This window comes from Delftia sp. 60 (assembly GCF_002754395.1).
GTDB classification, from domain to species: Bacteria; Pseudomonadota; Gammaproteobacteria; order Burkholderiales; family Burkholderiaceae_C; genus Comamonas; species Comamonas acidovorans.
Genome location: NZ_PEFD01000001.1, coordinates 6278835 through 6336505, shown reverse-complemented (window position 1 = coordinate 6336505; position 57671 = coordinate 6278835). Strand labels below are relative to the sequence as shown.

Genomic DNA, 57671 nt, shown 5'->3' with positions numbered 1-57671 from the left:
GCCCTCGGCAAGAGGCACGAGCCCCGGACTGGTTCCGGGGTTTTTTTATGGTCGCGCGGATGCGTTGAGGGGGTATCTTTTTGTTTAACCTGTATGAAAATACAGGTATTGAGAAGCGTCTGATGCCTGACGCATGGACTGCCTAGAATGTTTGGCTCCCACTGACCACAGAACACCCATGACGCACGGTCTGATTCGAATTCGCGGCGCACGCCAGCACAATCTCCAGAACCTGGATCTCGACATCCGTACCGGCGAGCTGACCGTGGTCACGGGGCCCAGCGGCTCGGGCAAGTCCAGCCTGGTGTTCGATACCCTGTATGCCGAAGGCCAGCGCCGCTATGTCGAGACCTTCTCGGCCTATGCGCGCCAGTTCCTGGACCGCATGGACAAGCCGGCCGTGGACCGTGTGGAGGGAGTGCCGCCGGCCATCGCCATCGACCAGACCAACCCCGTCCGCAACTCGCGCTCCACCGTGGGCACGATGACCGAGCTCAACGATCACCTGAAACTGCTGTTCGCGCGTGCGGCCCAGCTGTTCGACCGCGACACCGCCGTGCCCGTGCGCCACGACACGCCCGACAGCGTGCTGGAGGAACTGGCCGAGCGTTGCCGGCAGGCCGGTGATCCGCGCATCGCCATCACCTTCCCCGTCGAGCTGCCCGCCAACACCACGGCCGCCGAGGTGGAGCAATGGCTGTCGGCCAGCGGCTTCACCAAGGTCCAGGCCGAGCGCGAGGCGGAGAAGGCCGGCGCCGTGGAGCCTGCCGCAGACGCCAAGGGCAAGAAGGCCAAGGCCGCCGCACCGCTCAAGGTCAAGATGCTGGACGTGGTGGCCGACCGCTTCCGCCTGGGCAATGTGGAGCGGGCCCGTGTCTACGAGGCCATCGAGGTCGCGCTCAAGCGCGGCAGCGGCCACATGACGGTCTATGTGCTGCCTGAATCCGCCGTGGAAGCCGCAGGTGCCCAGCCCGCCGAACCCCAGCTGTGGAAGTTCTCGCTGGGCCTGCACTGCCCCGAAAGCGGCCTGAGCTACCAGGAGCCGATTCCCTCGCTGTTCTCCTTCAACTCCGCCGTGGGCGCCTGCGAGGCCTGCCGTGGCTTTGGCCGCGTGATCGGCGTGGACTGGGGGTTGGTCATCCCCAACGACAAGCTCACCCTGCGCACGGGCGCCATCAAGCCCGTGCAGACACCGGCCTGGAAGGAGATCCAGGACGACCTGATGCGCCACGCCGAGGCCGAAGGCATTCCGCGCGACACGGCCTGGGCCAAGCTCACCGACGCGCAAAAGAGCTGGGTGCTGGACGGCTCGCCCAACTGGAACGGCAAGTGGACCCAGACCTGGTACGGCATCAAGCGCTTCTTCGAATACCTGGAGAGCAAGGCCTACAAGATGCACATCCGGGTGCTGCTGTCCAAGTACCGCAGCTATACCGAATGCCCCACCTGCGGCGGCGCGCGCCTGAAGACCGAAAGCCTGCTGTGGCGCCTGGGCGGCAAGCAGGCCGCCGATGCCGTGCTGCCGCCCGGCGACGAAGGCCGCTACCGCCGCTTCATGCCGAAGGGCGTGGCCTGGAGCCGTGAGCAGCTGGACGCGCTGCCGGGCCTGTGCCTGCACGACCTGATGCAGCTGCCCCTGGTGCGGCTGCGCGACTTCTTCCAGCAGCTGGCGCCGGCTGCCGACGCCCCGCTGCATGACGGCGAGGCCCAGGCGCTCAAGATGCTGCACGCCGAAATCATGGCGCGCGTGCAGTACCTGTGCGACGTGGGCATCGGCTACCTCACGCTGGACCGCCAGAGCCGCACGCTGTCGGGCGGCGAGGTGCAGCGCATCAACCTGACCACGGCCCTGGGCACCTCGCTGGTGAACACCCTGTTCGTGCTCGACGAGCCCAGCATCGGCCTGCACCCGCGCGACATGGAACGCATCACCGAGGCCATGCAGCGCCTGCGCGATGCAGGCAACACCCTGGTCGTGGTCGAGCATGACCCGGCCGTGATGTTCGCCGCCGACCGCATGATCGACATGGGCCCCGGCCCCGGCGCGCGCGGCGGCCAGATCGTGTTCGACGGCACGCCCGAGGACCTGCGCCATGCCGACACGCTGACCGGCGCCTACCTGGGCGGGCGCAAGCAGGTGGGCTTCGGCCTCAAGCGCATGGTGACCGAATCCACGCCGCGCCTCATCCTCGAAGGCGCGCGCGAGCACAACCTGCGCAGCATCGACGTGGACTTTCCGCTGCAGCGCCTGGTCACCATCACCGGCGTCAGCGGCTCGGGCAAGTCCACGCTGATCCAGGACGTGCTGGTGCCCGCGCTGATGCGCCACTTCGGCAAGCCCACGGATGCGGCCGGCGCCTTCGAGCGCCTGCTGGGCGCCGACCACCTGAGCGACGTGATGTTCGTGGACCAGTCGCCCATCGGCAAGACGGCGCGCTCCAACCCGGCCAGCTACGTGGGCGCCTGGGACTCCATCCGCGAGCTGTTCGCCATTGCGCCGCTGTCGCGCCAGCGCGGCTACACGGCCGCAAAGTTCAGCTTCAACAGCGGCGACGGCCGCTGCCCCACCTGCGGCGGCTCGGGCTTCGAGCATGTGGAGATGCAGTTCCTCTCCGACGTCTACCTGCGCTGCCCCGACTGCAACGGCACGCGCTACCGCCCCGAGATCCTGGAAGTCACGATCGAGCGCCACGCGGCCGGCGAGCTGCAGCCGCGCAAGCTCAACGTGGCCGATGTGCTGGAGCTCACCGTGGCCGAGGCGGCCCTGCTGTTCGCCCAGGACCGCGAGGTCATCCGCGCCCTGCAGCCCATCGTCGATGTGGGCCTGGAATACGTGAAGCTGGGCCAGCCCGTGCCCACGCTGTCGGGCGGCGAGGCCCAGCGCCTCAAGCTCGCGGGCTTCCTGGCCGAGGCCGCCAAGTCCCAGGCCAAGTCGAAGCAGGCGCTGGCCAAGAAGGGCACATTGTTCCTGTTCGACGAGCCCACCACGGGCCTGCACTTCGATGACATCGCCAAGCTCATGCGCGCGCTGCGCAAGCTGCTGGAGGCCGGGCACTCGCTGATCGTCATCGAGCACAACCTCGACGTGATCCGCGCCAGCGACTGGTTGATCGACCTCGGCCCCGAAGGCGGCGACGGCGGCGGCGCCATCGTGGCCCAGGGCACGCCCGAGGAAGTGCGCCAGATTCCTGGATCGCACACGGCCCAGGCGCTGCGCGAGTACGACCTGGCCATGGGCGTGGGCGGCGAGGCCGTGCGCGAGGTCGCCCCCATGCTCTACAAGAGCCAGCGCAAGGCGCATGCCATGTCGGGCGCCGCGGCCAGGAATGCCATCGAGATCGTCAACGCCAAGGAGCACAACCTCAAGCAGCTGTCGGTGGAGATTCCTCGCGGCAAGTTCAACGTGGTGACGGGTGTCTCGGGCTCGGGCAAGTCCACGCTGGCCTTTGACATCCTGTTCAACGAAGGCCAGCGCCGCTACCTGGAGTCGCTCAACGCCTATGCGCGCTCCATCGTCCAGCCTGCGGGCCGGCCCGAGGTGGATGCGGTCTACGGCATTCCTCCCACCGTGGCCATCGAGCAGCGCCTGTCGCGCGGCGGGCGCAAGTCCACCGTGGGCACGACCACCGAGGTCTGGCACTTCCTGCGCCTGCTGTACGTCAAGCTGGGCACGCAGCACTGCATCCACGACGGCGCCGCCGTGAAGCCGCAGACGGCGGAAAGCATCGCGGCCCAATTGCTCACGCAGTTCAGGGGCCAGACCATCGGCCTACTGGCGCCGCTGGTGGTCAACCGCAAGGGCGTCTACACCGAGCTGGCCGACTGGGCGCGCCCGCGCGGCTACACCCATCTGCGCGTGGACGGCGAATTCCTGCCCACCACGGGATTCCCGCGCATCGACCGCTTCAAGGAGCACACCATCGAACTGCCCGTGGCCAGCGTCACCGTCACGGCGGCCAACGAGCGCGAACTGCGCGGCCACCTGGCGCAGGCGCTGGAAACAGGCAAGGGCGTGCTGCATGTGCTGTCAGGCCTGGACAACCTGGCCGATGCCATGGCCGGCGGCCGGAGCACGGCCGGCATCGGCAGCCTGCAGGTGTTCTCCACCCAGCGCGCTTGCCCGGTCTGCGCCACCAGCTATGCCGAGCTGGACCCGCGCCTGTTTTCCTACAACAGCAAGCACGGCTGGTGCCCCGACTGCGTGGGCACGGGCGTCAAGCTCACCAAGGATCAGCGCAAGGTCTATGACGACACCCTGCTGGTCGAGGACAACCGGGGCCGCGAGGTCAAGTTCGAAGGCCAGGAAATCGAAGACCTGGCCGAAGTGACCTGCCCCACCTGCCAGGGCACACGCCTGAACGCCACGGCGCGCGCCGTGCGCTTCCATGGCGTGGGCATTGCCGAGATCGCCCAGCTGTCGGTCAACGACGTGCGGCAATGGGTGCAGGCGCTGGCCCTGTCCGGACGCGAGTCCGACATTGCCCGCGACCTCATCCCCGAGATCCAGAGCCGCCTCGAATTCCTCGAGGAAGTGGGCCTGGGCTACCTGACGCTGGACCGTGGCGCGCCCACGCTGTCGGGCGGCGAGGCCCAGCGCATCCGCCTGGCCGCGCAACTGGGCAGCAACCTGCAGGGCGTGTGCTATGTGCTGGACGAACCCACCATCGGCCTGCATGCACGCGACAACCAGATCCTGCTCAACGCCCTGCACAAGCTGGGCGACAAGGGCAACACCCTGGTCGTGGTCGAGCATGACGAAGACACCATCCGCCGCGCCGACCACATCATCGACATCGGCCCCAGCGCCGGCATACGCGGCGGCCGCCTCGTGGCCCAGGGCACGGCGGCCGACATCATGGCGGCCGAGGACTCCATCACGGGCCGCTACCTGCTGCATGCCATGCGCCACCCGTTCCAGCCGCGCCGCTGGGTGGGCGAAGGCCAGCCGCCGCAGGCGGCCGCCGAGCTTGCCGCAGTGGCCGAACCGGTGCCGGAACCCGCGCCTGTCAAGGTATCCAAATCCAAAAAGAAGGCCGCGCCTGTCGTTGTCGACGCCGAACCCGCCTCCGACGCACTGGGCTGGCTGACCGTGCGCGGCGCCCACTTGCACAACCTGCAGAACGTGGATGCGCGCGTGCCGCTCAAGCGCCTGGTGGCCGTCACGGGCGTCAGCGGTTCGGGCAAGTCCACGCTGGCGCGCGACGTGATGCTGGCCAATGTGGCCGCCTGGGTGGGCCAGCGCGCCACCAAGGCCGGGCGCGATGCCATGGACGCGGGCAAGGCGCCTGCGCTGTCGGGCTGCAAGGGCCTGCAGGGCTTCGAGGGCATTGACCGCGTGCTGGAAGTGGACCAGACGCCCATCGGCAAGACCCCGCGCAGCTGCCCGGCCACCTACATCGGCTTCTGGGACACCATCCGCAAGCTCTATGCCGAAACGCTGGAGGCCAAAGCCCGCGGCTACGCGGCCGGCCGCTTCTCGTTCAACACCGGCGAAGGCCGCTGCCCGGCCTGCGAGGGCCAGGGCATGCGCACCATCGAGATGAGCTTCCTGCCCGACGTGAAGGTGCCCTGCGAGGTCTGCCACGGCGCGCGCTTCAACCCCGAGACCCTGGCCGTCTCCTGGCGCGGCAAGAGCATTGGCGACGTGCTGCAGATGGAGGTGGACGAGGCCGTCGAGTTCTTCGCCAGCATGCCCAGCATCGCCCACCCGCTGCAGCTGCTCAAGGACGTGGGACTGGGCTATCTCACGCTGGGCCAGCCCTCGCCCACGCTGTCGGGCGGCGAGGCCCAGCGCATCAAGCTCGTCACCGAGCTGACCAAGGTGCGCGACGATGTGACCCGGCGCGGCAACAAGGCGCCGCACACGCTCTATGTGCTGGACGAACCCACGGTGGGCCTGCACATGGCCGATGTGGACAAGCTCATCCGTGTGCTGCACCGCCTGGTGGATGCGGGCCACAGCGTGGTCGTCATCGAGCATGACCTGGACGTGATCGCCGAGGCCGACTGGATCATCGACCTCGGCCCCGAAGGCGGCAAGGACGGCGGCCGCATCATCGCGGCCGGCACGCCCGAGGATCTGGTGGCTGCGGGCACGCACACGGGCAAGGCGCTCAAGCCCGTGCTGGCCCGTTGAGCCTCAGGCGCAGGCCACGCCTGCGCTGCGTGCGGAGCCTGCAGGCAGGCGGCTGCTCCAGAAGACCAGCACCAGGCCCACGGCCGTCAGCGCGGCGGCGGCCCAGCCCAGGTTGACCAGGCCCAGGCCACCGGCCAGGGCCAGGCCGCCGACCCAGGCACCCAGGGCATTGCCCAGGTTGAATGCCGCAATGTTCAGGCTGGAGACCAGGTTGGCGCCCTGGGGGCCGGCCTGGTCCAGCACGCGCATCTGCATGGGTGCCACCGTGGCGAAGGCCACGACGCCCAGCACGATCACATAGGCCATGGCCACGGCCTGGTTCCCGAAGGCCCAGCGGCCTGCCGCCAGCACCACCATCAGCGCCGCAATGCTCCACACCAGGGCGCGCATCACGCCCCGGTCGGCCAGCTTGCCGCCCAGCAGATTGCCTGCGGCCAGGCCCGCGCCGAACAGCAGCAGGGTCAGTGCCACCAGGCTGTCGCCCATGCGGGTCACCTGGGTCAGCAGCGGCTCCACATAGGTGTAGAGCGCAAACACGCCCGCAAAGCCGAAGGCCGTGATGCCCAGGCCCAGCCAGACCTGGCCGTTGGCCAGCACGGCCAGCTCCTGCGCCAGCGGCGTGACCTCGGGGCGGCCCTGGTCGCGCGGCACGAAGGCGGCCAGGATGGCAAAGGCCAGCACGCCGATCGCGGCCACGGCCAGGAAGGCGCTGCGCCAGCCGAACATCTGGCCGATCCAGGCGCCGGCAGGCACGCCCAGCAGGGTGGCCAGGGTCAGGCCCGAGAACATCAGCGCAATCGCCGACGCCTTCTTGTCCACCGGCACCAGTCCCGTGGCCACCACGGCGCCCACGCCGAAGAAGGTGCCGTGGGTCAGCGAGGTCAGCACGCGCGCCGACATCAGCCATTCATAGCTGGGCGCGAACGCGGCGGCCAGGTTGCCGGCGATGAAGATCAGCATCAGCGCCAGCAGCAGGCGCTTGCGCGGCCATTGGCGCGTCAGCAGCGTGAGCACGGGCGCGCCCACGGCCACGCCGATGGCGTAGCCCGAAATCAGCGAGCCCGCCGTGGGAATGCTGATGTGAAGATCCTGGCTGACCTGTGTCAGCAGGCCCATGATGATGAATTCCGTGGTGCCGATGCCAAAGGCACCGGCCGCCAGGGCGAGTAGGGAAAGAGGCATGGACGGATTCCTTGTGATCCTTGGTGTGATGTCCATTAATGTCGCACTGCAACATACCTTTGTGTAGATGGAATAATGGAAACGGATCTGTTCCTGTGTGGAATAGATGACCTCTTTTCAGGAGACGCCATGCCCGCACTTGCCCCACCCACGGCCACCGATACAGGCAACGCCGATGCCAACCGCTTTGCCGAGCTGGAAATGCTGATCCTGGTGGCCGAGCGCGGCAGCCTCTCGGCCGCTGCGCGCCACCTGGGCATCTCGCCCTCGGCCGTCAGCAAGAGCATGTCGCGGCTGGAGGCGCGCCTGGGCGTGCAGCTGCTCCAGCGCAGCACGCGGCGCCTGCATCTCACGCCCGAAGGCTGCCAGCTGTTCGAGCGCGGCAAGCGCGTGCTGGCCGACCTGGAGGAACTGGAGGCCTGCGTGGCCGTGCGCAGCGAACCACGCGGCCTGGTGCGCATCAACACCAGCTCATCGACCGGAAAAATGCTGCTCGTGCCCCTGGTGCCGCAATTGCTGCAGCGCCATCCCGGGCTGAGCCTGGAACTGAGCTTCACGGACCAGATCGTGGACCTGGTCGAGGCCGGCACGGACATCGCCGTGCGCTGGGGTCAGCTTCCGCCCTCGGACATGGTCGCGCGGCTGCTAGGCCACACGCGGCAGGTCATCCTGGCCTCACCGGAGTACCTGGCCCGCATGGGCAGACCCCTGCATCCGGACGAGCTGGGCCACCATGTGCGCCTGGGCTGGAGCTACCAGCGCGCCATACCGCACTGGCCATTTCTGGTGGACGGCCAGCGCGTGGCCGTCGATATCGGGGAGGTGGTGCGCGTCAACGATGGCGATGTGATGCGCGAGCTGGCGCTGCACGGCACGGGCCTGGCTCGCCTGTCGCTGTACCACGCCTGGGCCGACGTGCTCGCCGGCCGGCTGGTGCCCGTGCTGGAGGAATTCAACACGGGCGACCTGGAACCCATCCACGCCGTCTACCTGGGCAAGCCCGACCGCCTGCCTCCGCGCACGCGTGCCGTGCTCGACTTCCTGCAGGCGCATGTGGACCTGCGGCATGCGGAGCAGCTGCCGGCGCTGCCTTGAGGCGGGCTGGCAGCGGCGGCGTCACTCCTGCTCTGTTGGCAGAGGTGCGGCGTTGAAGGACAGGTTCTCGATGATGTCGTGCAGCACGGTGGGCACTGGGTCCACGGGTGCGTCGGCCGCGTAGACGATGCCTGTACCCACGCCCTTCGGGTCAAGCAGGCGTTTGACCACCAGCACCTGTTCGGGGCGGGTGCCATTGGTGCGGGAGCTGCCTTCACCCTCGTTCACGCTGTAGACGAAGTAGTAGGAACGCAGCAACTGGCCAGAGCTGGTGATCTTCACGCACAGCACGCCGCCCGCCAGATTGCCCCGGATCTGGTGTTCACAGCCAAACAGCCGGTCTGCCGTTTCCATCAGGCCATTTCCGTTCGCCGTGGCGGGTGTCTGCAGCTGCATATTCACGACTTCGGAGAAAACGCCTTCGCTGCCGAACGAAGTCAGCGTCCACATTCCGCGCAGGCTGGATGCCACGGCGGGGTAGCCGAAGTTGAAACGAGATATGGCGACCTCAGGCTCACCTGGAAATGTGATGAAGCCAGAGATACCGCTGGTAAAGCGAACACTGACTTGGCCGGGGCTACCGGCTTCTACGCCTGAACGCGGTCCGCTGCCGAAATACCGACCGCCGCTGTACCGCGTCAAGGGTCCGGAAAAACGGTTCGAGACCAGAGGACCTGCAGCCAGAAAGAAAGTAGGGCGGCCGTCGTTTTCATAGGCATACATCTGTAGCGCCACAGTGCCATTTTGTGCGTCTACCACCATTCCGCGGCCAGGCTTGCCGTCTAGCTCCGAATTCACGACCCACGAACCGCTTTGGGGCATAAATGCCTGCGCCAGGCCGCAGCCCAGCAAGATAGCTGCTGCCAATGTTTTCTTGAACATGATCCCTCTCTGTCTGAATAAGAAAATGCATGGGCATTCTAGCCATCGTCTTTACAAAGAGAAACAGTGCGATGGTCTTGAGTGGCTTTTGCTGGCGTCCCTGAAATGGGTTCGTACGCCGGCAATGTGTTTTCCGGCGTGCGTATTCAACTTTCTTGAAAGCGCCCGAATTCCATCCATTCACAGGCCTGCCCTGGCATTCCCGACGGGCCGAAAGGCGCGGGCACCCTGCCCATCCCTCCCAATCGCCCAGGCACACCAGGCCGATACCGCTCCCGCAAACACCACATACAGGCACACCAGCCACGGGCTGCCACCGGCCGTCTTGACCAGCGCCGTCGCAATGATGGGCGTGATGCCGGACGCGAAAATGCCCGAGAACTGGTAGACGAAGGAAATGCCGGTGTAGCGTACCTTGGCGTCGAACAGGTCGCAGAAGAGGGCGGCTTCGGGGCCGTAGACCGCCGCGTAGAGAATGCCGAAGGGCACGACGATGGCGATCCATATCAGCAGCACATTGCCGCCGCTGTGGGCCATGAGCCAGAAGGCCGGGAAGGCAGAGACCGCGGTGATCAGCGATCCCCACAGATACACGCGGCTGCGGCCCATGCGGTCGGACAGGCGGCCGAACAGCGGAATCGTGAAGCACATCACCACGGCGGCGACCATCACGCCGATCAATGCATCGGTGCGGCTGATCTGCAGGGTGGAGGTCAGGTAGCTGATCGAGAACACGCCGAAGACGTTGAAGAAAACGCCGTCGATATAGCGTGCGCCCATGCCCTTGAGCACATTGCCGGGGTAGCGCCGCATCATGTCCATGAAGGGAATCGCGGTCTCGGCATTGCGTGCCTTGACGGCCGCGAATTCGGGCGTCTCCTTCACATGCAGGCGGATGTACATGCCCACGGCCACCATCAGGCCCGAGATCAGGAACGCGACGCGCCAGCCCCAGGCCATGAATTGCTCCTCGGTGCACAGCCAGGACAGCAGGGCCACCACGCCCGAGGCCATGAACAGGCCGATGGCCAGGCCCACCTGGGGCAGGGAGGCATAGAAGCCCCGCTTTTCCTTGGGCGCGTATTCGTAGGCCATGAGCACGGCACCGCCCCATTCGCCGCCCAGGCCTATGCCCTGGGCCACGCGCAACAGCAGCAGCAGGATGGGCGCGGCCACGCCGATCTGCGCATGCGTGGGCAGCAGGCCGATCAGGAAGGTGGACACGCCCATGATCATCAGCGTGACCACCAGGATGCTCTTGCGCCCCACGCGGTCGCCGAAGTGCCCGAAGATCACCCCGCCCAGCGGCCGTGTGACGAAGCCCACGGCAAAGGTGGTGTAGGCCAGCAGCGTGGAGATCAACGGATCGTCGCTGGGAAAGTACAGCTTGCTGAACACGATGCCGGCGACCACGCCGTACAGGAAGAAGTCATACCACTCGATGGTTGCGCCGATGAGCGCGGAGGTCACCACCTTGCGGATGACCCTGGGATCGGTTGCCGTCGTCATGCTGTCTCCTGGTTGTCTGTCGCATTGCCGGGATGCAGGAACGGGCAGTCATGCGACCTTGAGCTGCCCTGTCTCTCCGTGCCTGTCTTCGCGAACCATGTCGGCGGCCTTCTCGGCCATCATCACCACGGGCGCGTTGGTGTTGCCCGAGACCAGGGTGGGCATGACCGAGCAATCGACCACGCGCAGGCCGGCCATGCCGTGCACGCGCAGGCGCGCATCGACCACGGCCAGGGCGTCGCTGCCCATGCGGCAGGTGCCGCTGGGGTGGAAGATGGTGGCGCCGTGGTTGCGGCAGAACTCCAGCAGCTCCGCATCGCTGTGCGCATCGGGGCCGGGCTTGACCTCGCGCTTCACGAAGGGGCGCATGGCCGGCGTGTCGGCAATGGCGCGTGCCGCGCGCACGGCCGCCACGTTGGTGCGGCGGTCCAGGTCGGTGGCCAGGTAGTGGGGCTGGATGGAAGGCGGCTCGAAGGCATCGCGCGAGCGGATGCGCAACTGCCCGCGTGACTCGGGCCGCAACTGGCAGACCGACATGGTGAAGCCCGAGTACGGATGGACCTGGCCGCCCGCCATGTCGGCCGACAGCGTGGAGACGTGGAACTGGATGTCGGGTGTGGCCGCCACGGGCCGGCCCTGCTCGTCCCTGAGCGCACGCATGAAGCAGCCGCCCTGGTTGATGCCCACGGCCAGCGCGCCCGAGCGGAACAGCAGCCACTCCAGCCCCAGCCTGGTCCTGCCCACCCAGGAATTGAGCTGGTCATTGGTGGTGATGGGCTGGCTGCATTCGTAGCCCAGGCGGATCTGAAGATGGTCCTGCAGGTTCTCGCCCACGCCCGGCAGATCGTGCACCACGGGAATCCCCAGAGACTGCGACAGCGCGGCCGGGCCTATGCCCGACAGTTGCAGCAGCTGCGGCGACTGGATGGCGCCTGCCGACAGAATCACCTCGGCCCGCGCCTGGGCTTGGCGCTCCTGCCCGCCTTGCCGGTAGCGGATGCCGGTGGCGCGCCGGCCACGCACTACCAGCTGCGTGGCCATGGCGTCGGTTTCAATGCGCAGATTGGGGCGGCGCCGGGCCTCGCCCAGATAGGCCTTGGCCGTGCTGCAGCGCAGGCCCTTGTGGGTGGTGAGCTGGTAGTAGCCCGCGCCCTCCTGGTCGCGGCCGTTGAAGTCCTCGGTGCGGGGCACGCCGACCTGGCCTGCCCCGGCAATGAAGGCCTCGATCAGCGGATGCTGTGCGCCGATGTCCGAGACCTTGAGCGGCCCGTCCGCGCCATGGCCCGGGAAGGCGCCGCGCGCATTGCCTTCGGACTTCACAAAGTAGGGCAGCACCTCCTCATACGACCAGCCTGCATTGCCCAGCGCCGCCCAGTGGTCGTAATCCTCGCGCTGGCCGCGCACGTAGATCAGGCCGTTGATCGAACTGCTGCCGCCCAGAGTGCGGCCGCGCGGCCAGTAGATGCGCCGGCCGTTCATGTTGGGGTCCGGGTCGGTCTCGAACTTCCAGTTGTAGACGGGGCTCCACATGGTCTTGCCGTAGCCGATGGGCAGGTGGATCCAGGGCGAGCGGTCCGGCGGGCCGGCCTCCAGCAGCAGTACCCGCGTGGCCGGGTCCTCGGACAGGCGCGCGGCCAGCACGCAGCCGGCCGAGCCTGCTCCCACGATCACGTAGTCATAGCTGTCGATGGGGTCCGGCATGCAGTGGCTCCTTTTGAGTTTCTTTTGAAGGAACTATTTGTTCCTTTGGATGAAACTTATTCATTGCCGCCGTGGACTGCAACCCCGCGCAAACCCTTGCCGCCTCCTGGCGATCAGGCATGATCGAAAGCGTTTCCGGCCTTCCACACGACACCGCCCCATGCCGCCATCCCTTGCCAGCGCTGCCCCGGACCCCACCCCTGCACGGCAGGACGAAGCGAACTCGGTCTCCGATCGCTCCCTGGCCGTGCTCGATTTCGTGACCCAGGCCGAGGCCCCGCCAGGCCTCATGGACATCGCAGCCGCGCTCAACCTGCCCAAGGCCACGGCCTCGCGCCTGTGCTCCCACCTGGAGGCGCGGCAATGGCTGCTGCGCCATGAGGGTGACCGCAGCTTCTCCCCGGGCCCCAAGCTGCTGAGCCTGGCCGTGCGCGCCCTGCAAGCCGACCCGCGCCAGGCCCTGCGCCATGAGCTGCTGTCCCAGCTGGTCGCGCGGCTGGGCGAGACCTGCAACCTCACCGTGCTGAACGGCACGCGCGTGCGCTACCTGGACCGTGTCGAGACCCACTGGCCGCTGCGCATCCAACTGGAGGCCGGATCGATGGTGCCCATCCACGCCACGGCCAGCGGCAAGCTGTTCCTGGCCCATATGCCTGCGGCGCGGCGCGCCGCCATTCTGGACAGCGTGGAACTCACCGCCTGCACGGCCAACACGCTGACCACGCCCGAGGCGCTGGCACAGGAGTGCGCGCGCATCGTGCGTGAAGGCCACTCCTGCGACCGCGAGGAATTCATGCGCGGCATGATTGCCGTGGCCGTGCCCGTGCGCGATGCCAAGGGCCAGTGCCGCGCCACGCTGGCCGTGCATGCGCCCGAGGCGCGCATGCCGCTGGCGCAGGCGCTGGAGGGCCTGCCGCACCTGAAGGAAACGGCCCAGCGCATGGCCGGCCTGCTGTTCTGAGGCGCTGGGCACCCCAGAAAAAAGGCCCCCGCGCTACCCTTGCTGCGCAAGGTCCGCTGCCCCCCAAGGGGGCCGCTTTTTGCCTTGGGGCGGCCCGGCGGCAAAAAAAAGGGCCTCACTCGGAGGCCCTTATCGTCACTGGAAGCCCAGCGTATGCGGCAACCAGGTGGACAGCGCGGGGATGAAGGTCAGCAGGCACAGCACCACGAAGTGGGCCAGCAGGAACAGCGGCATCTCGCGTGTGAGATCGGTGATGGACACGCGCGTGGCCACCGAGGTCACGAACAGCAGCCCGCCCACGGGCGGCGTGATCATGCCCAGCGTCAGGTTCACGATCACTACCATGGCGAAGTGCGTGGGATCGATGCCCAGGCTGAACGCAATGGGCGCCAGGATGGGCACCAGGATCATCACGCCGGGCAGCGGCTCCATGAAGATGCCGAACACCAGCAGCAGGATGTTCACCGCGATCAGGAACAGGGTGGGCGACAGCTCCCAGCTCACGATCAGCTCGGACAGGTACTGCGGAATGCCCTCCACCGTCAGCACCCAGGCAAAGGCCGCCGAAGTCGCCATCACCAGCAGCACCGAGGCCGTCAGCATGGCCGAGCGCGCCGCAATGCCCGGCAGCGCCGACCACTGCAGCGTGCGGTACACCCACTTGCCGCAGACCAGGGCGTAGAACACGGCCACTACCGACGCCTCGGTGGGCGTGAAGATGCCGAAGCGGATGCCCACCACGATGAGCACGATCAGCATCAGCGCGGGAATCGCCTTGAAGCTGTTGATCCACATCGTGCGGCCGTCGGGGCGCGGCTCGGTGGAGCGGTAGTCGCGCTTCCTGCACACCCACCAGTTCACGGCGGCCATGGCCAGCGCGATCAGGATGCCGGGGATGAAGCCGGCCATGAACAGCCCGCCCACCGACACGTTCTCATCCTGCAGCGCGTAGATGATCATGCTCACCGACGGCGGAATGATGGGCCCCACGATGGCCGTGCTGGCCGTCAGCGCCGCCGCGTAGGAGCGTGCATAGCCGGCCTTGTCCATCATCTTGACCATCATCGAGCCGGGACCAGCCGCATCGGCCAGGGCCGAGCCCGAAATGCCCGAGAACAGCGTCAGCGACAGCACATTGGCATAGCCCAGGCCGCCGCGCAGATGGCCCACGAACTGCGCGGCAAAGCGCAGCAGCACATGCGTGAGCGCCCCGCCCGACATCAGCTCGGCCGCCAGGATGAAGAAGGGCACGGCCATCAGCGGAAAGCTGTCTATGCCCGTGAACATCTCCTTGAATACGATGAGCTGCGGATAGCGGCCCCCCACGAAGACGGCCAGTGCGGCGGAGATCGCCAGCGCGAAGGCCACCGGAAAGCCCAGCGTGAGCAGGACGATGATGGCGATGAAAAGCGTGATACCCATGATGTGTCTGCCTGGTGGATCAGATCGATGCGGCTGCGTCGGCATCCATCTCATCCGACTCCGCGAACGAGCCGTCTGCGATATACCCGCGCGCAATGAACAGCAGATGCACCAGCATCAGCACGAAGCCCACGGGCATGGCCGCGTAGACGAAGGAGATCGGAATGTCCGTGGCCGCCGTGGTCTGGAAGCGCGTGGCCCAGACGTACTGCGACGAGGCCACCGCCATCACCGCGCAGAACAGGCCCACGCCCAGCACCACGAGGCGGCGAAGCCACTGCGCCTTGCGCGTGCCCACCGAGCGGTGCAGGTTGTCGATGGCCACATGGCCGCCGAAGCGCAGCACCAGCCCTGCGCCCAGGAAGGTGACCCAGATCATCATGTGCCGGGCCACTTCCTCGGCCCAGACAATGGAGTCGCCCGTGGTGTAGCGCAGCACCACATTGGCAAACACGATGCAGGCCATGGCCAGCAGCAGCACGATCAGCAGCCAGCGGTTGCAGGCCACAAGGGCGCGTTCGATTCGGTTGAGCATAGGAGTGGGCGAGGGCAGGAGGGGAGTGGCGCAAGGGCCGGGCTGCCGCCGGATGTCAGATCATCGGCGCGGACGCCGTGCGGGGCCACAGGTGTTGCCCGCAGCGGGGCGCCCTGCATTGCGGGCCGCAGCCCGCAATGCGTCAGGGGATTACTTGGCGTTGGCGATGGTATCCAGCGTCTTCTGGCCGAACTTCTTCGCGTATTCCTTGTAGGCCGGCTCCAGCGCGGTGCGGAAGGCGGCCTGGTCCACCTTCTCCACCACCTGCATGCCGTGGCTCTTGGCCTCTTCCACGCCCTTCTTCTCCACCGTGTCCACGAACACGCGCGAAGCGATGGCACCCGACTTGGCGCCCTGCGTGAAGGCCGCCTTCTGGCTGTCGTTCAGCGTGCCCCAGAACGAGGGCGACACCAGCAGGGCCATGGGCGCGTACACATGGGCCGTCAGCGTCAGGTGCTTTTGCACCTGCCACAGCTTGGCCGAGGCCAGCACCGAGATCGGGTTCTCCTGGCCGTCGATCGTGCCCTGCTGCAGCGCACCGATCACCTCGGGCCAGGACATGGGCGTGGGCGATGCGCCCAGCGTACGGAAGGCCGTGATGTGCACGGGGTTCTCGGTCACGCGGATCTTCAGGCCCTTGAGATCGGCCACGCCGTTGACGGCGTGCTTGTTGTTGGACAGGTGGCGAAAGCCCTGCTCGCCCCAGGCCAGCGCGACCAGGCCGCGCTTGCTGAACTTGGCCAGCAGCTCCTGGCCGAAGGCGCCGTCCAGCACGGCGCGCGCATGCTGCGTGTCGCGGAACAGGAAGGGAATGTCCACCACGCCCACATCGGGCACGAAGTTGCTGATGGCGCCCGTGGAGACGATGGCCGCCTCCACCGTGCCCAGCTGCAGGCCCTCGATCAGCTCGCGCTCGCCGCCCAGGGCGGACGCGGGGAACTGCTTGAACTTGTAGGCGCCGTTCGTGCCCTTTTCCACCGCATCGGCCCAGGCCTGGGCGGCCGCGCCGTAGTGCGAATTCACGGCCAGGGCGTAGCCCACCTTGACCTCCTTGGTCTGGGCCAGTACGGCGCCAGCCGAAGCAACCGCCATGGCGGCCACGCAGGTCGAAAGAAGGGTGCGGCGGATCATTTGCATAGCGGCAGTCTCACTTGTTGTGTGTTGAAAAATGGCCCCCACGCTCCCCCTTGCAGGGCAAGGTCAGTGGCTACCCCGCAGGGAGCCGTTTTTCATCCTGGGGCGGCCCGGCGATGAAAAAAAGAGCCCATGGATTGTAGTGACCACTCCCCTTGTGGCGACCACGTACAAAGCGCTCGTCATGTGCGTTGAGGTGCATCTGATTTGGCGATGCCATAGGTGCTGAAATGACAAACGCCCGATGCGCGCAAGCGTCATCGGGCGTCGGTTTCAGGTGGAGCGGGTCAGCTCATTGCCACTCAGCGTGCCCCGATCCGCTCGAACTCGCTCTCCACCGCCGCATGCGCTTTCAGGATGCTTTGCGAAGGCGCAGGGCCCATGCGGCTGACGACCACCGTGGCCAGCCAGGCCAGGATGAAGCCGGGGATGATCTCGTACAGGCCCAGCCAGCCGAACTGCTTCCACACCAGCACGGTCACGGCGCCGGTGATGATGCCGGCCAGCGCGCCGCCGCGCGTCATGCGGCTCCAGAACAGCGACAGGATGATCACCGGGCCGAAGGCGGCGCCGAAGCCGGCCCAGGCGTAGCTGACCATGCCCAGCACCTTGGAGTCGGGGTTGCTGGCGATGGCGATGGCGATCAAGGCCACCAGCAGCACCATGGCGCGGCCGATCCAGACCAGTTCGATCTGGCTGGCGTTCTTGCGCAGGAAGGTGCGGTAGATGTCCTCGGTCAGCGCGCTGGAGCACACCAGCAGCTGGCACGACAGCGTGCTCATCACGGCCGCCAGGATGGCTGCCAGCAGTGCGCCCGAGATCCAGGGGTTGAACAGCTGCTTGGTGATCTCCATGAACACCGTCTCGGCATTGGCGTTCACGGCAGCGGCGCCACCGGGGTTGGCCGCGAAGTAGGGGATGCCGATGAAGCCCACGGCCACGGCGCCGGCCAGGCACAGGATCATCCAGGTCATGCTGATGCGGCGGGCCGAGGGAATGGTCTGCACCGACGAGGCTGCCATGAAGCGCACCAGGATGTGCGGCTGGCCGAAGTAGCCCAGGCCCCAGGCCAGCAGCGAGACCACGCCCACGAAGCTGGCGCCACGGAACAGGTCGAACTTCTCTGCCGCCACGATGGCGTGCAGGTCCTGGCCCGGCTGCAGATGGCCCTGCACGGCCAGCCAGGCGATCACGGGCGCCAGGATCAGCGCCGTGATCATCATCGAGGCCTGGATGGTGTCCGTCCAGCTCACGGCCAGGAAGCCGCCGATGAACACATAGGCGATGGTGCACAGCGCGCCCACCCACAGGGCCGTGCTGTAGGGCATGCCGAACATGTTCTCGAACAGGCGCGCGCCCGCCACCACGCCCGAGGCGCAGTACAGCGTGAAGAACACCAGAATCACCACGGCCGTCACGATGCGTAGCACGTTGGAGTGGTCCTCGAAACGGTTGGCCAGGTAGTCGGGCAGGGTCAGCGCATTGCCGGCACGCTCGGTGTACAGGCGCAGCCGCGCCGCCACCAGGCGCCAGTTCAGGTAGGCGCCCAGGATCAGGCCGATGGCGATCCAGGCTTCCGACAGGCCTGACAGGTAGATGGCGCCGGGCAGGCCCATGAGCAGCCAGCCGCTCATGTCCGAGGCGCCGGCCGACAGCGCCGTCACGAAGCTGCCCAGGCTGCGGCCGCCCAGGATGTAGTCGGAAAGATTCTTGGTGCTGAAGTAGCCGATGGCGCCGATGCCGAGCATGGCGACCAGGTAGATGGCGAACATGATCGCCGTCGGGTCGTTCCAGTTGAATTGCATTGAAGTGTCCTGCGTTGGTCGTGTTTTTCGGGTTGTGCGGGGCGCTTGCCAGGGGCCGGTTGTGCCGGCCCCGGCGGTTCAAGCCATGGTCATGAGTTGGGCGTTTCCGCCTGCGGCGGCGGTATTGGTGCTGATGGATTGCTCGTGGAACAGCGCGGCCAGGTCATAGCCGCGGCCCGCGTGCAGCTCGTCGCTGTTGCGGCTTTCCACGCGCACCAGGGCACCGTCGCGCGCGGCGACCTGGGCGCAGACCTGCAGCAGGGCGTCGCCGTCGCCCTCGAACAGCAAGGCCGCCATGGGCGCTGCCGAATCGGCCAGGGAGTCGGCGCTGGCGCTGTGCAGCCATGGCACACCGACATCGCCCGCAGCGGCGCGCAGCGCCTGCCAGGTGGCGGCGCAGCCGCTGTCGGCGCCTGTTCCGTTGTCGGGCAGCACGGCATGGCAGGCGTTGCCGCTGGCCAGGGCTGCTGCCACCTGGGCCACCAGGCCCAGCGGCGTGCGCGGCAGTGCCCAGACGGGGCCGCGCGGCAGCAGGCGGTAGCGGTTGGATTCGCCCGTGGGGCCGGGCAGCAGCATGGCGGCGTCCAGGCGCGAGGCGGCCAGGGCCTCGTCGCAGGCGGCCAGGGCCTGCACCTGCTCATCGGCGGACATGTCCTGGGGCGGGGCCTTGGACAGCGTCTCGCGCAGCAGGCCCAGCAATTGCAGCGGTGCCTGGGCGGACGACTCGGCCCGCGCAAAGACGGACAGCGCCGCGCTGGCCGGCCCCTGCGCCAGTCGGTGCAGGTACAGCGGGCCGCCGGCCTTGGGCCCCGTGCCCGACAGGCCCATGCCGCCAAAGGGCTGCACGCCCACCATGGCGCCGATCACATTGCGGTTCACATAGATGTTGCCCGCATGCACGCGCTGGGTGAGGTGGGCAATGGTCTCGTCGATGCGGCTGTGCACGCCGAAGGTCAGGCCGTAGCCGGTGGCGTTGATGCCATCGACCAGCGCGTCCAGCTGCTCGCGCTTGAAGCGGATCACATGCAGCACGGGGCCGAAGACCTCGCGCTGCAGGCGCGTGGTGCTGTCGATCTCGATGAGGGCCGGTGCCACGTAGTGGCCGTTGAGCACGCCGTCCTTGCGTTCCACGCGGGTGACCTTCTGGCCCGCCGCGGCCATCTGCTCTATGTGCTGCTCGATCTGGCGGCGCGCCGCATCGTCGATCACGGGGCCCACATCGGTGCTCAGGCGGTCGGGGTTGCCCAGATTCCACTCCTGCAGCGCGTCGCGCAGCATGGTCAGCGTGCGGTCGGCCACCTCGTCCTGCAGGCACAGCAGGCGCAGGGCAGAGCAGCGCTGGCCGGCCGAATCGAAGGCCGAGGCCAGAACATCGGCCACCACCTGCTCGGCCAGGGCCGAGGAGTCCACCACCATGGCGTTCTGGCCGCCGGTCTCGGCAATCAGAGGAATGGTGCGGCCCGCAGGCGACAGGCGGCGGGACAGCTGGCGTGCAATCAGGCGCGCCACCTCGGTGGAACCCGTGAACATCACGCCCGCCACCTGGGCATGGGCCACCAGGGCTGCGCCCACGGTCTCGCCCGTGCCCGGCACCAGCTGCAGCGCGTCGCGCGGCACGCCAGCCTCGTGCAGCAGGGCCACCATGGCGGCGGCCGTCAGCGGTGTCTGCTCGGCAGGCTTGGCCAGCACCGTGTTGCCGGCGGCCAGGGCCGCAGCCACCTGTCCGCAGAAGATGGCCAGGGGGAAATTCCAGGGACTGATGGCCAGCACCACGCCCAGCGGGCGCTGCGCGGCGTTGTCGAAATGCGCGGCCGCCTGGGCGCCGTAGTAGCGCAGGAAGTCCACGGCCTCGCGGACTTCGGCCACGGCGTTGGAAAGGGTCTTGCCTGCCTCCCGCATGATCAGGCCCATCAGCGGCTGGCTGCGTTGCTCCAGCAGGTCGGCGGCGCGGGCCAGCGCGTCGGCACGGGCGGCGGGCGGTGTGCCGGCCCAGATGGGCGCGGCCTGCGCGGCGCGCGCGGCGGCGGCTTCGGCCTCGGCCGCCGTGGCCTCGCGCACCCAGCCCACGATGTCGGACAGCTCGGCCGGGTTGCGCATGGGCTGCCAGCCTTCGGTACGCGCCGGGTCGGCCGGCAGGTCGGCATCCGCGGGGGCGGCCAGATAGGTCTGGCGCGTGCTGTGCAGCAGCGCGGCGGCCAGCGAGGCCAGTTGCTGCTCGTGCGCCAGGTTCAGGCCCTGGGAATTGGCGCGGGCCTGCCCTGGCTTGTCTCCCTGCTGCGCGAACAGATCGGCCGGCAGCGCAATGCGCGGGTGGGGGGCGCCCAGCCGGCCTTCGTTGCGCGCGATCTTCATCACCTCGTCCACCGGGTCGGCCACCAGGTCGGAGACCGGCACGGAGGCATCGCCGATGCGGTTCACGAACGAAGTATTGGCACCGTTCTCCAGCAGGCGGCGCACCAGATAGGCCAGCAGCGTCTCATGGCTGCCCACGGGCGCATAGATGCGGCAGGGGCGGGCCAGCTTGCCTTCGGAGGCCGGGCCCGTCACCTGTGCGTACAGCGGCTCGCCCATGCCGTGCAGGCACTGGAACTCGTACTGGCCGCTGTAGTAGCTGCCGCCCACGGCCTGGGCCAGGTGGTAGATGCTGGCCAGGGTCTGCGCGTTGTGCGTGGCGAACTGGGGGTAGATGGCATCGGGCGCATCCAGCAGCTTGCGCGCGCAGGCCAGGTAGCTCACATCGGTATAGACCTTGCGCGTATAGACCGGGTAGCCGGCCTGGCCGCCTTCCTGGGCGCGCTTGATCTCGCTGTCCCAGTAGGCGCCCTTGACCAGGCGCACCATCAGGCGGCGGCGGCTGCGGCGGGCCAGGTCCACCAGGTAGTCCAGCACCTGCGGGCAGCGCTTCTGGTAGGCCTGGACCACAAAGCCTATGCCGTTCCAGCCCTTGAGCGAGGGCGCGGCACACAAGGCCTCCAGCAGGTCCAGCGACAGCTCCAGCCGGTCGGCCTCTTCGGCGTCGATGTTCATGCCGATGTCGTACTGCTTGGCCAGCTCGGCCAGCTGCAGCACGCGCGGCAGCAGTTCGGCCATCACACGCTCGTACTGCGCCCGGCTGTAGCGCGGGTGCAGGGCCGACAGCTTGATGGAGATGCCAGGCCCCTCGAAGATGCCGCGCCCGTTGGAGGCCGCGCCAATCGCGTGGATGGCCTGCTCGTAGGCCTGCAGGTAGCGCTGTGCGTCGGAATCGGTGGCGGCCGCCTCGCCCAGCATGTCGTAGCTGTAGCGAAAGCCCTGTTTTTCATAGGCGCGGCTGTTGGCCAGCGCCTCGGCAATGTCCTGGCCCGTCACGAACTGCTCGCCCATCAGCTTCATGGCGCGGTGCACGCCCTGGCGGATCAGCGGCTCGCCGCCCTTGCCGATCACGCGCGTCAGCGCCGACGACAGGTTCTTCTCGCTGCTCGTGGACGTGAGCTTGCCCGTCAGCACCAGGCCCCAGGCCGCCGCGTTCACGAACAGCGAGGGCGAGCGGCCCACATGGGCACGCCAGTCGCCCTTGCTGATCTTGTCGCGGATCAGCGCATCGCGCGTGGCACGGTCGGGAATGCGCAGCAGCGCCTCGGCCAGGCACATCAGCGCCACGCCTTCCTGGCTGGACAGCGAGAACTCCTGCACCAGCGCCGCCACGCCGCTGCCGGCCGGCGCATCGCGCAGCCCCTGCACCAGCCGGGTCGCCAGCTCGCGGACCTTGTCGGCCTGCTGGGCATCCTGGGCACGTGCCAGCGGCAGCAGCACCGGCAGGCACTCGGGCTCCGGCCGGTGCCAGGCGGCCGTGATGGCAGCGCGCAACGGCGTCTGCGGGAGGATGGACTGGGCGAATTCCAGAAAAGGTTGTACCTCTTGGCCAGCGTTGGGTTGCGCCTCTTCGATCGCGACATCGCCAGGGCTGTCGCCTGCGCCTGCAAGCCGGATGGTGGTTGCGCCGCGCTCCAGCGCATCGACGTACTGAACGACGGCCTGTTTGATCAGCCAGTGCGGTGTGCGACCCATCTGCTGGGCTGCGACGCGGATGCGCTCGCGCAAGGCGTCGTCGACTTTGATGCCTACGGTGGTGGACATAATGGATTGGAAAGGGAAAGTGCTTTTTCGATGACTGGGGTGCAACCGGATTCGGCGTGATTTCACATGGGTTGCACCTTTTTTGATAGGGGGTAAACCCTTTATATTTACTCAGGCAAGCTGGGTCCCATGGAGCCCGTCCAGGCGGGCCGCTCTCACGGCTTCCCGGGTCGTCCTGCGGATGGCTCCAGCGCCTGCGCTTACTGGTAATGGATGGTGAACTCTGCGGAAGCGTTGGCGCTGCCGGGTACAACCCGGTCTTCCGTCTGCACGTAGCGTCCCTGCAGCGGAATCGAGAACGCCGTCTGCCCTTGGGGAACGTCGCCCGCCAACCATCGGCTGGTGTCGTCCGCTTCTGCGCCGAACCGCACCGGCTTGCCGTTGCTGAGGATTTGCGCGGCAATGCCTCGTGCCGTGGAGGTCCTGTTCAGCGTGAGGTTGGAGGACGTGTTGTTGCGGTCGGTCACATCGGTCAGTGTCACGTACACCTGCGTTGCGGTCCCTGTATCGCCGCCCGAGCAGTCCAGCTGAATGTTCTGTTCCTCGCTGCTGGCGCTGGTGGCTCCCACGCCACCGGACGACCTTATGAGCACGGCGCCCATGTCGAACCTTATTTCCTTCACCCTGACCTTGCAGGTAGGAACGCGGGGACGAATGACGACCGGGCCCGCGAAACGAAAATCGACCAGCAATTGTCCGGTCGCATCATTGGCACGGGATTGAGCGAATGAGCCAGATAATGTGCCCCCACTGGAGATGGGGCCCGTTTTGATTAATTCGATATCATAATAAAAGCTCGCTTCATTCCAATTGCCACTTGTCTTTGGAACTGTTGAGTAGACCAAAAAAGGGAACGGTATTGTGAAGGCGCTTAATTTTAACTTGATATTCTTGATGGTTCCAGGGGCTGCATAAAGACCATTTTCATGAGGGCCGATGCCTGTGAGGTAGTCTTCTATTCCAGGAACACATTCAAACTGTGGATTCTTGGATTCTGGGATTTTATTGGTAAGTTTCAACGGGCCGCTGTATTTGTAGATGGTGCTTCCAATGTCGTAGTCACCAGGTGCGAATTCGGGGACTGTCATGCCGGAGAGTTCGGCCGTAAAGTACGGCAAGCCGTCGCTGGTGTTCAATTTGCACAAGGCCCATGTTGAAGGGGTAGTCAAGGCCCAAGTCAATGGAATAAATGAACTTTTGAGGATGCGAAGTGCATTTTTCACGGAGTTTCCTTTCGAGCATCGGGTAAGGTCTGCCCAATGCACGCATGAACGTTGGTTCCCCAAAGGCTCAGAAGTATCAGACCGTGCTACTGATAGCTCATCGTGAATGTGGTCGCACCATTGGCCTTGCCCGGCGTCACCTGGGGAGCGGTGTTCAGATGGCGGGCCTTCAAGGGAATATCCAGTTTGCCTTGCCAGAATACGGCGCTGCCTGCAAACCACTGGTTGGTATTGCCTACGGCTCTGCGAAGTGGTGCCCACGGGCGTGGAAGACGAAAAATGCACATTTCCCAAAAGAAGATTGATAGGGGGCGGATACACGGCAGGTGAGCACCTGAGGGGTAATTCTTAATGGTGTGCTTATTTGAAAATAGACCAAGAGTTGGCCAGAATTGCTGCCGGCACGGTATTGCATATCGAACCGCTCATTTTTCAATCTGCTGCGCAGCCGAGCCGCCGGTTGCAGCCGTCAAACGGCAAGCAGGCGTGGCAGCACGAGCCAATGACTGCAAGAGTGCGTTGTGTACGGTACGGCCGCGCAGTGCTGCGTGCCGCTGGCGCGTAAAAGGGCACTATCGAAATGCTTGTCGGTTGCCGCACCATGTGGCGTTTCCTGGGCTAGCGCGAACCCTCTTTTGGGAAGAGGGTTCGCCTCAGATTCAGGTCTTGTCAGTCGCCTTCAAGGCGCTGATCTTCAGGCTGGGCTGCAGGATGGCCAGCGGACGGTCAGCCCGCAGGGTTTGCTGCGGCGGCTTGTGCTTGCCGGTGCCTGCGTCGTGCCCTGCCGCCACGGGAGTTCTGCCCGTGTTGCTGGTGACTGGCACCGTGGTGGGCAAGGCGCTGATCTTGACGCTCATGCGCAGGCCGTCCAGGTTGCGCTCCAGCTTCAGTGCCTGCTGGTTGTCGCTCGGCTGTGTGGCACGAGCGGGCAGCACTGCCGCCGCAGTGACTGCCGGGGCGCTGGCGACTACCGTGGCCGGTGCCGTTGCTGCCGTACGTTCCTGGGTCATGCCGGCCAGAGCCACGGCTGACGCAGCGTTGGAGGCCGGGGCGCCTGCCACGGCTGTCTTGGCATTGGTGGTTGCGGTTGAGGTTGCCGCGGTCTTGCCCGGCTTGGCGGATGCCACGTCGGTGGCCGCAGGCAGCAGCTTGTTGCTGGCCACGCAGGGCAGTTCCAGGCTTTGCGGCGGCTGGTAGGTGGTGCTGCGCTTTCTTTCAGGAAGGGTATAGGAGAGGTTGCAGCCCACCATGCCGGTGTCGGTCTTCCACTGCACCTGCAGCTCGCCCTGGTCTGACAGCCCGCGCGCCAGCAGCTTGCCGGCCTGGCCGATCACGCCCAATTCCTTGCCGTCCATGTCCAGCACGCTGGCGCCAAAGGGCACAGGCATGTTGCCGGCCTGCCGCGCGCGGATCACGGCCGAGCGGCCATAGGCTGTCTTGAACACCAGCAGTGGCACGGCGCCGGCCAGCGGCGCGACGTGCTGACTGGTTTCCTTGAGTTCCACGTCCGTCGACAGGCCCTTGGGATCGATGGAGACCTCGTTCATCGAGAACGGCGTCAGATACGGGACGACGGCATAGCCCCGGCTGTCCACCTTCACGCCGGGCGCGTTGTTGATGCGCGCGCCTTCCGCGTTCTTGGCCTCCACGATGGCAAAGGTGTCAGACACCGATTGCGACAGCGTCACGCCGCCCGGGTGGGCCACGATGGCGCCACGCGCGCCTACCGAGAACTGCTGGTAGCCGCTGCTGGCGCTGACGCTGCCGCTGAGTTCGGTCTGCGATGCGCGGTAGGTGGCGTTGGCGCTGGCACTGGTGCTGCTGCCATTCATGCCACCGGTGTTGTGGTTGGCGCTGAGGCCGTAGGAGATGGCGTTGTCGTCGCCCAGCAGCCCGGACAGGTTGGCCTGGGCCTGCACGCGGCCGCGCGAGTCGCGGTTGGTATTGGTGGAGAGCATCATGCCGCGCTCCATGCTGAGCGGAATCGACAGGCCCACGTGCAGGAACGTGTTGGACTGTCCCCAGGCATCGCGCTGGCGCGCCGCGGAGAGGTTGTAGGAGATGTTGCGGAACGAGTTGCTGTAGCCAATGGCGTAGTCGACGTTGGAGCCCTGGCGGTTCCAGTACTTGGCAGTGGACGCCGTGAGGCTGAGGCTGCCTCCCCCGGGGCCAAACTGCTGTCCCATGACCAGGGAGGCGCGGTTGCGAGGCCGGTACAGGTCCGTGGAGGGTCGTAGCAGATTGGCCTGATCCCGTGCGCGCATGGCGTCGTTGAGGCCGAAGAATCCGTTGGTGGAGTAGCGATAGGCGGCAATGGCCACGTGGGTGCCGGTCTGCGCAAAGGACTTGGCGTAGCTGGCACGCAAGCTCTGTCCGGAAAAGGAGCCGTCATTGGGAATGCTGGTGGAGGCGTGCGTGATGTCTGCACCAAAGGCACCCCAGGGCGTGGTGAGCGCCGCGCCAATCATGGGCGAGATATGGCCCTTGGCCACGGACACACCGCCGTAGCCGGTCAGCATGTTGGTGAAGCCGTGCTGCCAGGTCGCCTGCGAGAACAGCGGTGAGGTATTGGGCAGGTGGCGCACCACGCCCGCCGTGAGGCTGTAACGGTCCTGCCCCTCGCGCAGCGACAGCGGCACGGCCGCGTAGGGCACGGCAAAGCTGCGCACGGCGCCATTGGCCTCGGTAATGCTGACTTGCAGGTCGCCACCGTAGCCGGTGGGGTAGAGGTCGTTGATGACGAAGGCGCCGGGCGCCACCGTGGTTTCGTAAAGCTTGATGCCGTTCTGCGTGATGGTGACCCGGGCATTGGTGTTGGCCACGCCGCGCACCACGGGCGCGTAGCCGCGCTGGGAGTCGGGCAGCATGCGGTCGTCACTGTTCAAGCGTATGCCGCGAAACGAGGTGGAGTCCATCAGGTCGCCACCCGTATAGGTGTCACCCAGTATGAGCTGGGAAGACCAGTCGGCAATGTCGCGCTGTGCGTAGGTGGAGATGTTCTGGTAGTTGCCCCGTCCAGTGTCCGCCCAGCTGAAGGAGCCGTTGTGCCGGAAATGCCAGCGGTCGATGTTGACGCCGCCGTTCAGGCCCAGGTAGCTCTGCGTGGTGTTTTCTGCGTTGCTGGAGCGCCCGTGGTAGGTGTTGAACTGGTAGCCGAGCAGACCGACAGGCACGCCGGCGCTCCATTGGTCGGGGCTGACATAGCCGCGCACCGAGCGGCGCAGCGAGGCCTGGGGCACGCTCAGGTCCAGTCGCTGCTTGCCGAAGTCGAAACTGGTCAAGGCGCCCGCGATGATCTGGTCCAGCCGGTTGCAGCCACCGTCGGCCACCAGCTTCAAGGCGGTCTCGGGCGGCAGGCGCGAGAGGTCGATGCCCACCTTCTCCAGCAGTGCTTTGTCCAGGCAGGGCAGCGCGTCCTGCGAACCAGCCAGTGCCTTGAACTGCACTTCGCTGCGGCCAACCCAGTTGCCGTTGATGTAGATGTCTGGGTTGTAGCTGCCTGCCGTGACCACGTTGGCGCGCGAGTAGCGCGAAACGTCAATGGTCTGCTTGCCGGTATTCAGAAAGCTGGGGTCGAAGTCGACGGCAGCCGGCGTGGGCTGCCACTGGCCGGTGGACGTGGAGGTCGTGACTTCCTTGACCTGCTGTCCCTGCTGGGCCTCGGACTGCCAGCAGACCAGCACGGAGAGCAGCAGCGCATGGCCGGGCTTCAGTTGGAAATATCCGGCAGGGCCTTGGCCTGGCCCCGGCATTGTTCCTTTGCCTTGCCTTGTATGCCGGCTTTTGATTCCCTTTTCTGAATCTGGAAAGACTGGCCTGATCATTTGCTTATCTCCTAATGCTGTGCGCCCGATGCAAAGCGAACGGCCAAGGCCGATGTGCCAGTCCCGTTAAAGAGACCGATGCCGTTTCGCCGGGTATTAACGCTGGGTATCGGTGTGCTGGCCGGGCTGAAAATGCAGTGGCGTTAGATAATCAGACCGGAGAGGACGGGGGATTCGCGTGGCTGTGCTCGCATTGCCCTGTTTATTGGGCGGAATTGCCAATTCTGGCTTCGTGGTTGAGACTGGCGCCCCAATCATTGATGCTGCTGAACATCACCGTGGCACCGGTCGCACCAGCCATATTGGCACCCGCAGGTTCCTTGATTGGGAAGGCGGCCACCTGGCCGGGAAGGACGGGCCCAACGCCTGCCTCGAAGGATTTGCCGTTGAGCTGCAATTCAACGCCAGCCACATTGACCACAAAGGCGCTGGGATTGCGTGCGTTCAACACAGGCTGGTTTTTGGCGTCAACGCCTGCCGACCATTGAAGCAGGGCAGGAGCCTCCTGGGCATTGCCGGGCAGATTGCCGGGCCGGTACATGAGCTTGACGCGAGTGCGAAAGGCGAACTGGAGATTGTTGGAGTCGCCTTCCATTTCCGCCTTGGGCGGGACGTCCAGCACGTTGAGCCAGAACAGGGATTCCTTGTCGGCAGGCAGTGCTTCGCCCGAATAGATGATGCGCAACGTCTGGCTCTTGCCTGCCTCGATGCGCATGATGGTGGGCGTGATGACGAAGGGAACGTCGATGTTCTCAGGCGATTCCTGGTTGTTGCCCTTGTCCAGCCAGGTCTGCACCAGGGCAGGTTTGCTGCCTTCGTTGGTGAGCTGGATGGTGGCTTCCTTCTCGCCACTGGGGAAGATGATGCGCGTGCCCGTCAATGTCACGCTGGCCTGTGCCGCCGTTCCAAGAAGAAGGGTCAACAGGATGGCAGCAAGCCCATATGAACGTTTGATCGTCAGCATCGGAGAACTCTCTGGGTTTTGAGCGAAAGAATGGGGCCAGGCCCATGTCGGGAAAGCAGAAGACACGGCATATCGACCACCGCAAGGCGGCCGATATGCCTGAAAGTCAGTGATTACTGATAGACCAGCGAGTAGGTCACCGAGGTGTCGGTACGGCCTGCGGTCACGGGGCCGGTGGCCACGTATTCGGAGGCGAAACGCATGATGGCCCGGCCATTGCCACCGACCTTGTTGTCGATGTCCACAAAGCGCGATTGGGCGGAACCGATCTTCAGGCGCTCGTTGTTGCTGGGATCCACGATGGCGATCTGGACACCGGAGGCCACGGTGGGCGCACCAGTACCGCTGGCCGCTGCGGGCTTGAGCATGCCGGTGACCAGGTCCACGTTGGGGCCGGCTTCGAAGAACACGGCGACCTTGGAGACGGGCGCTGTGGAGGTGGCGGTGGCCAGCTCACAGCCGCTGAGTTCCAGCGAGAACGCCTGGCGGCCGACCGTGGCACCCACGGTGGCCAGCTGGTTGTTCGCCACGTTGGGCAGCTTCACGCCGTCCTTGGCGGCGCCGGCGACCGTGGTGTCCACCTTGCAGGTGGTGGTGACCACCTCGCCCGTGAAGTTGATGGTGCCGTCTGCTGCTTGAGCGGTGTTCATGGCCATCATGACCAGGCCGGCAACCGATGTCAGCAATGCGATCTTTTTCATGGGTATTCCCTCGATTTGAAGAGATAAATGAAATTCCAGCAGCGATGAATGCGCTGATGGAATAAGAAACTGTGTGAATGGTTGAGTGGTTAATAAATCATCAGTGTTCCATGTTCACCTCATCAATCCAATGGTTGGTAACTGTCAGCATGGTCAAGGATTTGCAGGGGGTGCGATCATGCTGGAATAGGTGGTGGCGCTGACATGGAGAAATTGTTCGGATGAGGGAGCGTTGGCGAGGGATGGGCGAGGTTTGTTTCTCTGGCATGTTTGAAGTTGAATTGTTCAAATACACCAGTGCCCAATGGTGCGGATGCGATGCAGGAGAGAATCTGTCAAAGAAAAAGGCGAAACAAAAACCTGTTCTTTGGGTATGTGATGGATTCTAGGTGTGCACCGCTACTATATGAAATAGGGCGCATTCTGATAATTGATGCTTGATCTAGGAATAGTCCTAGATTTGCTCTGTCGAATGGGGAAAAGAGGGTGCACAGCCCGCCTGCGCCGGGCGGTTGGCTGTGCTGAGGGTGATGGTGTCTGCGGGGGGAGCGCGGGTCCTGCAGATCAGGAGGGGCCGATGGGGTGGTCGAAGGCGAAGGCGCAGGCCTGCAAGGGCTGCACCGGCCCTCGGCCCTGTGGATCAGGGGCGCTGGGTCAGCAGGTACTGCGCCATTTCGGCAAAGCCGTCTCCACGCTCGGCCTGGGTGACATGGCGAGGCAGGTGCTTGAGCTGGGGCACGAAGCGCGCGATGTTGGCCACGCCCAGGCTGTGGGGCATGTGCTCGAACATGAGCTGGTCGTTGGTGGAGTCGCCGATGTAGATCCAGCGGTCCAGCGTGGCGTCGAGGTCGATGTCGAACAGCGTGCGCAGGATCCAGCGTGCGCCTTCGAGCTTGTTGTGCGCGCCAAACCAGCCGTTGATGTGGATGGAGCTGACGGTGGCGTTCATGCCCGCCGCCTTCATGATGGCCACGCAGCGGTCAATGTCCTGCTGGGGCATCTGGGTGAATTCGCTGTGGTCCACGGCAATGTCGCATTCGCGGCCCGCCGAGTCGGTGGCGCGCAGCGCCCCGGGCACGGTAGCCTCGATCTCGGCCAGCACCTGCTGCATGCGCGCGTAGTTGGCGGTGCGCGTGGCCTCGTCCTGCTGGTAGAGCTTGTCCAGCCCGCCCTGCGCATTGCGCCGCAGTGCCACGGCGCCGTTCTCGGCCACGATGGCATCCACAGGCCAGGCCTGGGCAAACGGCTCGCTCCAGCCCACGGGCCTGCCCGTGATCGGCACCACGCGCAGGCCGGACTGCTTGAGCCGGGCGATGGCATCGACGACATGGTCCGGCACCACGCCCTCGGTGGTCAGGGTGTCGTCGATGTCGGTGAGGATGCCGAGCGGCGATGCGGGAGGTGTCCAGAGGGACAGCGGCTGGAGGGGTGTAGGCACGGTCGTCAAAATGCAAAAAGCCGCCCGGGGCGGCTTGTAAAAGGGCAGCGTTTGCGCGCACGGACCGTGCGCGCAAGGGCTCCATCCTACTGCCTGGCGAATTCGACGATGGCCTTGTAGAACTTGTCGGAGCCGTCCTTGGGGTTGTCGGGGGACAGCTCCATGCGGTTGACGCCGTGTTCGGCTGCGCCCTTGAAGCGCTGGTTGATCACCGAGAAGTAGTAGGGGCTGATGAAGGTGGCGCCTGCGTCATAGTGGGCCTTCAGCGCGGCCAGGTGCGTTCCGTCAAGTTTCCATTGCTGCGGATTGAACTCGGGCGCGCCGTAGCCGCTACCGATCTGGTGCTGCTTCATGAAACCGCGCAGCCAGTCGCTGTTGGTGGCGCCGCCATACATGTTCAGGCCCTGCTTCCAAGGTGCCTTGCCATCCAGTGTCTGGGTGGAGGCGAACAACTGCGGATTCCAGGAGGGATTCACATCGGGAATGATTTGGTGGGAATAGAGCTTGGCGGCGGGCAGGCCGGCTGCAATGGCTCGTTCATGGAACACCGCAAGCTGTGCATACACTTGGGATTCGCGGTACTGGTTCCAATCCTTGGCCAAGGGGTTGTAGTAGACGTCCTGCAACTGGGCTGGCATGTCGAGCCAGAAGCGCACGCCCTGCTTTTCCAGCATGGACGTGGGCGGCATCCAGCCGAGCCGTCTGGGGTACAGATTGACCATCTTGCCCTGATTGCGCGGAACGACAACGAAGTTGGCATTGGCCAACGGGTATTTGCGTCCCTTGGACTCGGCCACGACCTGAACGATGTGCTGTCCGGCGGACAGGTTGCTGAAGTCGAGGTTGTAGCGGAACCCGGTGTTGGGGCTGGTGATGTTGTCCACGGCGCGGTAGACGTCCAGCCGGTTGAGGCCGCGGGCCATGGGCCCTACCAGCTTGCCGTCCAGATAGAGATCCAGGCGCTCGATTGCCTGCTTTGGGTCCCACAGCCAGCCGCCCACGGGAAGTGTGCCGTCGGCGAATGCGTCATAGTGTTCACCGAAGCCGTTGAGCTTTTCCTTGCGTATGTCCTTGGAGGGGGCCGGAATGACATCGAACGACGCGTAGTCCAGCCCGGTTTGTGCCTTGAACTGGGCAATGTCCTTGTATTTGGCCTGAAGCCATTGGCGAAAGCCTGCGACCGAGCCCGGGCTGTAGTCGGTGACACGGATGTCCTGATAGGCACCCATGCCGTTCTCGAAGTCCGGGAACATGTGGTGCAGTTCACCGGGCAGGGTATAGGCAATGATGCGGTCCTGTACGGGCTTGGGCAGCTCCCGGATCTTCCTGGCCATGTATTCGAGGGCCTTGAAGCGGTAGTGGTTGACGGGAACCGAAGCATCCGTCGAGAGCGTGTAGGGCAGGATGCGGTAGCCGAAATAGCCCAGTTCCAGGGGCTTGCCGTCTTTCAACTGCATCAGGTTGACGGGGTCCTTGGCCAGCTCGGCGGCAATGGGGCCGACCGAGTCGAAATGGTCTGCCGAGAAATACAGCACGACCGGACGCTGCACCTTGCGGATAACGTTCAGGAAGCTGTCCACCTTGGCTTCGTCGATTTCCCAGCCCTTGGCCGTGCGCTGGTACAGCCCCAGCAATTGCAGCGTGGCGGTGTAGCCGATCTGCACGTTGCCCTTGGGGCCGCCTGGCTCCAGCGTGTCCAGCAGGCGGTTGACGGCAGCGGAGCCGTCCAGCTTGCGCTGCTGGCAGAAGGCATAGGCCTCGTCCATGGACTTGATCCTGGTGTCTGCAACGGCTTCATCGCACAGGAGCATGCCTTCCACCGTGGGCGCGATGACCAGGGGCTGGCCGCGCGTGGCACCAGAACCTGTCTGTGCATGGGCTGCCATGGATGCCAGGGCAAGGCCTGCGGCGATCAGCGTGGATGCGTATGGAAGGTGGAAGGTGCGAGGCAGGTGGGGCATGGATGGGCTGGTGGACAGGACTGGATGTGGCAGGCCGCGAAGACGGCGCGGTCAGGCGACGGCTTCGTCTTCGAGGGACAGGCTGACCGGCTCGGTGGGCACGCTGCTCACGTCGTAGTGCAGAAAGGCGATCAGGCACTGGATGCCGATGATGATGGGCAGCGCCGCCAGCATGACGGTTCCGCTGGTGGCGGGATGGCTGGCGCCACCGATCCAATGCCAGAGACCGAACAAGGTGCCCAGCAGCACGAGCAGCACGCCGCTCAGGCTGTACAGCGTTCCCACGTTGAAGTCGCGTACCAGATAGTTGTAGACATAGCGCCGCCACAGCCGAGAGGCGTGCTTGCGCAGGAATTCGGGCAGCACCTTGCCTATCCTGAGGTTGGACTCTTCATCGGCATAGACCGAATCCATAGGCACATCCTTGACGACGGCGCGCACTGTATTCAGGCGGAACAGCATGTCGGTCTCAAAGAAGTAACGGCTTTCCAGCTTGTCCAGCGGCAGCTCGGCCAGCACGCAAGTGCGCACGGCGGTGTAGCCATTGGTGGGGTCCATCACGTTCCAGTAGCCGCAGCTGAGCTTGGTCATGAAGGACAGCACGGCATTGCCGAACAAGCGTACCGGCGGCATGTCCTGTACCGACTCAGGCCGGTAGAAGCGGTTGCCCTTGGTGTAGTCGGCCTGGTGGCGCAGCAGAGGACGCACGAACAGCGGCAGCAGCGAGGGGTCCATCTGGCCGTCACCGTCGATCTTCACCACGATATCCATGCCGTCGGCAATCGCCGCCTTGTAGGCCGTGACGATGGCGCCGCCCACGCCCCGGTTCTCGGGGTTGTAGAGCACGCGCACGCGTGGGTCCGTGTTGTTCTCCTCGATGAAGCGTCCGCTGCCGGCAGGGCAGGCGTCGTCCACGGCATAGATGGCCTCGACTTCGGGGCCGATGGCGTTGATGACACCGAGCACATGCTGGGTGACCTTGTAGCAGGGGATAGCGACAGCGATACGCAAAATTGACCTCTAGTTGGTTGATGCAATAGCTACACCGGCCATTATGAGCGCGCCACCGGCAAATGTTCTCCAGTGCAATGGCTCATTGAATACCACCCATGCGAGAGTAGGGACGATCAGAAATGCCAAGCCCATGAAAGGGTATGCCATATGCAGAGGGGCGTGGCGAAGAATCCAGATCCATCCCAGGGTGGTGAACCCGTAAAGGACTAGAGAGGAAAAAAGCCAACCATTGAGAATCCAATCAATAATTTGAGGATTTTCCGGTAGCGCAGTGGCGGCTTTTTGAATAGTAATTGTCCAATTGATATGCAAACCACACACAAGAATGTTAGTAATGTCAATATAGGTGTCATACGATTATTTTTTGTATGAATGCCATGTTTTTTCATCTGTAGTATTGGCAAGAATACTAGTGTGATCGTGAAGAATGGAAGTATGTATCGGTATTCGCCCGCGATAGAGAATAGAAAAATCCCGCCCAATTGCACTATCATGGGGGTGGAAATTAAAAGAAGCGATTTATTGCATTTTGTGATGCCGTCGCGCATTGCTATGAATAGCAATGCAAGGCCAAGAAAAGGCGTCCACAAAAGCCAGCGAATATTGTAGCTGACTTCGAATTCATTGAATAATAATTTCTCTGCGTCAGTGAATTTAAAAATCCGGTATTCTGATTCTGATTTTATGATCTTGATGACATGCTCGGCATAGGTGTGGCTTGGTAAGCCTCCTTGTGCAAAAACCGAAGTCAGAAATATATTGACTCTGCTGGACAAAAATGCCGGGATATTTCTCCATAGGTTGTACCTGAAAAATTCGCGGATGATAATATTTTTTTCTGACCGTGGGATGTTCAATACCTGAGGGCCATCCAATTTGAATACAAGTGGGTCCCAATAGTCTCGGTCATAATTTTCCAGATAGACTTGGAGTGGTTTATACCTCTCCATGGCATCTACGGTTTTTTGTGAAACGCGTGGTGATGCCACCCAAAGATTCATGGGTCGAGGTTGTAGGAAATTGACGGTTTCATATATGACCAAAGGGTAAAGTGAGCCATGGCTCCTATTGGGGTGAGCTGAATTGATGACGCCTATCAGAAGGCAGTTAAATGCCAGCAGTGTTGTGAGAAATACACTTGCTCTTCGATTTTTCTTCCACAGCCAGAAGGCAAGTACGGCAACGGGCACTAAAAAAATTATACCATTTGGACGGCTGAATGCTGCAAATGGAAGTACAAGGATCAGTAGTAGGGAGGCTTTTGATATTTTTTTGCTCTCGGAAATGATCCACAGTTCGAAAAGCAAGCCGGCAATGGCAATAGAGTAAACACCATCCGGATACAAGGTTCCTATGAAGAATATGGCTTGCGGAGCAGTACATATAAAAACGAATAGAAAGATTGCAGTCTTCTTTAGTCCTCGGCTCCAGGTCCAGCTCAATATTCTCGACTGAATGATGGCGGACAGAAGCATAATGACCCCGATGGGGGCTTCAACATGCTCATGGCCGCTGTAGAACAGTTTTACGAAGAAATACCAGAACGCAGGTTTTCCGGAAGCCTGATTGATGGGGTCGTTGACCTCCAACAGAATTGCAATGCTGTCTTGTCCCAGGACACCCGGCCAGAAAACCATCAGCCAAAATCCATAGATGGCTGTGAGTAGTGCAAGAAAAGCCAGGAAGGATTTGGTTTGAGCCTTCATTCCATCTGATGACTGAGAGTCTCTGATCATTGTGGGTTTTCACGCCTATATACATTGATGGGAGTGCCGTGTTTTATGAAAGCATCTGCCGCCTGGGGTATGGTATTTTGGAGCAATTCTATCGCACTCCATGTCACCTTGCTGCCTTTCGGGCAATTGAATGTAGCCTCCAGAAATCCCTCCCCAGCGGGCCTGAGTTGATAATTCCCAAAAATCGCATAGGTGTGCAATGCACCATCAGGCTTGGTATCTATTTCCGTAGATGTACGAAATCCAGGTCGCACCTGATGTGAATTGGTCAAAGAGATGTTGACCTTTTTGCACGAGCTGGAAGCATTTGGTGCGGGAGCCAAGGAAAACCGCATTCTCCATAACATATCCAGGACCATGTAGTGAGACAGGGTGTCGTAGTTGTGCGAAGGCAAAGGAATCCTGAGTTTGGCGGGGGATTCTTCAAGAACCCAGGTGTCTTCGTAAGCCTGGGTTGCGCCCACCGCTGTCATCGTGCCAAAACGCGCATTGTTGAAGATGACTGACGTAGGCCCCGGACGATGAGGATCCATTCCCCATTCTTCGTGGCGTATTGAATACTTTGTAATTGCCGGGGGGAGTGTTATAAGCAAGCCGACAATTGCAATGCGAGAGACAATCCAGCGTATATTGGAATATGGATTTTCCTGTGTTGACCAATTGGGCTTGAATATGATGCCGAGACTGACCCCGCACGCCAGTATAATCCATGGTTCCATGGAATATAAATTATAGCGATCGTTGTAGAGAATAGGCGTCAGTTGCGCGGCCATTGCAAATGGCATGAGCAAGAGCAGGAAAAACAGAAACGCCCGAGATGTATTGTTGTCATCTGTGGATTGGATTTCTGTCTCACGGCGTTGCTTTATCCGATGCTTTATGAAAATTAATGTGGCAGTCAATATGGCTATCCATTCAAATATCCTGAATGGTCTTAAGCCGGGTTCACCCAATAGTTCTGGGGTGCTGTAAAGCAGCCAGGATTTGAACTTGTATCCGAAGAATCTGATATTGTCCGAAAATTCAGTGTTCTTTATGATTTCAAGGGCGACACGTCTGTTAATTTGATCTGATTCAAGAGCGAGGGGGTTTCCCTTGGTTTGAGGGGCAACGGTTCCGGCAATTGCACCCGCATCATAGGCAAACCCTGAGAAAACGGGCTCGAGTCCTGCTTTGATTGGACTTACTCCATAGTAAATGCCGGTGCCCGCACCTGTTCCAATAGACCAAACGTTGAAGTATGTGCCGTTTTTTATAATCACCAGAATCGGAAGAGCCAGTGCCATGATCAATGCAGTACTCAATTGTCGGCAGATAGTGATCTTTTTGATGTCTGCTGTCTTGGCGGCGTATTTCCAGTATATTCCTGCAAAAATTAAGAATGCCAATATCCCCGCAGTGAAGAATTGCAGTATGGGGCGTGTAAGTAGGGTGACTGTGAGACCGAATGCCAAAAATCCGGCACACACTTTTCTTAGTCTGGGTGTGAGTGCATACTCTATAACAGCCGTGATGAGAACAAGTAGTCCAAAAAGATACAGTGACTCTGTAAGGACGTGAGGGGCGTAATAGACGATGGTTGGATGGAATACCAGGAGATAGCTGGATGCCATTCCTGCGACCCATCCGGCCAAGCGATAACCGCAATACCACATCAAAAATACGCAGGCTAGAAATAGAGCGCAGTTCGCAATTTGAATTGAAATGGGGTCTGCTGACCAAAGGGCAGGCCACAAATATCCCAGCGGAGCCACGTTATAGCTCAACTGATCTTCTGTTAGAAAATGCCATGGCGCGGCAAGCAAACCGCGGGCTGCCGGTAGATAGGTATGCTGTGCATCTCCATTCAGTACGGAGCCTGCAGGAGGGAAGAACTGAGCAAGTCTTTTCTGGGCCGATAAGAGAATCCAGATTAGCCAGATGAATGAAATAAATGGTATCCAAATTTTTTTGATATTGCGATTCAACATTCCTGCGTCCAGCGTCACTAATTCGGTGAAAAAGAAAAACCGCAGCTGTTACCCTACTTGCAAAGCCAACCCCGCATGCTCGCGCAGCGGATGAAAGTGAATCTTCGGAAACCGCTCCTGCGCCAATCGCACGTCATACGGCGAGGTGCACAGATAGGCCAGCGTATCGGCCGCATCGCGCGCCATGCGCAGCGGGTAGGCGTTCTCGAATTCGCGCAGTTCGGCCGGGGTGTCGGCCGTGATCCAGCGTGCGCCGGTGTACTGGCAGCCTTCCAGGCGGATGTCGCAGTCGTATTCGGCGTTCAGGCGGTGCTGGACGACTTCGAATTGCAGCTGGCCCACGGCGCCCAGCAGCATGTTGCCGCCGGCCTCGGGCTTGAAGACCTGGATGGCGCCTTCCTCGCCCAGCTGCATCAGGCCCTGCTGCAGCTGCTTGGTGCGCAGCGGGTTCTTGAGCACCACGGTCATGAACATTTCCGGGGCGAAGAAGGGCAGGCCCGTGAATTGCAGGTTGGTGCCGTCAGTGATGGTGTCGCCCAACTGCACGCCGCCGTGCGTGGTGAAGCCGATGATGTCGCCCGCATAGGCTTCTTCTACGGCTTCGCGGCGCTGGCTCATGAAGGTCACGACCGAGGTGGGGCGCAGCTCCTTGGCAGTGCGCTGGACCTTCATCTTCATGCCGGGCGTGTACTTGCCCGAGGCCACGCGCACGAAGGCGATGCGGTCGCGGTGGTTGGCATCCATGTTGGCCTGGACCTTGAAGACCACGCCGGAGAAGCCTTCGTCCTCGGGGTGGATGATCTTTTCCACAGGCTGCTTGTTGACCAGCAGCGAGCTTTTGCGGGGGCCGGGCGGGGGCGACATGTCGACCACGGCATCCAGCACTTCCATGACACCGAAGTTGTTCACGCCGGAGCCGAAGAAGACCGGCGTGAGCTTGCCTGCCAGGAAAGCCTCGTGGTCCCAGGGGGCCGAGGCGCCCTGGGCCAGTTCCATGCTTTCCAGCGCATCGTCGAAGGACTGGCCGAAGCGCGCGCGCAGCTTGTCGGCCTCGGCCAGGGGAATGGCCTCGAAGTCCTGCGGGCGGCGTTCGCTGCCGGGCTGGAACACCGTCATGGTCTGGGTGAGCAGGTTGATGATGCCGCCGAATTGCCGGCCCTGGCCCACAGGCCAGGTGACGGGGCAGCAGGGCATGCCCAGCTCGCGCTCGACTTCGTCGAGGATGTCCAGCGGATCGCGCACTTCGCGGTCCATCTTGTTGACGAAGGTGATGATGGGCGTGTCGCGCTGGCGGCAGACCTCGATCAGGCGGCGGGTCTGCGATTCCACGCCGTTGGCGGCGTCGATGACCATCAGCGCCGAGTCCACGGCCGTGAGCACGCGGTAGGTGTCTTCCGAGAAGTCCTTATGGCCGGGCGTGTCGAGCAGGTTGACCACATGGTCGCGGTAGCTCATCTGCATGACCGAGCTGGCCACCGAGATGCCGCGCTGCTTTTCGATTTCCATCCAGTCGGAGGTGGCATGGCGGCTGGCCTTGCGGCCCTTGACGGCGCCCGCGATCTGGATCGCGCCCGAGAACAGCAGTAGCTTTTCGGTCAGCGTGGTCTTGCCCGCGTCGGGGTGGGAAATGATGGCAAAAGTCCGGCGGCGCCGGGTTTCAGAGGCGTATGACACAGTATTGAAAGCGCAAAGGCAGGGCGGTGCCTGCCAGGAAAGGGAGACGTAATGTCTGTCGCGGGCGGCCATTGGGCATGGAGCCAAGCGAGGCCGCAAATGGCCGCCATTCTACTTTCGCACTGGAAATATCGGCGAACAGGGATGTAAGTCGTGCCCCTGGTTTCTTGATGCCGTCTTGATACGGCATGCCGCAATCTCAATCCGCTTTTGACAGCCCCGGCCCTAGAGTTTTCCCCATCGCAACAACAGGTGCCGCCAAGCGGTGCCGATGCGGGAGAAATTCCTATGACCCTGACCGAAATCACCGGATGGCTGGGCGCCCTGGGCGCCCTGGCTGTGTTTGTCTACCTCGGATACGCATTGCTGCGGCCCGAGCAGTTCTGAGGTGGCGCAGATGCAAGACCTGATCTTTATCGCCCTGAGCCTGGGCTGCTTCGGGGGCCTGCTGGCCTTCGTGGCAGCGCTGGGCCGGATTTGACTGCCTGAAAGGAGACCGCCATGTGGTTGACCTGGATGGAATATGCACTGGTGCTGCTGCTGATGACGGCGCTGGCCGTGCCCATGGGGCAGTGGCTGGCACGCTGCTTCACGAGTGAGCACCATGCCTGGATCGAGCGGCTGAGCTTTCGCGCCCTGGGCGTGAACCCGGCCGAGCGCATGGGCTGGCAGCGCTACGGGCTGGCGCTGCTGCTGTCCAACGGCGCCATGCTGCTGCTGGGCTATGCGCTGCTGCGCGCGCAGGGCTGGCTGCCGCTCAATGCGCTGGGCAATGCGGCGCAGACACCGGACCTGGCCTTCAACACGGCCGTGTCCTTTGTGACCAATACCAACTGGCAGGCGTATTCGGGCGAGAGCAGCCTGTCCAACGCCACGCAGATGGTGGCCATCACCTTCATGATGTTCGCTGGCGCGACAACGGGCGTGGTCGCCGCGGCGGGTGTCATCCGCGGCCTGGCGCGCTCCAGTGCCTCGGACCTGGGCAACTACTGGGTGGACTATGTGCGCATGCTCTGGCGCGTGATGCTGCCGCTGAGCTTTGTGGTGGCCCTGGTCTATGTGTGGCAGGGCGTGCCGCAGACGCTGGATGGCCAGGCCTGGGCGACGACGCTGGAGGGCGCTCGCCAGCAGATTCTTCTCGGCCCCGTGGCCAGCCTGGAGAGCATCAAGCACATCGGCACCAACGGTGGCGGCTTCTTCGGCATGAATGCGGCCCATCCGTTCGAGAACCCCACGCCGCTGACCAACGCATTCCACATCCTGGGCATGCTGCTGATCCCGTCGGCGCTGACCTATGCGCTTGGCTCCATGCTGCTGCGCCGTCGCCAGGGCTGGGTGCTGTTCGGCGCCTGCCTGGTAATGTTCGTGGGCTTTCTGGCGCTGGTGTTCACGGCCGAGCAGGCAGGCAATCCGCTGCTGACGGCCGCAGGTGCCGACCAGCAGATCAGCGCCACCCAGCCGGGCGGCAACATGGAGGGCAAGGAGCTGCGCTTTGGCATCGCCGATACGGCGTTGTTCGTGGCCACGACCACGGCCGCGACCACAGGCTCGGTCAATGCCATGCATGACTCGCTGACGCCGCTGGGCGGGCTGGTGCCGCTGGCGCAGATGATGCTCAACTGTGTGTTCGGCGGCGACGGCGTGGGCCTGATCAACCTGCTGCAGTACGCCATCCTCACGGTCTTCCTGGCCGGCATGATGATCGGCCGCACGCCCGAGTTCCTGGGCAAGAAGATCGAGGCGCGCGAGATCAAGCTGGTGATGCTGGCCGTGATGGCGCACCCGATCTCCATCCTGGGCTTCACGGCGTTGGCTGCGGTCTGGCCCGACACCATGGCCAGTCTGACCAATCGGGGGCCGCACGGCTTCTCGGAGGTGCTCTATGCCTATGCCTCGGGCACGGCCAACAACGGTTCGGCCTTTGCGGGCCTGAATGCGAACACGCCGTTCTTCAACACCACCATCGGCCTGGCCATGCTGGCGGGCCGGTATCTGACGCTGCTGCCCATGCTGGCCCTGGCCGGCAGCCTGGCGGCCAAGCCCACCGTGCCTGCGGGGCCGGGCACCTTCCCGACCGCCACGCCGCTGTTCATGGGGCTGCTGGTCTTCGTGGTGGTCGTGGTCGGCGGGCTGACCTTCCTGCCTTCGCTGGCCCTGGGGCCCGTGGTCGAGCAGCTGCAGATGCTGTCAGGACAGGTCTACCCCTGAATCCCTGAGCCAGCTGAGCACGTTTTTTTCTTGGCCGCCGGTTCTGCCTTGGCAGGGCCGTGCGGCGGAGGTTTCGAGATGCAAGTTCAAACACATACTTCCGGCCCCTTGCCGGTGCTGCGCGCTGATGCGCAGGCCCAAGCGCAGGCCGTTCCTGGCGGGCTGCGCTCGCTGTTCGGCCCCAGCCTGCGGTCGGCGCTGTTCGTCGCCGTGGTCACGGGCCTGGCCTATCCGCTGGTCACCACGCTCGTGGCCCAGGCTGCGTTTCCCAAGACCGCCAATGGCAGCCTGGTCATGCGCCAGGGCTCGGTCGTGGGCTCGGCCCTGATCGGACAGGAGTTCGCCTCGCCCCGTTATTTCCAGGGCCGGCCCAGCGCCACCACGGCGCCTGATCCCGACAAGGCCGATGCCACGGTGGCCGCGCCTTACAACGCTGCGCTGTCGGCTGCCACCAACCAGGGGCCGACCCATGCGGCGCTCAAGGAGTCCGTGGCGGCGCGCGTGGCGGCCTACCGCGAACTCAATGGCCTGGCTGCAGATGCTGCGGTGCCTGTGGATGCCGTGACGGCCTCGGCCTCCGGCCTGGATCCGCACATCTCGGTGGCCAATGCCGAGCTGCAACTGCCGCGCGTGGCCCGCGAGCGCCAACTGCCCGTGGCCAAGGTCCAGGAACTGTTGCGCCAGCAGGTGGAGCCGCGCGTGCTGGGCCTGCTGGGCGAGCCGCGCGTGAACGTGCTGCAGCTGAATCTGGCGCTGGACGATCTTTCGGCCGCGACGCTGCAGCCTGCGGCAGTCCATGCCGCCAAGGAGTAAGCCATGTCGCGCAAAACTGCTTTGTCCCTGTTCGATCCTTCGCTGGTGCGCCAGGCGCTGGGTGACTCCGTCCGCAAGCTGGCACCCAGCGCGCAATGGCGCAACCCGGTGATGTTCGTGGTCTACCTGGGCGCCATCTTCACCAGCCTGCTCTGGGCCCAGGCCCTGGCGGGCGAAGGCGAGGCGCCTGCGGGCTTCATCCTGGCGATTGCGCTGTGGCTGTGGTTCACCGTGCTGTTCGCCAACTTTGCGGAGGCGCTGGCCGAGGGGCGCAGCCGCGCCCAGGCCGCCAGCCTGCGCAGCATGAAGCGCAGCACCGTCGCCAAGAAGCTGGAGCAGGCCAACTACCAGAGCCGCTGGCATCCCGTGGGTGCCGAAGAACTGCGTTCGGGCATGTGGGTGCTGGTGGAGGCCGGCGACACCGTGCCGCTGGACGGCACCGTGATCGAGGGCGTGGCCTCGGTGGACGAGAGCGCCATCACCGGCGAATCGGCCCCCGTGATCCGCGAGGCCGGCGGCGACTTCTCTTCGGTCACCGGCGGCACGCGCGTGCTGTCGGACTGGCTGGTGGTGCAGATCACCGTCAATCCCGGTGAGTCCTTCCTCGACCGCATGATCTCCATGGTGGAGTCGGCCCGCCGCCACAAGACGCCCAACGAGCTGGCGCTGACCATTTTGCTGGTCGGGCTGACGCTGCTGTTCCTGCTGGTCATCGTTACGCTGCGGCCCTATTCGTCCTTTGCGGTGGAGCTGACGGGCAGCGGCCAGGTCGTGGGACTGACGGTGCTGATCGCCCTGCTGGTGTGCCTGATCCCGACCACCATCGGCGGCCTGCTGTCGGCCATTGGCGTGGCGGGCATGAGCCGCATGATGCAGGCCAACGTGATCGCCACCTCGGGCCGCGCCGTGGAGGCGGCCGGCGACGTGGACGTGCTGCTGCTGGACAAGACCGGCACCATCACGCTGGGCAACCGCCAGGCCAGCGAGTTCCTGCCCGCGCCCGGCGTGACGGCCGCGCAGCTGGTGGATGCGGCGCAGCTGGCTTCGCTGGCCGACGAGACGCCTGAAGGCCGCAGCGTGGTCGTGCTTGCCAAGGAAATGCATGGCCTGCGCGAGCGTGACCTGGCAACCCTGCATGCCGTCTTCGTGCCCTTCACGGCCCAGACGCGCATGAGCGGCGTGGACATGCCGCAGCCGGACGGCGCCACGCGCAGCCTGCGCAAGGGCGCGGCCGACGCCGTGCGCCGCCACGTTGAAGCCATGGGCGGCAAGTTCCCGCCCGCCATGCTCAAGGTGGTGGAGGATGTGTCGCGGCGCGGCAGTACGCCGCTGGTCGTGGCCGACGGTGCCCGCGTGCTGGGCGTGATCGAGCTCAAGGACGTGGTCAAGCACGGCATACGCGAACGCTTTGCCGAGCTGCGCCGCATGGGCATCAAGACCGTGATGATCACGGGCGACAACCCGCTCACGGCGGCGGCCATTGCGGCCGAGGCCGGCGTGGACGACTACCTGGCCGAAGCCACGCCCGAGGACAAGCTGCGCCTGATCCGCGAACACCAGGCCGCAGGCCGCCTGGTGGCCATGACCGGCGACGGCACCAATGACGCGCCCGCATTGGCCCAGGCCGACGTGGCCGTGGCCATGAACAGCGGCACCCAGGCGGCCAAGGAAGCCGGCAACATGGTGGACCTGGACAGCAACCCGACCAAGCTCATCGAGGTCGTGGAGACCGGCAAGCAGATGCTGATGACGCGCGGCGCGCTGACCACCTTCAGCGTGGCCAACGACGTGGCCAAGTATTTCGCCATCATCCCGGCCGCCTTCGTGGGCACCTATCCGCAGCTGTCGGCGCTCAACGTCATGGGGCTGGCCAGCCCGGGCTCGGCCATCCTGAGTGCCGTGATCTTCAACGCGCTGATCATCATCGTGCTGATCCCGCTGGCCTTGCGTGGCGTGCCCTACCGTGCCATCGGCGCCTCGGCCCTGCTGCGGCGCAACCTGCTGGTCTACGGACTGGGAGGCCTGGTCGTTCCCTTCATCGGCATCAAGCTGATCGACATGCTGCTGGTGGCTCTGAACCTGGCGTGACCCTGTGCGGCCCGCCTGCCCGGCCGGGCAGGCCCCGTTTTGCTCTTCTCTTCAAGAAAACCAAGATGAAATCCGTTCCCTCCATGGCGGCCGCTGGTGCCGTCCCCCGTTTCTCCCTGGCCGCACTGCTGTCGCTGGCGGCCGCATCCTGCCATGCGCAGGCCGAGACCTCCCCCGTCAGCGCTGCCAGCGCCGCTGCCCAGGAATCGCCCGCACCCGCCTACGCCCTCACCGGCAGCGTGACGCTGCTCAGCGACTATCGTTTCCGTGGCATCTCGCAAAGCTGGATGGGGCCGGCGCTGCAGGGCGGGCTGGAGCTGTCGCTGCCGCGGGGCGCCTACCTGGGCGTGTCCGGCTCCAGCGTGTCGCGCCACAGCTATCTGGATGGCCGCGCGCTGGAGCTGGACCTGTACGGCGGCTGGCGTACCGAGCTGCTGCCGGGCTGGACGGGCGACATCGGCCTGCTGCACTACAACTACCCCGGCGCGCGCGTGCCCCGCGGGGATGGCAGCGGCGGCGTGCGCTACGACACCACCGAGGCCTATCTGGGCGTCACCAACGGCGGCTTCAGCGCCAAATGGTCGCTGGCGCTCACGCCTTACTTCGGGCTGCGCGACAGCACGGCGGCCACGGCCTTTGCAGAGGCGCTTCCCGGCAGCGGCAGCTCACGCGGCAGCAGCTATCTGGACCTGAACTACCAGCATCCTCTGGGCGACTGGGCCGTGCTGGGCCTGCATGCCGGCCACACGCAGGTGCGCAACTACAGCGAACTGTCGTATGCCGACTGGCGCGTCTCGCTGGCCCGCAGCTGGGGCCCATGGACGGCCACGCTGGCCTGGGCAGGCACCTCGGCCGACACGCGCTACTACCGCGCGGCCAACGCGGCGGGCCAGATGCAAAGCCTGGGCCGCAGCGGCTGGGTGCTGTCGCTGTCGGCGGCGTTCTAGTGTGGGAGCACGCTCTGGTGCTAGGCTGAGAACCATGCCCATTTCGTCCTCTGCCGAGCCGGCGCCGCCCGGTCTGCCGCGCCCCGATCCCGACGCCCTGGTCGCGCGCCTGCGCCATGAGCGGGCGCAGGAGGGACGGGGCAAGCTGCGCATCTACTTCGGATCGAATGCAGGCGTGGGCAAGACCTACGCCATGCTGGCCGCCGCCCAGCGCGAACGCCAGGGGGGCCGCGAGGTTCTGGTGGGACTCGTGGAAACCCATGGCCGCAAGGAAACGGCGCAGCAGCTGCATGGCCTGGAGCAGCTGCCGCTGCGCGAGCTGCCGCACCAGGGGCGGACGCTGCGCGAGTTCGACCTGGATGCGGCGCTCGCGCGGCGGCCGCGCGTGCTGCTGCTCGATGAACTGGCGCACAGCAATGCGCCGGGTTCGCGCCATCCCAAGCGCTGGCAGGACGTGCAGGAGCTGCTGGACGCAGGCATCGATGTCTGGACCACGATCAACGTGCAGCACCTGGAAAGCCTGAACGACGTGGTGGGCGGCATCGTGGGCATCACGGTGCGCGAGACCGTGCCCGATCAGATCTTCGACGATGCCGACGAGGTCATCGTCGTCGACATCTCGCCCGACGAACTGCTGCGCCGGTTGAAGGACGGCAAGGTCTACATGCTGGAGCAGGCCGAGCGGGCCTCGCGCAACTTCTTCAGGCGCGGCAACCTGCTGGCGCTGCGCGAGCTGGCGCTGCGCCGCACGGCCGATCGCGTGGACGAGGACATGCGCGACTACCGGCGCGAGCGCTCCATAGGCACGGTCTGGCCTGCGCGTGAGCGCCTGCTGGTGGCGGTGGCAGGACACGCGGGCGACGACGCCCTGGTGCGCCAGGTCGCGCGCATGGCGCGCCGGCTCGATGCGGACTGGATGGTGGTCTACGTGGACGCGCCCCAGCGCCAGCACCGCCCACGCAGCGTGCAGGCCGCCGTGCTCAAGACCCTGGCCCTGGCCGCGCGCCTGGGGGCCGAGACGGCCACGCTGCCGGGCGCCGATGTGGCCGAGGCCCTGGTTGCCTTCGCGCGCGAGCGCAACGCCAGCCGCCTGGTACTGGCCCAGCCGCCGCGCCCGGCATGGTCGCCCTGGCGCTGGTGGGGCCGCAGCCTGCCTGACCGCATCGTCCAGCTGCATCCCGACATCGACGTGCTGGTGCTCTCCGGGGGCTCCAGCGCGGCCCGGACCGAGGCCGCGCCTGCCGCACCGCTGCGGCGCAGGCCGCTGCCCTGGAAGGGCTATGCCGGCGTGACCCTGGCCTGCTTGACCGCCACGGTGCTGGCCGAGCAGCTGCTGCGCATCTTCGACCCGGCCAACGTGGTGATGCTGTTCCTGCTCATCGTCGTGCTGTCTTCGTTGCGCTGGGGGCGTGGCCCGGGCGCCTGGGCGGCGCTGCTGTCGGTACTGTGCTTCGACTTTTTCTTCGTGCCTCCGCGCGGATCCTTCCATGTCAACGACACGCAGTACCTGTTCACCTTCGTGCTGATGCTGGGCGTGGCCCTGGTCTGCGGCCAGCTCATGGCGCGGCTGCGCCACGAGGCGCGCGTGGCGGCCGAGCGCGAGCGGCGCGCGGGCGCCCTGGCGCGGCTGGCGCGCGACCTGTCGGGCGCGCTCACGCAGGAGCAGGTGGTGGAGATTGCGCTGCGCACGGTCTCGGGCGTGTTCGACGCCCAGGCCGGGCTGCTGCTGCCCGATGCCGACGAGCGCCTGCGCCCCGCCGGCGGCGGCCCCTGCCCCATGGACGACAGCATTGCGCGCTGGGCCATGGACCATGGCCAGCAGGCCGGCCAGGGCACGGACACGCTGCCGGCCGCACCGGCCCGCTATGTGCCGCTGGCCGCACCCGTGCGCATGCGCGGCGTGCTGGTGCTGCAGCTGCGCGCGCCGCAGCGCCTGGAGGTGCCCGAGGAGCAGCGCCTGCTGGAGGCCTGTGCCAGCCAGGTGGCGCTGGCGCTGGAGCGCCAGCACTTCGTGGCCGTGGCCCAGCAGACCCAGATCGCCATGGAGGGCGAGCGCATGCGCAACACCCTGCTGTCGGCCGTCTCGCACGACCTGCGCACCCCGCTGACCACCATCCTGGGCGCGGCCGAGGCCGCGCAGCGCCATGTGCCGCCGGGCGGCGCGGCCGACATGCTGGAGCAGGTCCGCATCCAGGCGCAGGCCATGCAGCGCCTGGTGGAGAACCTGCTGGACATGGCGCGCCTGCAGCAAGGCGGCGTGCACCTGCAGCGCGAATGGCTGCCGCTGGACGAAGTGGTGGGCAGCGCGCTGCGCCAGATGCGCGCGCGCCTGGGCCAGCATCCCGTGAGCACCGACGTGCCCGCCAGCCTGCCGCTGCTGCAGCTCGATGCCCTGCTCATGGAGCGCGTGCTGGTCAATCTGCTGGACAACGCCGCCAAGTACACGCCGGCCGGCACGCCGCTGGCCATCAGTGCGTGTGTGCAGGATGGCGAACTGCTGCTGTCCGTGCGCGACGGCGGGCCGGGCCTGCCATCCCACCTGCCGGTGGAGACGCTGTTCGAGCCCTTCACGCGCGGCACGGCCGAGTCCACCGTCTCGGGCATCGGCCTGGGCCTGGCGCTGGTGCGCAGCATTGTCGAGGCGCATGGCGGGCGCATCGAGGCTGCCGCCGCGCGGCCCGGCCCGGGCACCATCTTCACGCTGCGCTTTCCCGTGCCCGAGCAGCCTGCGCTGGATTAGAGTCCCGCCATGCACGAAAGCACTCCATGAGCACGCCCGCCAACCGCATCCTGATGATCGAGGACGACCCCGGCATCCGCCGCTTCGTGCGCCTGGTGCTGGAAGACGAAGGCTGGCAGGTCTTCGAGGCCGACAGCGCGCGCCGCGGCCTGATCGAGGCCGCGAGCCGCCAGCCCGACCTGGTCATCCTCGACCTGGGCCTGCCGGACGCCGATGGCAAGCAGGTCCTGACCGAGCTGCGCGGGTGGTCCTCCGTGCCCGTGCTCGTGCTCTCCGCGCGCGAGCGTGAGGACGAGAAGGTGGCCGCATTGGATGCCGGCGCCGACGACTACCTGGTCAAGCCCTTCGGCGTGCCCGAGCTGCTGGCCCGGCTGCGCGTGATGCTGCGCCGCCGCCAGCAGCTGGGCGCCGCCGGTGGGGCGGGCGGCACCGCCGCGTCCAGCAAGGTGCACTTCGGCCCGGTGCAGGTGGACCTGGCCACGCATGAGGTGCGGCGCGCGGGGCAGCCGGTGCACCTCACGCCCATCGAATTCCGCCTGCTGGCGGCCCTGATCGCCGCCCAGGGCCGTGTGATGACCCACCGCCAGCTGCTGCTGCAGGTCTGGGGCCCCGAGTACCTGAGCCGCGCCCACTACCTGCGCGTGCACATGGCCAATCTGCGCCAGAAGATCGAGGACGAGCCGGCCCAGCCGCGCCACCTGGTGACCGAGCTGCAGGTGGGCTACCGGCTTGTGGGGCTGGGCGGTGAGGCATCCCCGGGATCGGTATAATCGGCGCCTCTCCGAGGAGCGTTGCAGCGGCCCCCACACATCAGGCGTGGTCGCGAGGCTCGGAGTCATACCTGCAACGACGCTCGCCCACGCTTTCTGTGCGGTGAGCTTTTTTTCGTCTCCCGCAGAACGTGGTTTTTCATTCATCTTTTGGAGAAAACCATGAACGCTGCTGTTCGTCCCGTTTCCGCCGACACGGCCATCGCTGACATTTCCCTCGCTGCCTGGGGCCGCAAGGAAATCCTGATCGCCGAAACCGAAATGCCCGGCCTGATGGCCACGCGCGAGGAATTCGCCGCTGCCCAGCCCCTCAAGGGCGCGCGCATCACCGGCTCGCTGCACATGACCATCCAGACGGCCGTGCTGATCGAGACGCTCAAGGCCCTGGGCGCCGAAGTGCGCTGGGCGTCGTGCAACATCTTCTCGACGCAGGACCACGCTGCTGCCGCCATCGCGGAAACCGGCACGCCCGTGTTCGCCATCAAGGGCGAATCGCTGGCCGACTACTGGGACTACACCCACCGCATCTTTGAATTCGGCGCCGCCGGCACCGAAGGCGAAGGCCCCAACATGATCCTGGACGACGGCGGCGACGCCACCATGCTGCTGCACCTGGGCATGCGCGCCGAAAAGGACCTGTCCGTGCTGGACAACCCCGCCTCCGAAGAAGAGAAGATCGCCTTCGCCGCCATCCGCGCCAAGCTGGCCCAGGACCCCACCTGGTACACGCGCAAGAGCGCCCACATCATCGGCGTGACCGAAGAGACCACGACCGGCGTGCACCGCCTCAACGAGATGTCGGCCAAGGGCACGCTGAAGTTCCGTGCCATCAACGTCAACGACTCGGTCACCAAGAGCAAGTTCGACAACCTCTACGGCTGCCGCGAATCGCTGGTGGACGGCATCAAGCGCGCCACCGACGTGATGATCGCCGGCAAGGTTGCCGTGGTGGCCGGCTACGGCGACGTGGGCAAGGGCTGCGCCCAGGCGCTGCGCGCGCTGTCGGCCCAGGTCTGGGTCACCGAGATCGATCCCATCAACGCCCTGCAGGCGGCCATGGAAGGCTACAAGGTCGTGACCATGGAGTGGGCAGCCGACAAGGCCGACATCTTCGTGACCACCACCGGCAACCGCGACATCATCCGCCACGAGCACATGGTGGCCATGAAGAACGAAGCCATCGTCTGCAACATCGGCCACTTCGACAACGAGATCGACGTCGCCTCCATCGAGCAGTACCAGTGGGAAGAAATCAAGCCCCAGGTGGACCACATCACCTTCCCTGACGGCAAGAAGATCATCCTGCTGGCCAAGGGCCGCCTGGTGAACCTGGGTTGCGCCACCGGCCACCCCAGCTTCGTGATGAGCGCCTCGTTCGCCAACCAGACCATCGCCCAGATCGAGCTGTTCACCAAGCCCGATGCCTACGAGGTCGGCAAGGTCTACGTGCTGCCCAAGATCCTGGACGAGAAGGTTGCCCGCCTGCACCTGAAGAAGGTCGGCGCCATGCTGACCGAACTGACGGACGGCCAGGCTGCCTATATCGGCGTGAGCAAGCAGGGCCCCTACAAGCCCGAAACTTATCGCTACTAAGCACCCCCTGAGGCGCTGACGCGCCTTCCCCCTCTCTATCCGCTTCGCGGAGGAGGGGGACGACGCCCTCGCTGCGGGGCGGCCCTTGCTTGGCGTCCCTGAGTTGGGTCGCGCCGGTTTCGGGCATTAGTCAACTGAGATTTCCTGGAGCGACGCTATGCGCGCAGATGTATTTTTGGTGGAAGCCGGCCATGCGGCCACGCGCTCGCAGGCGCAGCGGCTGATTGCGGGCGGCGTGCAATGGCGCATGACGCCGCTGACGCCTTGGAAGAAGGTTGCCAAGAACGGCGACGAGATTCCTGCGGGTGCCGAGCTGCAGCTGCTGGACGGGGCCGAGGCCCGGTTCATCTCGCGCGGCGGGCTGAAGCTGGAAGGCGCGCTGGCGGCCACCAAGCTGTCGGTGGACGGCCTGCGCTGCCTGGACGTGGGCCAGAGCACGGGCGGTTTCACCGACTGCCTGCTGCAGGCGGGCGCCGCCCAGGTCATCGGCGTGGATGTGGGCCATGGCCAGCTGCACGACCGGCTGCGCTCGGATGTGCGTGTGATCTGCGTCGAGGGTGTCAATGCCCGCGCGGTGACGGCCGAGGGCCTGCAGGAGTCCTGCGAGGAAGTGCTGTCCGAACGCTGGGAAGAAGATCCCGACGACAACGACACCCAGCCCGTGGCGCCCTATGCCTGGATGCGCAACGGCGGTCTGGTCGATGAAGACTACGACGACAGCGACGACGCCAAGGAAAAAGAGATCGAGGCCTTCAAGGCCGAGCGCGCGGCCAAGGGCAAGGCCCGGGAGGAAGGCACGGTGGCCACGCAGCGCCGCCGCCGCGCCGAGTTTGCCGACGTGGACATCACGCCGCAGTTCGACTTCGTCACGGGCGATCTGTCCTTCATCTCGCTGACCCTGGTGCTGCCGGCCGTCACGCGCCTGCTCAAGCCGCACGGCCAGCTGCTGATGCTGGTCAAGCCGCAGTTCGAACTGCAGCCGGGCCAGGTCGGCAAGGGCGGCATCGTGCGCGATGCGGCCCTGTTCACCGAGGTGGAGCAGCGCATCCGCACCTGCCTGGGCGAGCTGGGCCTGGAGGTCAAGGGCTGGATGGAGTCGGCCATCGAAGGCGGTGACGGCAACCGCGAATTCTTCGTGCATGCCCAGCAGGCGGCCGTGGTGAAGGAGCCTGCACAGCCTGAAACGCAGGACGACGACGAGCCCCGTTCGGCCGTGAAAGCCGCGCCTAAGCCGGCCGCGCCCAAGCGCGTGTCCCGCACCGTGCTGCGCGAGCAGCGCAACGAGCGTGTGATCGACACCAGCACCGAGTTCGGCGTGCCCGGACCGGGCCGCGCCAAGCTGCGCAAACGCAACGAATGAAACACTGAGCAGTGAGTCTTACATGAGCTTTCCGATCAGCTTCGAATTCTTCCCGACCAAGACGCCCGAAGGGGCGGCCAAGCATGTGCAGGTGCGCAAGAACCTCTATGCGCGCAAGCCCCAGTTCTGCTCCGTCACCTATGGCGCGGGCGGCTCCACGCAGGCCGGCACCTTCAACATGGTGCGTGACATCCAGAGCGAAGGCGTCAGCGCGGCATCGCATTTCTCCTGCGTGGGCGCCACGCACGACAAGGTGCGTGCCGAGCTGCAGGAGCTCAAGGCCATGGGCGTGCGCCGCATCGTTGCGCTGCGCGGCGACCTGCCCAGCGGCTACGGCCTGGGCGGTGAATTCCAGTACGCCAGCGACCTCGTGGAATTCATCCGCCGCGAGTTCGGCGACTGGTTCCACATCGAGGTGGCAGCCTACCCCGAGGTCCACCCGCAGGCGAAATCCCCACATTCCGATCTGGAAGCGTTTGCGGCTAAAGTGCGCGCTGGCGCGGATTCCGCGATCACCCAATATTTCTACAATGCCGACGCCTACTGCCGTTTCGTTGATGCGGCGCGCGGCATGGGGCTTGATGCACCGGTTGTTCCCGGCATCATGCCCATCACCAGCTCTACGCAGCTGATGCGCTTCTCGGACGCCTGCGGCGCCGAGATCCCGCGCTGGATCCGCCTGCGTCTGCAGGCTTACGGAGATGACACGGCGTCCATTCGCGCCTTCGGCCTCGATGTCGTGTCCCGTCTATGCGAGCAGTTGCGCAGCCAGGGCGCTCCCGGGCTGCACTTCTATACGATGAACCAGAGCGTCGCCACGCTGGAAATCTGCGATCGATTGGGCCTTTGAGCGCGCAGCCACTGCGCCGGCCCCGGGCGGCCCTCTAGAACTTGGGAACGGTCAGGCGTTCCCTGGAGGTTTTTGCCCATGGATCGTAATTTTCGACGCCTGCATTGGCGCTGGCTGGCCATGTGTGCCATCACCGCCACCCTGGCTGGCTGCGCACCGGCTCCCGTGGCCGAAACCGATGCCGAGTCCGGCGCCCTGATGGCAGGTTCTGCTGGTGCAGCAGGTGCCGAGGCCATGGCTGAAGGCCATACGCCTGCGGCCGTTCCCTCAGCAGGCAAGCGCAGCAGCCGCGCCTCGCGGGCCACGCCGCCTGCCAGCAGATCCGCGGATGCCAGGCCCTCCGAACCGGCTTCGCCCGAAGAGAGTTCCGACACTCCCTCCAATCCCGATTTCGCCCTCGTTCCCTCGCGCGACAGCGACCAGCAAGGCCTGGCCTCCTGGTATGGCCCGGGCCTGCATGGCCGGCTGACGGCCAGCGGCGAACGTTTCGACAAGGAAGAGCTGACGGCTGCGCACCGCAGCTTCGCCTTCGGCAGCCGTGTCTGCGTGCGCAGCGCCGCGACAGGCAGGACGGTGGTGGTGCGCATCAATGACCGGGGGCCGTTTGCGCCCGGCCGCGTGATCGACCTGAGCCAGGCTGCGGCGCAGGAGCTGGGCATGGTCGGCCTGGGCATCAAGCCCGTGGAACTGTGGCAGCTCGACGAAGGCGAGGAAGAATGCCCCGAAACCCTGGTCACGGCCAGGAAGGCAGAGTCGCTCAAGAAGACGCAGCAGGCCAAGGGACAGACACAAACACAGGCGCGGACCCAGGTTCAGGCAAAGGCCCCGGTCCGTCCGCGTGTGCAGGCCAAGGCGCCCGCACCCAGGCCCAATGCACGCACGGCCGTGGCCAGCCGTGCCGTCCCTGCCGCCAGGCCGGTGGCGAAGGCCGCTGCGCCCGCCGCAGCCTCGGCCACGGCAGTGGCCTCTGCGGCGTCGAGCTCGCGCTGAAACGTGCTCAGCCGCCGGATTCGAGCGTGAAGGCCGCGTTCTCGTCCTGACCGAGCAGCTTGACCAGCTGCGGCATGGCCGGCTTGAGCTGTTCCTTGAGATTGAACGGCGGATTGATCAGGAACATGCCGCTGGCCGGCAGGCCGCCGCGCTCCGACGTCTTGTTGCTCTTGACCGTGAGCTCCACATGCAGCCAGCTCTTGCCGGCCTTGGTGGTCATGGTCTTCAGGCGGCGCGGCAGATCGTGCGCCTCGGGGCGCGGGATGATCGGATACCAGACCGCATACGTGCCTGTGGCAAAGCGCTTGAGGCTGTCGGCCGCCATGTCCAGCACCTTGGCGTAGTCGCTCTTGAGCTCGTAGCTGGGGTCGCACAGCACCAGGGCGCGGCGCGACGGTGGTGGCAGGAATTTCTTGATGCCCTCGAAGCCGTCCTCGTGCAGCACGGCCACCTGGCGGCCCGCTTCAAGCTGGGCAATGTTGCCCGCCAGCGAGCGCATGTCGGTGGGATGCAGCTCGAAGACCTTGAGCTTGTCGCGCTCCTGCACGCGCAGCAGGGACTGGATGATGAAGGGCGAGCCCGGGTAGTTGCGCAGCTGCGCGCCCTGGTTGAAGGAGCGCACCGTGGCCAGGTAGGCCTGCAGCACCGGGGCCAGCTCGGCCTCCTTGGCCTGGGCCAGGCGCATGATGCCGTCGGCCGACTCGCCGCTCTTGTTGGCGTAGTCGCCGTCCAGTCGGTACAGGCCGGCGCCGGCGTGCGTGTCCAGCACCGTGAGGGCGGCATCCTTCTGGAGGAGGTATTGCAGGGTGGCGATCAGCACGGTGTGCTTGAGCACATCGGCATGGTTGCCTGCATGGAAGGCGTGGCGGTAACTGAACATAGGCGTATGGTAACCAGCCGCGCTGCCGGGTGGTTGCCCGTGGCGGCTGAAGGATGGGGGCCGGCGCTGAAGCCAGTGCGGCGCAAGGGGGATGGCGAAGGCCTGCCGTTTTTGTATAATGGAGGGCTTCGCAGCGATTTTAGGGTCCCGCGGCGAAGTTTACATCCCCGCCTAAGAGGCTTCCTTTTTGAAGAAGCGCCGACCGCGGAAAAGGACCCGCCAAACCTTTCTTGAAAGAGAAAACTCATGTCTACATTCAGCGCAAAGCCCGCTGAGGTGCAACACGAGTGGTTTGTGATTGACGCCACCGATAAGGTGCTCGGACGTGTCGCCAGCGAAGTGGCACTCCGTCTGCGCGGCAAGCACAAAGCCATTTACACACCTCACGTTGACACCGGCGACTTCATCGTCATCATCAACGCCTCCAAGCTCAAGGTCACCGGCACCAAGAACCTGGACAAGGTGTACTACCGCCACTCTGGTTTCCCCGGCGGCATCACTGCCACCAACTTCCGCGACATGCAGGCCAAGTTCCCCGGCCGCGCTCTGGAAAAGGCCGTCAAGGGCATGCTGCCCAAGGGTCCCCTGGGCTACGCAATGATCAAGAAGCTCAAGGTGTACGGCGGTGCTGAGCATCCCCACACCGCCCAGCAGCCCAAGGCTCTGGAAATCTAAGGAGACCTAGATGATTGGTGATTGGAACAATGGCACCGGCCGTCGCAAATCCAGCGTCGCGCGCGTGTTCCTGAAGAAGGGCTCCGGCAAGATTACCGTGAATGGCAAGGACATTCAGGAATACTTCGGCCGCGAAACCTCGATCATGATCGCAAAGCAGCCCCTGGCTCTGACGAGCAACCTGGAAGCTTTCGACATTCAAGTGAACGTCCACGGTGGTGGTGAATCCGGCCAGGCCGGCGCTACCCGCCACGGCATCACCCGCGCCCTGATCGACTATGACGCAGCGCTCAAGCCCGTCCTGAGCCAAGCCGGCTTCGTGACGCGTGACGCTCGTGAAGTCGAACGTAAGAAGGTCGGCCTGCGCTCCGCACGCCGCGCCAAGCAGTTCTCCAAGCGTTAATCCGCTGGCACTGCAGGAAAGTCCCCCGGGGCTTTCCCCAGAAAAAAACCGCCTTTGCCGGCGGTTTTTTTCTGGGCGATGCAAACCCTTCGCATTCACCTTCGCCGTCGGTGGCCAATGCCCCCACTTGCACTGTCGTCAAGCCGGCGGCCCCGGGAATTCCCGAGCCCTTTGCTGTACCATTCGGGCCAATTGAGAACTTCGGAGTATCCCCATGAGCGCCGTCGCAGAAATCACCGAAACCACCACCGCCGAAATGCCCACCCCGATCGTCTTCACCGACAGCGCAGCTGCCAAGGTGGCCGATCTGATCGCCGAGGAAGGCAACCCTGACCTGAAGCTGCGCGTGTTCGTGCAAGGTGGCGGCTGCTCGGGCTTCCAGTACGGCTTCACCTTCGACGAGATCACCAACGACGACGACACGACCATGACCAAGAATGGCGTGTCGCTGCTGATCGACGCCATGAGCTACCAGTACCTGGTGGGTGCCGAGATCGACTACAAGGAAGACCTGCAGGGCGCGCAGTTCGTGATCAAGAACCCCAACGCCTCCACCACCTGCGGCTGCGGATCGAGCTTCTCGGTATAAGCCTTGTCGGCCGCGCTGCAGTGAAGCCCACAGCAGCCCGCCGCACAACACGCCACCAACCGCCGCGCAGCAATGCGCAGGCGGTTTTTTAACGCCTGCGCCCTTCCTGCCTTGCCATGATTCCTGAAGACAAAAGCGCTTCCGCCTCCTCCACATCCTCCTCGCGTTCGGTGCTGCTATGGCTTGTGGCCATCGGCTTTTTCATGCAGACGCTGGACGGCACCATCGTCAACACCGCGCTGCCCACCATGGCCGAGGCCTTGGGCGAGAGCCCGCTGCGCATGCAGTCGGTCATCGTCGCCTACTCGCTGACCATGGCCATGCTGATCCCGGCCTCGGGCTGGATGGCCGACCGCTTCGGCACGCGGCGCGTCTACCTGTGGGCGATTGCGCTGTTCGTGCTGGGCTCGGTGATGTGCGCGATTGCGCCCAACCTGCAGCTGATGGTGGCTGCGCGCGTGCTGCAGGGCATGGGCGGGGCACTGCTCATGCCGGTGGGGCGGCTGGCCGTGCTGCGCGCCTTTCCGCGCGAGCAGTTCCTCAAGGCCATGAGCTTCGTGGCCATCCCCGGCCTGGTCGGGCCGCTGATCGGCCCCACGCTGGGCGGCTGGATGGTGGAGTACGTGAGCTGGCACTGGATCTTCCTGGTCAACGTGCCCGTGGGCCTGATCGGCCTGGCCGCCACGCTGCGCTTCATGCCGGTGGGCGACCGCTTTGCCGTCAAGCGCTTCGACGGCGTGGGCTATGCGCTGCTGGCCTTCGGCATGGTGGCCGTGTCGCTGGCGCTGGACAGCATGTCGGGCAAGGGCATCCATGGCGCCATGGTCTTCGTGCTGCTGATCTTCGGCCTGGCCAGCCTGGCCGCCTACTGGCTGCATGCGCTGCGCCGGCCCGACCCGCTGTTCGCCCCCGAGCTGTTCGCCGTGCGCAGCCTGCGCGTGGGCCTGCTGGGCAATCTGTTCTCGCGCCTGGGCAGCTCCTGCATGCCCTTCCTGATCCCGCTGGTCCTGCAGGTCTGCCTGGGCTTTTCGCCGCTGCAGGCCGGCATGATGATGCTGCCCACGGTGCTGGCCAGCATGGCCATGAAGCGCCAGACCACCACGCTGATCCAGCGCATAGGCTACCGCCGCGTGCTCATGGGCAACACCCTGGTGCTGTCGCTGATGATCGCCAGCTTCGGCACGGTCTCCACGGCGCTGCCGCTGTGGGTGGTCATCGTCCAGCTGCTGATCTTCGGCGCCACCAACTCCATGCAGTTCACGGCCATGAACACCGTCACGCTCAAGGACCTCGATGCCGGCAACGCCAGCAGCGGCAACAGCCTGCTGTCCATGGTGCAGATGCTGGCCATGGGCATGGGCGTGGCCGCCGCAGGTGCGGTGCTGGCCGGTTTCAGCGAATGGTTCGGCGGCGACACGCCGCAGCACACCCTCAATGCCTTCCGCGCCACCTTCGTCTGCATGGGCGCGGTGACGCTGGCCTCGACCATGATCTTCTCGCAGCTCGGCGACGATGAGGATGTGCGGCCCAAGCCTCTGGAGCCGGCCGAGCACGAGTGAGGGCTGTGCATAGCTTTTGAACCCTGAACCGCTGCAATCCACACTTTTGTTGCGGGTTTACCCTTGTTTTTGGCAAGGATATATGGCAGCCCGCATAGGAAATATCGAGGCCGTCTTATGCGTTTGGGCGGGGCTGGACTTAATCTCGGGTACATCCGCAGGACTTACGCAAGCAAGAACGCAAACACGCCATCGCCACAGGGCCAGCGGCTTTCTTCCTCGG

At 64.9% G+C, this 57671-nt stretch carries 39 protein-coding genes and 1 riboswitch; of the genes, 18 read left to right on the top strand and 21 right to left on the bottom strand.

Features of this window, described 5'->3' with window-relative positions:
- The first annotated feature begins 178 nt into the window (after positions 1-178).
- Positions 179-6136, top strand: coding sequence for an excinuclease ABC subunit UvrA (gene uvrA, locus CLV01_RS28385; RefSeq protein ID WP_099732658.1), 5958 nt, complete (start codon positions 179-181; stop codon positions 6134-6136).
- Between the two features lie 3 nt (positions 6137-6139).
- Here the strand turns inward: uvrA and CLV01_RS28380 are convergent, their stop codons facing one another.
- Complete coding sequence (locus CLV01_RS28380; RefSeq protein WP_012207748.1) at positions 6140-7318, bottom strand: MFS transporter; 1179 nt, start codon at positions 7316-7318, stop codon at positions 6140-6142.
- Positions 7319-7447: 129 nt separating this feature from the next.
- On the opposite strand from CLV01_RS28380, the gene CLV01_RS28375 reads away from it, so the two are divergent.
- A complete protein-coding gene (locus CLV01_RS28375; protein ID WP_099732659.1) occupies positions 7448-8413 on the top strand; it encodes a LysR family transcriptional regulator in 966 nt (321 codons plus the stop codon).
- A gap of 21 nt (positions 8414-8434) precedes the next feature.
- Here the strand turns inward: CLV01_RS28375 and CLV01_RS28370 are convergent, their stop codons facing one another.
- The 3 genes from CLV01_RS28370 to CLV01_RS28360 all read right to left on the bottom strand — a co-directional run bounded on the left by CLV01_RS28370 (position 8435) and on the right by CLV01_RS28360 (position 12505).
- Positions 8435-9295, bottom strand: coding sequence for a hypothetical protein (locus tag CLV01_RS28370; protein WP_099732660.1), 861 nt, complete (start codon positions 9293-9295; stop codon positions 8435-8437).
- 180 nt (positions 9296-9475) lie between these two features.
- Positions 9476-10804 (bottom strand): MFS transporter, encoded by a 1329-nt coding sequence (locus tag CLV01_RS28365; RefSeq protein WP_047218440.1) that lies wholly within the window; start codon positions 10802-10804, stop codon positions 9476-9478.
- A gap of 48 nt (positions 10805-10852) precedes the next feature.
- On the bottom strand, positions 10853-12505 hold the full coding sequence (locus tag CLV01_RS28360) for a GMC family oxidoreductase (RefSeq protein ID WP_099732661.1): 1653 nt from the start codon (positions 12503-12505) through the stop codon (positions 10853-10855).
- Between the two features lie 160 nt (positions 12506-12665).
- Here CLV01_RS28360 and CLV01_RS28355 point away from each other — a divergent pair, with 160 nt between their 5' ends.
- Complete coding sequence (locus CLV01_RS28355) at positions 12666-13466, top strand: IclR family transcriptional regulator (protein WP_099732662.1); 801 nt, start codon at positions 12666-12668, stop codon at positions 13464-13466.
- A gap of 135 nt (positions 13467-13601) precedes the next feature.
- Here CLV01_RS28355 and CLV01_RS28350 read toward each other — a convergent pair whose 3' ends face one another.
- The 16 genes from CLV01_RS28350 to CLV01_RS28275 all read right to left on the bottom strand — a co-directional run bounded on the left by CLV01_RS28350 (position 13602) and on the right by CLV01_RS28275 (position 38983).
- A complete protein-coding gene (locus CLV01_RS28350) occupies positions 13602-14888 on the bottom strand; it encodes a TRAP transporter large permease (RefSeq protein WP_047327929.1) in 1287 nt (428 codons plus the stop codon).
- A gap of 19 nt (positions 14889-14907) precedes the next feature.
- On the bottom strand, positions 14908-15423 hold the full coding sequence (locus CLV01_RS28345; protein ID WP_013800419.1) for a TRAP transporter small permease: 516 nt from the start codon (positions 15421-15423) through the stop codon (positions 14908-14910).
- 150 nt (positions 15424-15573) lie between these two features.
- Positions 15574-16560: a TRAP transporter substrate-binding protein gene (locus CLV01_RS28340; protein WP_071956972.1), complete on the bottom strand. Its 987-nt coding sequence runs from the start codon at positions 16558-16560 to the stop codon at positions 15574-15576.
- Between the two features lie 299 nt (positions 16561-16859).
- On the bottom strand, positions 16860-18362 hold the full coding sequence (gene putP, locus CLV01_RS28335) for a sodium/proline symporter PutP (protein ID WP_012207739.1): 1503 nt from the start codon (positions 18360-18362) through the stop codon (positions 16860-16862).
- Positions 18363-18440: 78 nt separating this feature from the next.
- Positions 18441-22481, bottom strand: a complete 4041-nt coding sequence (putA, locus tag CLV01_RS28330; RefSeq protein ID WP_441306982.1) for a trifunctional transcriptional regulator/proline dehydrogenase/L-glutamate gamma-semialdehyde dehydrogenase — start codon at positions 22479-22481, stop codon at positions 18441-18443.
- Between the two features lie 197 nt (positions 22482-22678).
- Positions 22679-23701, bottom strand: a complete 1023-nt coding sequence (locus tag CLV01_RS28325; RefSeq protein WP_099732664.1) for a fimbrial protein — start codon at positions 23699-23701, stop codon at positions 22679-22681.
- A gap of 659 nt (positions 23702-24360) precedes the next feature.
- Complete coding sequence (locus CLV01_RS28315) at positions 24361-27453, bottom strand: fimbria/pilus outer membrane usher protein (protein WP_099732666.1); 3093 nt, start codon at positions 27451-27453, stop codon at positions 24361-24363.
- A 274-nt stretch (positions 27454-27727) separates the two neighbouring features.
- Positions 27728-28489, bottom strand: a complete 762-nt coding sequence (locus CLV01_RS28310; protein ID WP_099732667.1) for a fimbrial biogenesis chaperone — start codon at positions 28487-28489, stop codon at positions 27728-27730.
- 113 nt (positions 28490-28602) lie between these two features.
- A complete protein-coding gene (locus tag CLV01_RS28305; RefSeq protein WP_013800427.1) occupies positions 28603-29190 on the bottom strand; it encodes a fimbrial protein in 588 nt (195 codons plus the stop codon).
- A gap of 640 nt (positions 29191-29830) precedes the next feature.
- Entirely contained in the window at positions 29831-30628 is a 798-nt protein-coding gene (locus CLV01_RS28300; RefSeq protein WP_099735029.1) for an HAD-IIB family hydrolase, read from the bottom strand.
- An 86-nt stretch (positions 30629-30714) separates the two neighbouring features.
- Entirely contained in the window at positions 30715-32589 is a 1875-nt protein-coding gene (locus tag CLV01_RS28295; RefSeq protein WP_099732668.1) for a hypothetical protein, read from the bottom strand.
- A 51-nt stretch (positions 32590-32640) separates the two neighbouring features.
- Positions 32641-33600 carry a glycosyltransferase family 2 protein gene (locus CLV01_RS28290; RefSeq protein WP_012207727.1) on the bottom strand — a complete coding sequence of 320 codons (960 nt, stop codon included), beginning with the start codon at positions 33598-33600 and terminating at the stop codon, positions 32641-32643.
- A 9-nt stretch (positions 33601-33609) separates the two neighbouring features.
- A complete protein-coding gene (locus CLV01_RS28285) occupies positions 33610-33924 on the bottom strand; it encodes an EamA family transporter (RefSeq protein ID WP_257221557.1) in 315 nt (104 codons plus the stop codon).
- Positions 33810-35309 (bottom strand): hypothetical protein, encoded by a 1500-nt coding sequence (locus CLV01_RS29795; protein ID WP_257221556.1) that lies wholly within the window; start codon positions 35307-35309, stop codon positions 33810-33812. Before CLV01_RS29795 ends, CLV01_RS28285 begins: the two co-directional genes overlap by 115 nt.
- Before the next feature lie 26 nt (positions 35310-35335).
- Positions 35336-37309, bottom strand: coding sequence for a hypothetical protein (locus CLV01_RS29010; RefSeq protein WP_143289996.1), 1974 nt, complete (start codon positions 37307-37309; stop codon positions 35336-35338).
- A gap of 48 nt (positions 37310-37357) precedes the next feature.
- Entirely contained in the window at positions 37358-38983 is a 1626-nt protein-coding gene (locus tag CLV01_RS28275; protein WP_099732669.1) for a peptide chain release factor 3, read from the bottom strand.
- 288 nt (positions 38984-39271) lie between these two features.
- On the opposite strand from CLV01_RS28275, the gene CLV01_RS28270 reads away from it, so the two are divergent.
- The 11 genes from CLV01_RS28270 to CLV01_RS28220 all read left to right on the top strand — a co-directional run bounded on the left by CLV01_RS28270 (position 39272) and on the right by CLV01_RS28220 (position 53342).
- On the top strand, positions 39272-39370 hold the full coding sequence (locus tag CLV01_RS28270; protein ID WP_013800438.1) for a potassium-transporting ATPase subunit F: 99 nt from the start codon (positions 39272-39274) through the stop codon (positions 39368-39370).
- Positions 39371-39484: 114 nt separating this feature from the next.
- Complete coding sequence (kdpA, locus tag CLV01_RS28265) at positions 39485-41191, top strand: potassium-transporting ATPase subunit KdpA (protein ID WP_065347426.1); 1707 nt, start codon at positions 39485-39487, stop codon at positions 41189-41191.
- A gap of 78 nt (positions 41192-41269) precedes the next feature.
- A complete protein-coding gene (kdpC, locus tag CLV01_RS28260; RefSeq protein WP_043820205.1) occupies positions 41270-42004 on the top strand; it encodes a K(+)-transporting ATPase subunit C in 735 nt (244 codons plus the stop codon).
- A 3-nt stretch (positions 42005-42007) separates the two neighbouring features.
- Complete coding sequence (gene kdpB / locus CLV01_RS28255; RefSeq protein ID WP_099732670.1) at positions 42008-44092, top strand: potassium-transporting ATPase subunit KdpB; 2085 nt, start codon at positions 42008-42010, stop codon at positions 44090-44092.
- 83 nt (positions 44093-44175) lie between these two features.
- Positions 44176-45039, top strand: a complete 864-nt coding sequence (locus tag CLV01_RS28250; protein WP_099732671.1) for a TorF family putative porin — start codon at positions 44176-44178, stop codon at positions 45037-45039.
- Between the two features lie 34 nt (positions 45040-45073).
- Positions 45074-47779, top strand: coding sequence for a sensor histidine kinase (locus CLV01_RS28245; protein ID WP_099732672.1), 2706 nt, complete (start codon positions 45074-45076; stop codon positions 47777-47779).
- 26 nt (positions 47780-47805) lie between these two features.
- The gene (locus CLV01_RS28240; RefSeq protein WP_034397322.1) at positions 47806-48549 is read left to right on the top strand and encodes a response regulator; all 744 of its coding nucleotides are present in this window, start codon (positions 47806-47808) and stop codon (positions 48547-48549) included.
- 7 nt (positions 48550-48556) lie between these two features.
- A riboswitch (S-adenosyl-L-homocysteine riboswitch) is annotated at positions 48557-48641 on the top strand.
- A 70-nt stretch (positions 48642-48711) separates the two neighbouring features.
- Positions 48712-50142, top strand: a complete 1431-nt coding sequence (gene ahcY, locus CLV01_RS28235) for an adenosylhomocysteinase (protein WP_013800445.1) — start codon at positions 48712-48714, stop codon at positions 50140-50142.
- 157 nt (positions 50143-50299) lie between these two features.
- Entirely contained in the window at positions 50300-51502 is a 1203-nt protein-coding gene (locus CLV01_RS28230) for a TlyA family RNA methyltransferase (protein ID WP_099732673.1), read from the top strand.
- 22 nt (positions 51503-51524) lie between these two features.
- The gene (gene metF, locus CLV01_RS28225; RefSeq protein ID WP_034397320.1) at positions 51525-52352 is read left to right on the top strand and encodes a methylenetetrahydrofolate reductase [NAD(P)H]; all 828 of its coding nucleotides are present in this window, start codon (positions 51525-51527) and stop codon (positions 52350-52352) included.
- Positions 52353-52430: 78 nt separating this feature from the next.
- On the top strand, positions 52431-53342 hold the full coding sequence (locus tag CLV01_RS28220) for a septal ring lytic transglycosylase RlpA family protein (RefSeq protein WP_099732674.1): 912 nt from the start codon (positions 52431-52433) through the stop codon (positions 53340-53342).
- Between the two features lie 7 nt (positions 53343-53349).
- Here CLV01_RS28220 and CLV01_RS28215 read toward each other — a convergent pair whose 3' ends face one another.
- Positions 53350-54222, bottom strand: coding sequence for a 23S rRNA (adenine(2030)-N(6))-methyltransferase RlmJ (locus tag CLV01_RS28215; RefSeq protein ID WP_063328516.1), 873 nt, complete (start codon positions 54220-54222; stop codon positions 53350-53352).
- A 246-nt stretch (positions 54223-54468) separates the two neighbouring features.
- On the opposite strand from CLV01_RS28215, the gene rplM reads away from it, so the two are divergent.
- The 4 genes from rplM to mdtD all read left to right on the top strand — a co-directional run bounded on the left by rplM (position 54469) and on the right by mdtD (position 57448).
- Complete coding sequence (gene rplM / locus CLV01_RS28210) at positions 54469-54897, top strand: 50S ribosomal protein L13 (RefSeq protein ID WP_012207711.1); 429 nt, start codon at positions 54469-54471, stop codon at positions 54895-54897.
- Between the two features lie 10 nt (positions 54898-54907).
- Positions 54908-55300: a 30S ribosomal protein S9 gene (gene rpsI, locus CLV01_RS28205; RefSeq protein ID WP_012207710.1), complete on the top strand. Its 393-nt coding sequence runs from the start codon at positions 54908-54910 to the stop codon at positions 55298-55300.
- 214 nt (positions 55301-55514) lie between these two features.
- Positions 55515-55889, top strand: coding sequence for an iron-sulfur cluster insertion protein ErpA (gene erpA, locus CLV01_RS28200; RefSeq protein ID WP_013800449.1), 375 nt, complete (start codon positions 55515-55517; stop codon positions 55887-55889).
- Positions 55890-56005: 116 nt separating this feature from the next.
- Positions 56006-57448, top strand: coding sequence for a multidrug transporter subunit MdtD (gene mdtD / locus CLV01_RS28195; RefSeq protein ID WP_043820192.1), 1443 nt, complete (start codon positions 56006-56008; stop codon positions 57446-57448).
- Positions 57449-57671: the final 223 nt, after the last annotated feature.

Bases quoted from the DNA above. Each gene is read 5' to 3' on its own strand.
- uvrA (WP_099732658.1), top strand. From the start codon at position 179: ATGACGCACGGTCTGATTCGAATTCGCGGCGCACGCCAGCACAATCTC.
- CLV01_RS28380 (WP_012207748.1), bottom strand. From the start codon at position 7,318: ATGCCTCTTTCCCTACTCGCCCTGGCGGCCGGTGCCTTTGGCATCGGC.
- CLV01_RS28375 (WP_099732659.1), top strand. From the start codon at position 7,448: ATGCCCGCACTTGCCCCACCCACGGCCACCGATACAGGCAACGCCGAT.
- CLV01_RS28370 (WP_099732660.1), bottom strand. From the start codon at position 9,295: ATGTTCAAGAAAACATTGGCAGCAGCTATCTTGCTGGGCTGCGGCCTG.
- CLV01_RS28365 (WP_047218440.1), bottom strand. From the start codon at position 10,804: ATGACGACGGCAACCGATCCCAGGGTCATCCGCAAGGTGGTGACCTCC.
- CLV01_RS28360 (WP_099732661.1), bottom strand. From the start codon at position 12,505: ATGCCGGACCCCATCGACAGCTATGACTACGTGATCGTGGGAGCAGGC.
- CLV01_RS28355 (WP_099732662.1), top strand. From the start codon at position 12,666: ATGCCGCCATCCCTTGCCAGCGCTGCCCCGGACCCCACCCCTGCACGG.
- CLV01_RS28350 (WP_047327929.1), bottom strand. From the start codon at position 14,888: ATGGGTATCACGCTTTTCATCGCCATCATCGTCCTGCTCACGCTGGGC.
- CLV01_RS28345 (WP_013800419.1), bottom strand. From the start codon at position 15,423: ATGCTCAACCGAATCGAACGCGCCCTTGTGGCCTGCAACCGCTGGCTG.
- CLV01_RS28340 (WP_071956972.1), bottom strand. From the start codon at position 16,560: ATGCAAATGATCCGCCGCACCCTTCTTTCGACCTGCGTGGCCGCCATG.
- putP (WP_012207739.1), bottom strand. From the start codon at position 18,362: ATGCAATTCAACTGGAACGACCCGACGGCGATCATGTTCGCCATCTAC.
- CLV01_RS28315 (WP_099732666.1), bottom strand. From the start codon at position 27,453: ATGCCGGGGCCAGGCCAAGGCCCTGCCGGATATTTCCAACTGAAGCCC.
- CLV01_RS28310 (WP_099732667.1), bottom strand. From the start codon at position 28,489: ATGCTGACGATCAAACGTTCATATGGGCTTGCTGCCATCCTGTTGACC.
- CLV01_RS28305 (WP_013800427.1), bottom strand. From the start codon at position 29,190: ATGAAAAAGATCGCATTGCTGACATCGGTTGCCGGCCTGGTCATGATG.
- CLV01_RS28295 (WP_099732668.1), bottom strand. From the start codon at position 32,589: ATGCCCCACCTGCCTCGCACCTTCCACCTTCCATACGCATCCACGCTG.
- CLV01_RS29795 (WP_257221556.1), bottom strand. From the start codon at position 35,309: ATGAAGGCTCAAACCAAATCCTTCCTGGCTTTTCTTGCACTACTCACA.
- CLV01_RS29010 (WP_143289996.1), bottom strand. From the start codon at position 37,309: ATGTTGAATCGCAATATCAAAAAAATTTGGATACCATTTATTTCATTC.
- CLV01_RS28270 (WP_013800438.1), top strand. From the start codon at position 39,272: ATGACCCTGACCGAAATCACCGGATGGCTGGGCGCCCTGGGCGCCCTG.
- kdpA (WP_065347426.1), top strand. From the start codon at position 39,485: ATGTGGTTGACCTGGATGGAATATGCACTGGTGCTGCTGCTGATGACG.
- kdpC (WP_043820205.1), top strand. From the start codon at position 41,270: ATGCAAGTTCAAACACATACTTCCGGCCCCTTGCCGGTGCTGCGCGCT.
- kdpB (WP_099732670.1), top strand. From the start codon at position 42,008: ATGTCGCGCAAAACTGCTTTGTCCCTGTTCGATCCTTCGCTGGTGCGC.
- CLV01_RS28250 (WP_099732671.1), top strand. From the start codon at position 44,176: ATGGCGGCCGCTGGTGCCGTCCCCCGTTTCTCCCTGGCCGCACTGCTG.
- CLV01_RS28245 (WP_099732672.1), top strand. From the start codon at position 45,074: ATGCCCATTTCGTCCTCTGCCGAGCCGGCGCCGCCCGGTCTGCCGCGC.
- CLV01_RS28240 (WP_034397322.1), top strand. From the start codon at position 47,806: ATGAGCACGCCCGCCAACCGCATCCTGATGATCGAGGACGACCCCGGC.
- ahcY (WP_013800445.1), top strand. From the start codon at position 48,712: ATGAACGCTGCTGTTCGTCCCGTTTCCGCCGACACGGCCATCGCTGAC.
- CLV01_RS28230 (WP_099732673.1), top strand. From the start codon at position 50,300: ATGCGCGCAGATGTATTTTTGGTGGAAGCCGGCCATGCGGCCACGCGC.
- metF (WP_034397320.1), top strand. From the start codon at position 51,525: ATGAGCTTTCCGATCAGCTTCGAATTCTTCCCGACCAAGACGCCCGAA.
- CLV01_RS28220 (WP_099732674.1), top strand. From the start codon at position 52,431: ATGGATCGTAATTTTCGACGCCTGCATTGGCGCTGGCTGGCCATGTGT.
- CLV01_RS28215 (WP_063328516.1), bottom strand. From the start codon at position 54,222: ATGTTCAGTTACCGCCACGCCTTCCATGCAGGCAACCATGCCGATGTG.
- rplM (WP_012207711.1), top strand. From the start codon at position 54,469: ATGTCTACATTCAGCGCAAAGCCCGCTGAGGTGCAACACGAGTGGTTT.
- rpsI (WP_012207710.1), top strand. From the start codon at position 54,908: ATGATTGGTGATTGGAACAATGGCACCGGCCGTCGCAAATCCAGCGTC.
- erpA (WP_013800449.1), top strand. From the start codon at position 55,515: ATGAGCGCCGTCGCAGAAATCACCGAAACCACCACCGCCGAAATGCCC.
- mdtD (WP_043820192.1), top strand. From the start codon at position 56,006: ATGATTCCTGAAGACAAAAGCGCTTCCGCCTCCTCCACATCCTCCTCG.